We start from the raw sequence: 48,256 nt of genomic DNA on the forward strand, positions 1-48,256 counted from the left end.
TCGATGCGCCCGCCGGCGATCTCCAGGGTGACCGGCTGGCGTACGTACTCCTTGAACGGCAGCAGGATGTCGCCCTCGGCCAGCACGATCCGCCCGTCGGAGAACTGCGGCCAGCAGAGCACCATGGTGCTCGGCCAGTGGTCCCAGCGGCCCGGATCGTCGGCGAAGCCCACCTGGAACTCGGGCTTGGAGCCCGGCAGTTCGACGATCAGGTCGGTGCCGGCTTCGGAGGTCACCCTCATCGTGGAGGCACTCCTCACCAGCTCTACGCCCTTGAGGACCTCGGCCTTGTCCTCCGGCTTGGGCAGATTGCGGATGAGGACGTCCGGGGCGTCACAGACGAAGAGAATGCGGGTCCCGGTGCGCAGGATCTCCTGCTGGAGCGGGGCGTGGATGAAGCCTTCCCTCGTGAGGTCGACGACGAGGTCGGCGGCCTTGAGCAGCTCCTGGGCGGTGCTGTCGTTCAGCACCGCGGTCAGGCCGGGGCCGGCGCCGGTGTGGGTGCTGTCGGTGGGAGAGGGGTTCCCGCCGGGAACGGTGGCGGCGATGACATGGGCGCCACAGGCCTTCGCCGCTCCGAAGGCGGCGGCGACGTAGTCACCGCGACTGCTCGGCTCGGACAGGACGACGACGTGCTCGTCGGGCGTGAGCTTGCACAGCTTCAGCTCACGGGTGAACGCGTCGAGCAGATCAACAGAGGTGAGGTCGAACATGTCTCGCTCCTAGGGATGGGAGGTTGGTGAGACGGTTGGCCGCCGGTTCGGGCATACGAGTGAGGGCATGGATCAAGCCATGCGGAAGGAAGTCGACGTCGTGGGATGCGGCGCTCCGGAGCGCCGCCGACGGGATTAATCCGAGCACGTACGATCTCGCTCTGGCAAGAGGGCCGACCCGATTCAATTGCCGGCGCCTCCACCAACCGGCACGCCACATCACCACCAGACAGGCCTGACCTGGCCGTTTTCACGCACTCGCCTCACACCCTCGAATGAGGCCTCCGAATGGGCGGTGAAGACGAGGGGCGCGAACCCTTGCGCGGAGGCGACCGTACGTGCTCGGATCTTATTCATCCGCACCCGGACCACCTGCCCCGCGCGCCTCACCCCTGGCTGATTCCCGACGGCGCACGCCGCCCCCTGAGGAGGGCTCAGATGTAAACCGAATCCTTCACGTGCGACCGCGGAACGCGGCCGAGCGGGCAGCGATCCGCTGCCCACCGCTGCATGAACGGCCCCCATGTGCGCCTGGCTGTACGCCGAGGCGCGCCTTTGGAGGTCGGGCTTGCGCCTGCGGCGACGGCACTTGACTGCTGTTCACCTGGATGGGCGAGCGCACCGGCCCGCGGCGCCGGTACTTGCTGTCGCCCCCGCCGACTCCTCCGACCGCCGAGAGCCACCGACGCACTCGCATATGCCGCAGGTTCTTTCATGCACGACTCTGTTGCACCGGCTCCCGCGGTGGCAGTGTGTCGGTGCGCGGTCCTCGCAGTCCACCCCCGGAGACGGGATCGCGCGACGGCCCCGCCTGCCCCGAGCGGGCGGGGCCGCGCCGCCCCTCCCGACCTCCCCGCGGGAGGGTCCAGGCGCGTGCCGACGCCCTTGCCTCGAACCCGGTGGTGCTTCCTCAGGACAGCCCTGGAAGATGGCGACGTGCAGCTCCCCTACGTCCATCGCGTCACCAAGTACGACCCGGCCGACCGTGACGATCACGGGAACTACACCGGCACCGAGGACACCACCAGCGATCACGGCGAGATCGAGGCGGCCTATCTTCAGGCGGTCGAAGCGTTCGCCGCGGACAGCGACATCGACCGTCTGTGCGTTCGCGAGCCGGGGGTTTCGTCCCATGTCCATTTCGGTGTCGAGCCACCTCTGGAGGGCTTCGGGCTCGACGGGGTCGTTCCGAACGGTCTGCGCGGTTTTCACGACGGAGCCACGGTGCCCCTGGACATCGGGTTGGAGCTGGTGCGGCTCATGTTGCGCGAGAGTGGTGCCTGGTGCCGGCTCGAGGTGGAGGGCGCATTCGCCGTGCACGTCGGGTGGGACCAGTACCTCTACGTCGGCAGCAGCCGACCCTGCCGCATGGCACTTGCCCGGACCCGCGAACTCGGTCTGTTCCCCGAACGCCTGCACGCCTCTCCGTACGACTTCGAGCCCGAGGAGGAAGGGGTCCGACGACCGGCGGACGACGACTTCTGGGCCGATCTGCACCGGGCAGTCGCCTGCGGCCGCGCCGGACTCCTGGAAGAGGCATACGTCGACGGCGCCTCGCGATGGCATCGCCTCACCAGCGACAGGCTCGACGCGGTTCGCGCCGGGCTCGCACCCCGCGCCCGCCTGGCCGTGTGGCCGGACCTGTCCTCCGACATCGACGCGGTCCTCGGCGCCCTCCCCGCCGAGGGGCTCGTGGAGTGTGTCTGGCAGGACGAGGACGGCCGGATCCACAGCGCTGTCGTCGACGAGGACGACTTCCCGCAGCTGACTGCCCGGGTATCCGGTGCGGCCGCTGCCGCACTCCTGCCCGTAGATGCCGATGAACGTGTCGCTCTGCTCACCGCCGTCCTGCCTGACGGTGATGGGGTGGTACGGGCCCGCTGGCAGGCCGAGCCATCCCTCGACGGTTGGGCTCAGAGCCCCGGGCCTCCGAACGGATGAGAACCTTCGCGCTGCGCGACGGCGGGCGGCACGCCCCTGCCCCGAGGGCGAGCCGCCCCGGCCTCCGTGATGTCCGAACCACGGAGCGCGGGCAGAATTGACCTGAGGGTCCCGCTCCGCCGGTGAGTAACGCACTCGCCCTTCGGGCGTGCCCGGAAAGGGGGCCAGGTGTCCTCGCCTCGACCGGGGGGTCGGCCGCGGGACGAGCAGGCGCCCGGGCCTCTCTGGTCGGAACCCGGGACGCTGCTGGAACACGTGGCCGTGGCCGTGCTCGGCATCGACGAGGAGGGCCGGATCTGCTACTGGGGGCCCGGTGCGCAGCGGCTCTTCGGCTACGAGGCCGCGGACGTCCTGTCCCGGCCGGCCGCCGTCCTCTTTCCCGCCGCTCCCCTCGACGGGACCGGGGCGGCGGAGCGCCTCGCGGAGCGCGGCCGCACCTTGGGCTACTGGCGGACGCGCGTGCCGACGCTGCACCAGGACGGCAGGGTCTTCGACTGTGGGTTCCGGGTATTCCCGGTGACGGGCGCCGAGGGCGGCACCGTCATCCTGGGGCTGGCGAGCGAGAGCGAGGGGCTCGACCGGGTGAAGACCAACCTCGCCTTTCTCGACGCGCTCTTCGAGACGTGTCCGATCGGCCTCGTGATGCTCGACGAGAACCTGCGCTACGTCCATCTCAACCAGGCCCTGGCCGACATGGACGGGATCCCGATCGAGGACCACATCGGGCGGACCATGGAAGAGTTCATGATCACGTCCGACGGGGACGAGTACCAGCGCATGCTGCGGGCCGTCGCCGACGAGGGCCGGCCCGTCGTGAACGCGCTGGTCGTCCTGCGTACGCCGGGCCGCCCCGACCGGGACCACGTACGCTCAGTGAGCTTCTTCCCCCTCAGCCAGGCCGTCGGTACGCGCCCTGGCCTGGGCGGACTCCTCGTGGACGTCACCGACCGTGAGCAGGCCATCGTGGAGGCGGCCGCCGGGCGGCAGAGGCTGGCGTTGCTGGACCGGGCCGCGGCCCGCATCGGCGCCACGCTCGACGTGGACGTCACCGCCCGCGAACTGGTCGACGCGGTCGTTCCCGAGTTCTGCGACGCCTCCGTGGTGGAGGTCGTGGAGTGGGAGGACGAACGCGAGGTGTTCGATCCGGAAGCGGTGCTGGTCACCCGCCGGATCGCGGCCGGTACGTGCCTGCCGCCTCCCGCCCCCGAGCTGGTCGGTGGCCTGGAGCGCGTGACCTACCCGCCCGGCTCCAGCATCCACGAGACTCTCCGAACGGGCCGACCCGTCTGCTTCCCCGTCGACGCCGATTTCATGACCCGGACGGTCATCCACCAGGCCCGCGCCCAGCTCCTTGTCGACAGCGGTCTGACATCTCTGCTCATCGCTCCACTCATCGCGCGGGGCACGGTGCAGGGCATCGCCATGTTCGGCCGCTCCGACACCCGCCCGGACTTCACCGAGCAGGACCTCAGCCTGGCGGGCGAGCTCGCCTCGCGGGCCGCGCTGTGCCTGGACAACGCGCGGCTCTACAGCCGGGTCCAGGACATCGCGCTCACCCTCCAGCGGGAACTGCTGCCCACCGCGCTCGCGAACAGCCCGTCCGTGCGCGTCGCCCACCGCTATCTGCCCGGCAGCCACGTCACGGAGGTCGGCGGCGACTGGTACGACGTAATCGACCTGCCGGGCGGCCGCGTGGCGCTGGTGGTCGGTGACGTGATGGGGCACGGCGTGCCCGCGGCGGCGGCGATGGGGCGCCTGCGCATCACCGCCAAGGCACTGGCCCGCCAGAATCTGGAACCCGACAGTCTGCTCAGGGAGCTCGACGCCTGCGCAGAGGACGCCGGCATCGCGTACGCGACCTGTCTCTACATCCGCTACGACCCGACAACAGGCCTGGCCCGCATCGCGAACGCGGGTCACCTGCCGCCGCTGCGTCGCCGGGCGGACGGCACGGTCGAGTCGATCGACGAGGTGCTGGGGGTGCCGCTGGGCGTCGGCGACGTGCCGTTCCGTACGACGGAGATCGAGCTCCACGACGGCGACACCCTCGCGCTCTACACCGACGGCCTCGTCGAGGCGCGCGGCGTCGACATCGGCGAGGGAATGGCGGCGCTCGGGTCCCAACTCGCAGGTGCGACCGGCACGTTGGAGGAGACGGCGGACGACATCCTGGCGCGCATGCTGCCCGACACGCCCACCGACGACGCCGTGATCGTCCTCGCCCGGATCCGGCGTCAAGGCCCCGAACTCAGGCCGGGTGACCTGGACTGAAGTCGGAGACGTCGCTGAGACGCAGGAGGGCCGGCCGCCCGGCGCCCTCGGGTCGGACCGAGCCCTCGGGGTCGGCGACTCCCTCGGCTTCGGGCTGGGTCCCGTCTTCGGCGTCCGTGGCCTTGTCGGGTTCGGAGGCGCCTACCGCGACCGGGGTGAGCAGGAAGCCGACGTGGTCTCCGCCGTCCCACCGTTCCTCCACCCGACCGACGAACCAGGCGCGGGCGTCGGCGAGTACGGGCGCACCGCCGGGTCCGGTCCGCCACGTCACACGGGTGAACTTGTCGACCTCGTCGCCCGTCTCCTCGCCGAAGAGCCGTGCGGTCTCGATCTGCGCGCGGCGCAGGACGTGCACCGCGAGATGGGAGGAGCGGCAGGCGACCAGGTACGTGTGGTTGTTCCGGGACAGCCACACCGTGAAGCGCGCCGGTTCGATCGAGCACTGGGAGGCGAACCCCACGAGGCACCCGGCCCTCTCGCCGTCCCCTGCCGCCGCCGTCACGACGTACACCGGGTGGTCGAGCACGTCCGTGAACACGTCCAGTCCCGTCACGTTCGGCTCCTCTCGCCTCGTCGGGACCGATTCGACCACAGCCGTCGTCGTCCGGAAGCCGGGTTGCGCTGTCCGGCCCATGCGGGCCGCGCGTCCCAGCTGGGGTCGGGTCGGCTCGGGCCCCGAACGACACCGATCCGCTCCCGGGGACGGACGGCTCTCCCACCGCCGGTGGCACTAACCCCGCGGAACGTCCTTGACGAACACGATGCCGTCGCTGTCCGCCAGGTGGGCCGGGTCGATCGGGGAGTAGCCGAACCAGGAGGATTCGCGGGGCGCGGGCCGCGTATCGCAGAGGGCGGCGGCCAGCCGCGGGGCGTCGATGACGCAGCGGTCCTCCGGGAGCGCGTACAGGAGTCCTTCGACGGTGTCCGGCGGTGGGGTGTCCACTCCCTGGTGCCGGATCGTACCGAGGGCCGTGGCCAGGAAGGCGTACCCCTCGCCCAGGCTGGAGTTCACGATCGCGCCGGCGCTCCACCACTCCAGTCGCAGGTCGCCCAGCCGCATCGTGCTCTTGTTCCGCTGGAGGTGGCCGTTGTGGGCGAAGACCAGTGCCGGGCCCCGTTCGGCGAGGGCGAGGAGGTTGTCGGCCATCATCAGGCCGCGCAGGCCCACCAGCCGCGCCATGCGGCTCGGTGACGTGTCGGCCATCCAATGGTGGTAGCGCAGCAGGCCGGTGGCGGTGCGCCCGTACAGGCGCGCCCGGTCCCACTCCTCCCGCGACGTCGTCGTGATCAGATGCGGTGTCTGCTCGTCGAGCAGCGCCACCAGATCGTCGGCGAGCAGCCGCAGTTCCTTGGCCTCGGCCGACTGTCCGACGGACCGCGCAGGGTCCATCATCGCGGCGGAGTCGGCCCACCGGTCGTCGGCGCCGAGCAGGCGGTCGAGTGTGTCCGCGGTGCAGGGGAGCAGGTCCGCGTCCACGCCGGCCGCGAGGCAGTCGTGGAGCGCGATGAGGGCCTGCCGGGGGCTCTCGGCGCCGGTGATCTCCAGCGGGCCGTCGAAGCCGGCGAAGCGGAGCTGTTCGGACGGCTGTCGGCCGACGTTGTACTCCCGCATCCAGCGCACGAGTTCGCGGTTGGCCGCGGACGCGCCGAAGCCATGGGTGAAGCCGCGCTCCATGACCTCGTCGAGGGTGCCCGCGCCCGAGGTGACGTGGTCGTCCACGATCAGGCCCGCCAGGCAGCCGCTCTCGATCGTGATCGTCCGGTAGCCCTCCTCCTCGACGAGCTGTCGGAAGAGCGCGTTGCGCACGTCCAGCAGCGTGTCCTCGCCGTGGGTGGGCTCGCCCAGCGCGAGCAACCGCGGCCGGACCGGGAGCAGCCCCATGACGGCGGCGGCCTCGACGGCATGGGCGGTGTCCTTGATGTCGGTAGCCATGCCTTCAACGGTATCGTTGAACTTTCGATTGAAACTTTCGCACGACATCGACGGGATCATGGGTCGGAACCTTCAAAGCAGGGAGCGGCTCAGGCCGGTCGATCTGGCACGCGAGCACGGTCTGTCCACGCAGGCGATCAGGAACTACGAGGAGGCCGGCATCCTTCCGGCCGCCGGTCGCACCCCTCACGGTTACCGCACCTACACCCCGCTGCACGCGGGTGCACTTCGCGCGTTCCTCGCCCTCGTGCCCGGTCACGGCCATCGGACAGCGACGTCGATCATGCGGGCGGTGAACGAGGGCACGGCCGAGGATGCGTTCCGTCTCATCGACGAGAGCCATGCCCAGCTCCTCGACGACCGCCGGACCCTCCGGGCCGTGGAGAGCGCACTGCGCGACCTGGAGCCCGGTGCGGCATCCGAGCCGGCCTCGGTGTCCGGGCCTGGCGGCACGTTCATCGGGCCGCTGGCGGGAGAACTCGGCATCCGACCCGCGACGCTGCGCAAGTGGGAGCGCGCCGGTCTGGTGCGCCCGCGCCGCGACCCGCTGACCGGGTACCGCGTCTACGACGAAGCCGACGTACGGGACGCCCGGCTGGCCCACCAACTCAGGCGGGGCGGCTACCTGCTGGAGCAGATCGCCCCACTGATCGCACAGGTGCGGGCCGCCGGCGGACTGGAGCCGCTGGAGGCCGCACTGTACGACTGGCGCGGCCGACTGTCCGCCCGCGGGCGGACGATGCTGACGGGGGCCGCCGGCCTGGAGGCGTACCTCCGCGAACGCGGATGAGAGGTCGGTCGCCCGCCGAAGGGCGCGTGTCGCCCACCGACCGTTCGATCCCCGGCTGGTCGCAGGCCCGGTCCCGCGGCCGCACCTGGCCGGTCCCGCAGAGGGGTGCCGCCGCAGAGGGGTGCCGCCACCGCACACCTCACCGCCCACACAGGGGTGCGGCGGCACACCTGGCCGCCCGCACAGGGGTGCCGCCGCACACCTGGCCGGCCCCGCACGCCGCCGCGTGGGTCAGGGCCGCAGGGCCACCTTCAGATCGACGACGTAGTGCTCCTCGATCCAGCCGTCGGGGAACAGGGCGGTCAGGCGCCGATGCTCGTCGACGAGGAACGCGTCCGTGCCCGGTTCACCGATCAGGAAGAGGGAGTGGGTGGACAGCTTGGCCAGGTGGTCGTCGACGGAGATACGGCGCGACCAGGGCAGCAGCTGGGTCGCGAACTCCAGGCCGCCCTGGGAGCGGGGCCGTTGGTTGATGTAGAAGCCCGGACCGAAGCGCTTTTCGATCCGGGTGTGCTGGTCGGCGATCCACCCGACACGCAGGTCCGGGTCGTTCGACCAGACGGCCAGGGCGCCGCCGGGCCGCAGCACGCGCAGCGCCTCGGGTACGGCCCGATCGGGGTCGGTCCAATGCCAGGACTGGGCGTAGGTGAGCAGATCGAGGGAGCCCGTGGCGAGCGGCAGCCGGTTGCCGTCCCCGCGTACGAGAGGAATGCGCGGATTACGGCGGCGGAACTCGGCGGCCATCCCCTCCCCCGGTTCGACCGCGACCACCCGGGCCCCGTATGCGTCCAGCAGGGCGGTCGCGATACCGGTGCCCGCGCCGACATCGGCGACACGGGCACCGGCCGGGTCGCGGCCGGCGAGGTCCTTCAAAGCCTCGAAGAGCGTGGGCGGGTACGAAGGCCGGTGGGTGGCGTACCGCGCCGCGGCCGTGCTGAACGAAAGGGCGCGGGATCCGGTCACGGCGTCCATCGCCGGACCTCAGCCGCCGAACACGGTACGGACGATCACTCGCTGACGGTACATCGATCCCCCTTGACGCTCCGGTGCGTACATCCGGCAGATTCTCAGGCTCCCCGTATCACCCGCAACAGGGCATGTTCGGCCGGGCATCCGAGGTACGCATGGTCGGCGAGCCGAGTCGTAGGGCGAGCGCCTTCGTGCCCCGGGGTCCGCCTTCGGGAAACGCAGGCTTCCCGTCCGATCGGCGGTCTACCGTACGGACATACCGCGCTTCCTGCCGTGGTCACATGAGGAGGAACCCTGTGCCGTCGCCCTGCGACCCCGAGTACGCTCCCGCCGGCGATGTGGGTGCAGCGCTCATGATGATCGACTCCCGGCTCAAAGCCGTATACGACGCCAGGACCGAAAGCGACCCCGAACAGCAGCAGTTGATCGAACATTTCACCGCGTCCTTGACTCCCAGCGAGGCCGATGACGTGCTGGACGGCGCGTGCACGCTCGTCTTCATGTTCATGCAGTGGCTGCGGATGGCCTACGAGGATCACGACAAGGACGTCATCACGTACGTCGTGCCCAACCTCGTGGCCTCGATGCGCAAGATGCCCAGGAGTGTCCGCCCCGAGGCCATCCCCACCATGGCCGGCCTGCTCGTCGCGGCGGGCACCGGTCTGAGTCCCAGTCTGTGGCGCCGGCAGTACGGAGACTGGACCGAGGACGAGATGAACCCCCTGGAGGCCACCGCCTTCCTGCTCGCGGAACTCATCAACCGGCTCACCGACGACCGCGACTTCGCCACCCGCCTGATCACCGACGCCCTGTCCAGCGCCGACCAGGACTGACATCACTGCCCGCCGGGCACCCCGGCACCGGCCTTTCACGTCATGCCCCCAGGCCCACGTTCCGGCCGCGGCAGGTTCGCCCTGCGGCGAGGCCGCACCACCCCTCCCGACTCCTCCTCCGGGTGGGCGGGGGGCGCGCGCCCAGGCCCGCTGTCAGACCCTGATCGTACGGTCGTGGAGATGGGCCGGGCCTTGCCGGCCACCGGCGCAAGGGAGCAGTTCATGACAGAGATCAGCGTGGACAGGGAGCACCTGGATCGCCTCCTGGCCGACAGCGCCAGCGCGTACGGATCTCCGTACCAGCGGGCGTTCGCCGAGCTCGCCGTGACACACCGCGGGCGGCCCCCGGGCGAGATCCTGCCCCTGCTGCGCGCGGCCGCCGACCGTGCGCTGCTCGGGTTCGCCCCAGCCGATCTGCGCGAGCAGGCCGAGGCGATCAGCACCGGAGCCCCCTACCTCCTGCGGGTGCGAGTGACCGGCCACTGACCAGCCCCTGAGGCGAGTGCGGTCACGGGCGGGGCCGGAGAATGGGCGAGGGTGGCGCGGAGGTGCCCATGTGTCCGCTCCCGTCGTTCGCGCGTCTGCCGTTCCGGTCGTGGCACCCACACGTCGCTCCGTGAGGCGCGGCGACGGGGACGCGGGCATCGCCCTCGCAGGCGAGGAACCGCAGAGGTGGCGGTCGACCGTACGCCACCTCCCCCGTCACCGGTTCGCGGTCACACGTCCCAGGTGACCGGGAGACTCTTCACCCCGTAGATGTCCGCCGTCTCCGGCCGCAGGCCGACTTCTTCGGCCGGTACGGCCAAGCGCAGCGGGGGGAAGCGGTCGAGCAGTGCGGAGAACGCGACCCGCATCTCGATGCGGGCCAGCTGCTGGCCCAGGCACAGATGGATGCCATGGCCGAAGGCCAGATGTGCGCCGTCCCGCCGGTGAAGGTCGAGCACGTGAGGATCGGCGAAGCGTTCGGGGTCGCGGTTGGCGGTGTTGTACGACAGGACGACCGTCGTGCCGGCCTCGATGATCTGGCCGCCCACCTCGACGTCCTCAAGTGCCGTCCTCATGAACGTCTTGGCTACGCTCAGATACCGCAGCAGCTCCTCCACGGCCTGGTCGGTGAGCGCGGGGTCGGCGCGCAGCGCGGCCAGTTCCGCCGGGTGCCGGAGCAACGCGAAGGTGCCGAGGGACAGCATGTTCGCGGTGGTGTCGAATCCGGCCGCCAGCAGGATCAGGCTGATCCCCTGCAGCTCCTCGTCGGTGAGGTCGCTGTCGGTGAGTTCGCTGAGCACGTCGTCGGTGGGGTTCTCGCGCTTGGCGGCCACCAACTGTGCGAGGTAGTCCTGGGTCGCGGTGTAGGCCGCCATCAGGTCCTCGTCGTTCGTCTCCCCGTTCATGAACTTGTCGATCTGTTCCTGGAAGGAGTCCCGGTCCTCGTAGGGCACCCCCAGCAGCTCGCAGATGATGATGGTGGGGATGGGCTTCGCGAACGCGGTCACCAGGTCCGCCGGCGGTCCGGTCTTCTCCATGGCGTCCAGGCATTCGGTGGTGATCCGCTCGATGCGTTCGGTGAGCAGGCGCATCCGACGTGCGGTGAACTTGCCCACCAGCGGCTTCCGGTAGCGACCGTGCTGAGGCTCGTCCATGAGGAGGAACTCGCCGGGCGGCGCCGGAGGGATCTCGAAGTCGACCACGTTCAGGAGCTCTTTGCGCGAGCTGAACCTCGGGTCGGCCAGGACCGACCTGACCAGGTCGTATCCGGTGATCATCCAGCCGGGCTTCCCGCCGGGGTGTGTGTAGCGGCTGATGGGGCCGTGCCGGCGGGCATCGATCAGCTCCGTCGGCGGGTCGAAGGGGCAGCCGGGCCGACGCTCCGTCGGCAGCGTCGTGACGGTGTGGAGGGATTCACTCATGGCCATTCCTCGTCTCGCGACATCTCGTGTTTGACGCATCGCGAAAGCTACGTTGCATTCGGAGTTCCGTCAATCTCCTGGAAGGAGTATCCCCAGGTAGAAGGCGGTAAATTGATGCAATGACGTTGAGAGTGAATGCAACGCATCATTGCAATGGATCGCGGTGAAGGCAATACTGACGACATGCCAGGAGGACGGTTGACCCAGCAGGACCGCCAGCGCATCGCGGCCGGACTCACCGACGGGCTCTCCTACGCCGAGATCGCCAGGCGGCTCGACCGGTCGACCTCGACGATCAGCCGGGAGATCGCCCGCAACGGCGGCCCCCGCGACTACCAGCCCCAACAGGCGCACGGGGCGACTCTCCAGCGCGCGCGGCGCGGCCCACCGGCACCCCCGCGCGCGGCGCGCGTGCCGGGCGGCACGGTGGAGGAGGAGATCATCGAACTGGCGGTCAGATCGGGGCTGCCGAGGATGACGGCGCGCGTGCATGTCGACCTGTTGCTGTCCGAGCACGGCAGGCGCACCGCGGCCGAGCTGACCCGCAGGCTGACGGTCAGCCCGGCCTCCGTCTCCGTGGCCGTGAACTTCCTGGTCCAGCAGGGCTACGTCCGGCGTGAGCGCGATCCGCAGCGGCGTCGCGACATCTACGTGGTCGACGACGACGCCTGGTACCACTCGATCGTGATCAGCTCACGACAGACGCTCGAGTCGGCACAGGCTGCGATGGCGGCGGCGGAGACGCTCGGGCTGGACACGCCCGTGGGGCAGCGACTGGCCAAGGTGGGGACATTCCTCGAGCGAGTCACCGAGGACGTGACGGAGTCGGCCGACCGCTGGCGCGCGCTCCTGGCGTGAAGGCTCTCTCCCCTCGTACCGCGCGGCGATCCGAGACGCCTGCGCGAGCCTTCTCGAACGTCAGGCGGGCGATCGGCCGACCGGCCGGTCCCGGACCAGTGGGGCGATGGGCCCCGTTCCATGCGTACGGCCAGAGTCCCGCCTCGACGAACTCCTGCGGGTCGGCGTGCCCGGCGTGCCCGGCGAGCCGGTCGTACGGCAGCCGGGGCCGGCCTCCGTACCGCAACGTCGACCTGACCGGCGGTCAGATAGCGGTCGTTCCCGCGCAACCACCGCCGTCCCGTCCGGAAACCTGATTGGCCGGCCGCCGCCGAGCTGCGATGATGCATGATTCCCAGACGGAGGACATTTGTTCTTTTTTGTGTGCGCGGGATGCGGTGCCGAGCTGACCACCTCGCTCTCCCAGGTAGCCCTTCCGGCCCATGCCCATCAGAGGTACGGCAACGGCCTTCAGCTTCCGGTACTCATGGCCCCGGGCACGTTCGCCGTGAACCCTGAGCCCTGGGGGCCGCCGTGGCGACGGTGGGAGGAGATCCATCCGGACGAGGCGACCGCCCGCGGTGTCTACGCGCCGGTCCACGCCCTGTCCGACGGCGCGCCCGGCGCGATCGTCATCGCACCCGGAGACACCCGCAACACCCGGCTCATCCCGGAGAAGCGTGGCGGCGCCTGCTGCGGCCTCGACGCGGGCGACGGCCCCAACATGGCCTGCGAGGCCTGCGGCCTGCCCGTGGCGACCCGGATCGACGACTGCTCGCTCTGGCAGGCGGTATGGCTCGCACCCGACGCCGTGCGTCGTCTCCCCGTCGACGGTGCCGACACCGAACCGCTGTCCTGGACGGAGCTGATGGCGGCGGAGAAGGGCACGCCTCCGTTCGAACCCATCTCCACGTGGGGGTCACGGCTGGGGTCGAACCCCTTCTGGTCGTGGAGCCCGCAATGGGAGGCCGCGGCCGGCCGGGCACTCGCTCATCTCCTGGTGGCCTCGGAGCGTCGGCCGGTGACGGTCCCGGACGGCCTGATCGGGGAGCTGTTCCAACGAACCCTCGACGCTCTGCTACCCGCGGGCGCGTCGGCGCGGCGCGCAGTCCTGGCCGGACCGGGACGGCCCGCCCCCGACGAGGGAGCCGACATCCTCCTCGTACCGAGCCATCCCCGGACGGGGCAGGCCTGGGCCCCGGCCGACTCGGACGGCCCGGCCGCCTCGGCGTACCTGGTGCCCTTGCCGGTCGGGGTGTGGCTGTGGCTGGCGTTCCCCGAACCGCATCTGCCCGCCCCCACATCGGGCGGCATCCCCGACGGCGTCCTCCGAGACGACCTCGACCCACCCATGTCGCGCCCCGACCACCCGTTCGGAGCCGACGTGGGAGTGTTCCGACACACCTTGGTCCGGCTGCCGGCCGTCCGCAGCTCTTGGCTGCGGGAGATCCTCGAGAACCGCACACGGCGCCTCATCTAGCCCGCTCCCGGTTCCCTCGTCGGCCAGGCCGACGCCTCCGCGACCGGGCGCTGCGCGGCGGGCGGACCCGTCGCTGTACGCGGATCCGGCGCTGTCGGCGGACGCGTCACTATCGGCGGACCCGTCGCTGACGGCGGATCCGGAACTGCAGGGGCAACGAATGACGCGGGTGTCGTTCGAGCGGCGAAAGGTAAGGGAACAGAGCTTCACCCACTGATGCGGTGGCGCGACATCGCGACCCGGAGCAGCCGACGCTCTCGCAGCACCGTGAGCGTGGGATTCGACGGCAGAACCTAGCCGGTGTTGTCCGCGCGGAAGGCTCGCCGGTAGGCGGCGGGCGTGGTGCGCAGGGCCTCGTGGAAGCGGCGGCGCAGGTTGACGGCCGAGGAGAGGCCGACCCGGTGCGCGATGGTTTCCACGGGCAGGTCGGTCTCCTCCAGCAGCGCCCGGGTGGCGGCGATCCGCCGGTCCAGCAGCCAGCGCCCGGGACTGATGCCCAGCTGCTCGGTGAAGCGCCGGGTCAGCGTGCGGGCCGAGACCTGCGAGCGGACCGCCATGTCGGCGACGCTGACCGGCTGGTCAAGGCGCCCGGCAAGCCACTCGAGGAGCGGGGCCAGCGAGTCGGTCACCGGTCCGGAGGTGGGCAGTTCGGCGTACTGCAGCTGGCAGCCCTCGCGGTGCGGCGGCATCACCATCTGCCGGGCGATGCGCATCGCGTACGCGGCGCCCTGGTCGACGCTCACCAGGTGCAGGCAGAGGTCCACGCCGGCCGCCGATCCGGCGCTGGTGGCGACGTCGCCGTGGTCCACGTAGAGCACCGCGGGGTCGACCCGGACCTGCGGGAACCGGGCGGCCAGCTCGGTGGCCCGGGCCCAATGGGTGGCGGCCCGCCGACCGTCCAGGAGTCCGGCGGCTGCGAGCACGAAGGCGCCCGAGCAGATGCCGACGATCCGCGCACCGCGCCGGTGCGCCCGGCGGACCGCCGTGACCAGGGCCGACGGCACCTCGGTGCCGACCGGCTGCTGCCAGCCGGGGACCAGCACGGTGTCCGCCCGCTCCAAGGCGTCCAGGCCAGTGGTGACGAGCATGTCGTAGCCGGCCTGGGTGCGCACCGGACCGGGGTGTTCGGTGCAGACCTCGAACGCGTAGCGGGCGGGGATCGCCGGGCCGTGGTCGCCGAACACCTCGGTCGCGCAGGCCAACGGGAAGGTCGACTGCGGCGGCTGGACCAGGGCCACGACCCGGTGCGGCGCCGGGGACTTCGGCAGCGAACGAAGCGTCATGGCGCGAAAGTACCCCTTCATGTCGTTCAGGACACTGGGTTGAACCGATTGGTCCAGTCCAATATCTGTGCTGTGACCACCGCACACACGCAGAAGCAGACCCAGACCGAGGCCGAGACCAAGACCGATTCTGCCCAGGCCACCCAGACCGACCGGACAGATCCGCAAGCCTCCCGGCCGCCCGCCCGGCCCCCCTTGTGGGACCGGCGCTTCACGCTCTACTTCACCGCCCGCGCGGTCTCGCTGTTCGGCGACGCGATGATGCCGGTGGCCGCCGCGCTCGCGGTCGGCCCGCTGTACGGGATCTCCGGGGTCGGCTTCGTCCTCGGCGTCTGGACCGGGACCTTCGTCCTCCTGGTCCTGTTCGGCGGGGTGTTGGCCGACCGGTTCGGCGCCCGCCGGATGATGGTCGGCGCGGACCTCGTCCGGGTGCTCACCCAAGGTGTGCTGGCTGCCGCGTTCTTCGCCGGGGCGCCGCCGTTCTGGCTGCTGGTGGCCATGGCGGCTCTGGCCGGTGCGGCCGTCGCGATGTTCCTGCCGGGGGTGAACGGGATGGTCCCGCTGGTCGCCCGCGAGCCGCAGCGGGCCAATGCCACGCTCAAGGTGGCCGACGCGCTCGCGCATCTGCTCGGCCCGGCCTTGGCGGGGCTCCTGATCGCGCTGACCAGCGCCGGGACCGTGTACGCGATCGACGCCGGCACCTTCCTGCTCAGTGCCCTGTGCCTGGTGCTCATCCGGCTCGCCCCGGCCGCCGCGCGCACGGACACAGCGGACGGAGCCGACGCCGACTCCCTAGTTCACAGCGGCAGTTCACTTCGCCGGGACCTGCGCCAGGGGTGGCAGGAATTCCGCGCCCGCACCTGGATGTGGGCGGTGATCCTGATCTGGGTGGTGTTCGGCGTGCTGCTCTTCGGCCCACTGGTATCGCTCAGCTCGACGCTGATCGGAGCCCGGCTCGGTCCGAACGCCTACGGCCTTGTGGTCTCCTTCCTCGGCGTCGGAACGGTGCTCGGCGGCCTGCTGGCTCTGCGGGTGCGCCCGGCCCGGCCACTGGCCGCCGGAGCGGCGGCGATGGCGCTCTACACCCTGCTGCCGCTCTGCGTGGCGCTGGGCGCCGGTCTGCCGGTGCTGCTGGCGGGCCACGTGCTCGGCGGTGGAGCCTTGGCGTTCTGGTCGGTGATGTGGGCGACCAGCGTGCAGACCCACACCCCACCCGCGGTGCTGAACCGGGTGAGCGCGTACGAGCTGGCCGGCTCGGTGTCCGGGATCGCGCTCGGCCAGATACTGGCGGGGCCGGCCACCGCACTGGCCTCCCCGGAACGGATGCTGCTGGTGTCGGCCGGCGTCTGCCTGGCGGGCTGCGTGGCGCTGTTCGCGACCCCGGCCATCCGCACCCTGCGCCGCGCTGCTCTCACGGACAGCGGCAAACCGGGAGCGCCGGGCGGATCGGACAGCCCGGACAGCCCAGACAGCCCGCCAAGCCCGAGCGGACCGCGCAGCCCGCACAGCCCGGACAGCCCAGACGGCCCGGACGAGAACTGAGCGGCCCCACAACGCCGTTACGCCGCGCACCGCCTCGCCCACGATTCGTACAACGGCAGAGCAATCGATAGGGTCCATGGTCACGACCGCACCCCGTTCGATCCACGGGCCGGTCAGGGCTCTGCCGCGGTCTGTGGCACCTCCACGACTGCCTTGCCGAACCCTGCCTGCCCGGGCCCTGGAACACGGGGGCGATCCTCACGGCGGGGCAGTCGGCCCGGCCGACGGGACAGGAGGAAAAGTGGCACAGATCATTGCCGAGGTCTCACGGACGTTCAACGAGTTTCTGCTCCTGCCGAACCGGACCCGGACCGACTGCTCGCCTGCGACGGTCGACCTGCGCACACCCCTGGTGCGCCACATCGTCGGTGAGGCGTCGGCGATCGAGCTGCACTCCCCCTTCACGTCCGCGATCATGCAGGCCGTCGGTACACCGGAACTCGCGATCGCGCTCGCTCGCAACGGCGGACTGAGTTTCCTGCACCACAACCAGCCGGTCCACGACCAGGCCGCAGCAGTCCGCCAAGTGAAGAATTTCAAGGCCGGATTCGTCACCAGCGACACCAACCTCCGCCCCGACGACAGCCTGGGTCTCCTGGTCGAGATCATGCGCCGCACGGGTCACAGCACCGCCGCGGTCACCCATGACGGGACCGCCACCGGCCGCCTGCTCGGCCTGGTGACCTCCCGCGACTTCCACCCTCAACGTCATGACCTGACCGAACCGGTCAGCGGGCGGATGACCGCCATCGCCGACCTGCCGCATGTCGGGCCCGACACCACGCTCTCCGAGGCCAACGCCCGGCTCTGGGACGAACGGCTGGACTGCCTGCCCGTACTCGACGGCGAGGGCAACCTGCAGCATCTGGTGTTCCGATCCGACTACACGGACAACAAGCGTTTCCCGAACCAGGCCGTGGACGCCGCCAAGCGCCTGCGTGTCGGGGCCGGCGTCAACACCCATGACTACCAGGAGCGCGTCCCGGCCCTGGTGGAGGCGGGCGTGGACGCACTGTGCTTCGACTCGTCAGACGGCTACAGCGACTGGCAGGCGCAGGCCCTGACCTGGGTGAAGAAGCACTATCCCGAGATCCCGATCGGCGGTGGCAACGTGGTGGACGGCGAGGCCTTCACCTTCCTCGCCGAGGCCGGGACGGACTTCGTCAAGGTCGGCGTGGGCGGCGGTTCCATCTGCATCACCCGCGACCAGAAGGGAATCGGCCGCGGCCAGGCCAGCGCCGTACTGGACGTCGCGGCGGCAAGGGACGCATTCCGCGAGCGTACCGGCGCGTACGTGCCGATCTGCTCCGACGGCGGGCTGGTGCACGACTACCACGTGGCACTGGCGCTGGCAATGGGCGCCGACTTCGTCATGATGGGGCGCTACTTCGCGCGTTTCGACCAGGCGGCAGGCGCGAAGCTGGCCACCCGTGACGGCTTCGTGAAGGAGTACTGGGGCGAGGGTTCGAACCGAGCCCGAAACTGGCAGCGCTATGGCCAGGGCGGTCAGGGGCTGGTCTTCGAGGAAGGCGTGGACGGTTACGTCCCCTACGCGGGTGACCTCGACGAAGGGCTCGCCCTGACCGTCGCCAAGCTCAAGACCACGATGGTCTCCTGCGGTTCGGCCACCCTGCCGGAGTTCCAGTCCACGGCCAGGCTGACCCTCGTCTCGGACCAGAGCTTCCAGGAGAGCCACGCCAACGTCACTCTGCGGGACACCCCGGCGACGGTCTCCTGACCAGACGCAGAGGTACGTCGGGTCCGGTCGTTCACGAGCGCGCGGCCGGACCGGTCACTGGATCCGGAGGGGGACGTCCGAGGGGGACGGACGACTGTCCGTCCGAGCCCTCGGCGGAGAGGCGCGGTCGCGCCCCGACCCAAGTCAGTACTCGGATGTCAGGACGGGGCGAGGACGCAGAACTCGTGGCCCTCCGGGTCGGTCAGGCACGTCCACGGGACGTCGCCCTGGCCGACGTCGAGGTCGGTGGCGCCGAGGGCGCGCAGCCGGGCCACCTCCGACGCTTTGTCGTCATCGGGGGACGGCAGCAGGTCGAGATGGACACGATCCGGCACGGTCTTCACGTCGGGCGTGCGGAGGAACTCGAGATACGGGCCGACGCCCTTGGCGGAGCGAAAGACCGCACTCCCGTCGGTCACCTCGTGCAGGGTCCAGTCCAGCGCCTCACCCCAGAAGCGGGCCATGGCCCGCGGATCCGAGCAGTCGACCACGACCGCGGCGATCGGCCCGGTGTCCCGGTAGACCTCGCGAGGCTCCAGGACGCAGAATTCGTTGCCCTCGGGGTCGGCGAGGACCGTCCACGGCACGTCGCCCTGGCCCACGTCTGCGGGCGTCGCACCGAGAGCCTGAAGACGCGCCACCAACTCCGCCTGATGGGCCACGGAGGTGGTGGCGAGATCGAGGTGCACACGGTTCTTGGTTGTCGTCTTGGGTTCCGGGACGGGAACGATGTCGATGCAGACGGCGACCGGGTCCGGCCAGACGAGGTCGCCGGCGGGTCCGACATAGGTGGTCACGCCGGGCCGGAAGACACTCCAGCCGAGCGCCTCCGCCCAGAACCGGCCAACTGCCAAGCCATCGAGAGCCTTGATGTTCACCTGAACAGGTCGCAGTCCCATGCCGGCGATCCTATGCGCCCTCTCTGCACCGACAGCCTCAGGTTCCGACGGATCTTGGGAGTCGTCACCCCGTGCTCGCTCAGCCGGCGTGGAGAATCCGAAAGCGATCAGGTTCCGCCGGATCCCGATCAACGACCTGAACCGGCGCCCAAACCCATTGCCACACGTTGATGCCTGGCGTGCGGGAGAACTGGATCTGCCCGCGCGTACCTTCGACCGCGACGCGCGCCCAGGACCCGGCAGTTCGCGCCCGGTCCACGCCGTGCGACCGGAGCACATCGGCGAGGACTGCGACCGTGTCGTAGCCCTCGAAGGCGACGAAGGAGGGCGCTTCGCCCAGCCGCTCACGGAGGGCCGTTTCGACCCGTGTACCGAGGGGGCTGAGGCGCTCGGGCAGGTAGCGCAGGAACGGGATCGCGGCGCTGTCATCACCCAGCAAGGTCGCCCATTCGGCGAACTCCGGCTGTCCGGCCGGAGCACCGATCGTGATCTCGGCGAGCCGCGGATCGCGGCGGACGGACGTGACGATCGGCACTGCCGGCTCCGGGTGGCCGACCAGAAGAAGGAGGGCTGTCGCGCGATTGTCGACGAGTTCGTCGCACAAGGCCGTGGGAGTGAGGGCGCGTGCGTCGAGTTCGATGACGGTGCCGCCGCGTGGAGCGAGATGGTCCCGAAGGATGCGCGCACCAGCCGCCCAGTAGACACTCGGCTCGGCCGCTACGGCGATTCGACGGTGGCCGGCGCTCAGGAGGAAGTCCGCGTAGATCTGCCAGCCGTGGGACTGCGCAGGGGCGAGGCGCGCGACCCATTCCGTGGGCTCCTCGGTGAGCGTGTCGAGAACCGCCGACGAGCAGAGGAACGGCAGGCCGAGGGCGTCGGCCCTGGCAGCAGCGGCGCGGGCGACGACGCTGTGGTACTCCCCCGCCAAGGCGTCCACGCCCAGGCGCGCCAATTCATCCACGGCCGCCGCGGCCCTCTGCGGATCAGCCGCGGTGTCCCGGACCACCAGCTCGAGCGGCCTTCCGACGATCCCACCGTCGTCATTGACTTCGCGAACGCCCAACTCGAGTCCAGCGAGCAGGTGTTGCCCTGCCTCAACCCATCCAGGCCGAGTGAGCGGAACGAGGGCACCGATCCGGACGGCTGATGCGTCATTCGGCTCCGCGCCAGGCGGCGATGGTGGCGTAGTCATGGGTTGGAGTCTCCCGCGTGACGATTCGGCCGCAGTGGGCGCGGATCGGTCGGTGAACGTCAGTGATGCCGAGAGTAGTTGAACCGAGTGCGGCCGGCTTCGGTACGTCCGCCGAAGCGGCCGTCGGGACGGCGATAGCGCACCGCTGGTTCAAGATCGGGCACGGCCGAACGACTGTGCCGGTATGCGTCAGTTGAGCCCCAGAGGGAGACCAACGATGAGCGGGCTTCCCGGGGCGTCGCCCGAGTCGGCACTGCCGCCGTCAACGGCGCTCAGCACTCGGTCGCCGCTCTACGAGACCGCGAGCACCCAACTCGCCCTCATCTCCTGAAACTTGACGACTAACACCGTTAGCCCTAACGTGACGCCACACGGCTAACGCCGTTAGCCGCATCGCTCGATAGGTGGAAAGGGACGCCGCAATGAACACCGCCACGGCCGACAGCGCCCCGCGCGACAGTGTCCCGACCCGGCCCCTCCGGTGTCCCGGGATCGCCGCATCCCCGCTCCCACCCACCGTACGGATGACACTTCCCGGACCCCGACGGCTCAGCAGGATCGCTTTCACGGGGACGGCCCGCCGTGGCTGACCGCGCGCAGCAGATCATGGCCGCCGCCCGCGAACTGCTCGACTCCGAGGGGCCGGATGCGTTGTCGATGCGGCGCATCGCCGAGCGCGTCGGCATCCGGGCGCCTTCCCTGTACAAGCACTTCCCCGACAAGGCCGCCGTCGAAGCCGGGCTCCAGGCGCAGGGGATGACCCTGTTGGCGGAGGACCTCGAGGCCGCCGAAGCCGAGATCGGCATCGAACAGCCCCTGCTCGTGCTCGCGCGCGCCTACCGACGGCACGCCCTCGCCGGCCCGCACCTCTACCGCATCACCCACACTCGGCCGCTCGTTCGCGCTGCTCTTCCCGACGGACTCGAAGATCGCGCGGCGACGCCGCTGGCCCGCGCGGTGCACGGCGACATCGAGATCGCGCGCTCGTTCTGGGCCTTCGCGCACGGCATGGTCGTACTCGAACTCGACGGCCGCTTCCCGCCCGGCGCAGACCTGGACGCCGCCTGGCGCACCGGCTGCGACGCGTTCGCCCAGGCCATCCCGGACAGGCACCGGGGAGACACCGGATGACAACGATCACTGGACAACCCGCCACCGGCACGGCCCGCACGCGCCGCCCCTGGGCCGGGACCGAGACCTCGACGGAGTGACCATGGATTTCGCCTACCTGCCCAGTCCTTCGACCGGGGTCCTGCACCTCGGCCCCGTTCCGTTGAGGGCATACGCCTTCTGCATCATCCTGGGCGTGCTCGTGGCCGTCTGGCTCGGCAACCGGCGCTGGGTTGCGCAAGGCGGCGAACAGGGCGTCATCGCCGACATCACCATGTGGGCAGTGCCGTTCGGCATCGCCGGTGGACGGCTGTACCACGTGATGACCAGCCCTGACGCGTACTTCGGCGAACACGGTGAGCCGATCCGTGCCCTGTACGTGTGGGAGGGCGGGCTCGGCATCTGGGGCGCCATCGCCTTGGGCGGGGTCGGCGCGTGGATCGGCTGCCGTCGCCGCCGGATCCCGTTGTCCGCGTACGCGGACGCGGTCGCCCCTGGCATAGCCTTGGCCCAGGCGATCGGCCGGTGGGGCAACTGGTTCAACCAGGAACTCTACGGCCGCCCCACCACGCTCCCCTGGGGCCTGGAGATCGACCCCGCGCACCGCCCGTCCGACATGCTCGACATCGCGACGTACCACCCCACCTTCCTCTACGAGTCCCTCTGGGACATCGGCGTCGCCGCACTGGTCCTCTGGGCAGCCCGCCGGTTCGCCCTCGGTCACGGCAGGACCTTCGCCCTGTACGTCGCGGCCTACACGGTCGGCAGGTTCTGGACCGAGTACCTGCGCATCGACGAGTCCCACGCGTTCCTCGGCCTGCGCCTGAACGGCTGGACCTCCGTCGTGGTCTTCGCGGGCGCCATCGCCTACCTCGCCGTATCGACCCGCCGCCACCCGGGCACCGACGACGTGTCACGCCCCAAGAACGAGGGCGCGCACGACGACGAGCCGCGCCCGGGCGTCGCCCTCAAGACGGGAGGCGGTGACGCAGGATGACGCGTGACACCGCCGGCCGGGCGCTGTCCACGGAGCGGGGACTCGCCTCGGCACGTCCGCACGGGATGAGGCCCCGGTCCACCCGTATGTGCGGCCTGTGAAGGTGCACCATCCCGTCAGCGGGCAGTTCCGCCCGCGCACGCTGCAGGAGCGCGACGTACACGCGACGAGCACCTGATGAAGGCGGCCACCGCCTCCGCCCACCAGGAACCGCCATGAGAGGCGACGTCTTAGTCGGCAACCCCCAGAGTCCTTAGCGCCTCATAGGCCTCGCGCCTCTCTGAAAAGTTCGTCGATCGTCGTGGTGCCACCGCGACGATCGACGCGAACGGCGTTTCTGCGAAGCGCTCGACGGCAATCTTGGCGAAGAGGGGCAGCCCCTCGGCGTCCGCTCCGGCGAGCCGATCACGGTGCAACAGGAACTGCGTCTCCGGATCGCGGCGCACAAGATGCCCGGGGACGTAGTAAAGATCCGCCTCCGAGAACTCCGCCTCCGTGATGTCCAGCGCCCATTCCGTCGCCGGGTCCGCCTCAGATGTGGAAGTCAGGTACCGACTGGCCCGGTTACGGCGCACCCAAGTGCGAATGTTCGGGGCCGCAGCAACGGCTGGATCCGCGGCAACCGCCTTCTTTCTCGTCCCGCATCAGCGGCCCCGCCCTACGAGATCGGCGAGCAAGCGTGGGCCGCGCCTCGTGGCCAGGGCGAGCTCCATCCATTGCACCATGTCGATCGGCTCGGCCGACGGCTGATAGAAGTCCGCCCAGTACGCCCCCGGCTCCTGAACCTCAGACGGTCGCAACCCGAACTCGGACGGCGCCTCTTTGACGGCAAGGTCAGTTTCGCTGGACAGCGCCATATGTTGATGGTGTCCCGCCGGGGCAGGCGCGTTGGTGAAAATGCCCTGCTCAATGCGCTGCGGGAGCACTAGCATCCCCGAATGCGAAGCATCGAGGCCCTGATCCCGCAGGCCGGACGCGACGACATCGCAGGCCTGCGGGAGATCGACGCGGAAGAACTCGCCCGGTACGCGGCGGACCCCGCGCACCCGTGGTGGCGCCGCAGGCCCTGCGTGATCGCGCTGACCGGCCGGATACCGGAGCGGTACGTCCCCGAGCTGACCGCGCGCATCCAGGATCCCTGCGACACTTCCGAGGTGCGCAGGGCCCTGCTCGACCTGCTCGCGGATCGGGCAGAACTGCTGCCCTGGCTGCGGCACGAGGACCGCCGGGCCGACACCTCGTACGGAATGGCCGAGGCTTTCCTGAAGGTGCGGGGCTTGCTCGGCGACCGCTCGGCCGCGCGCGAGCTGGCGACTCTCGCCGCCTCGCCGTGGCAACGCGCCCGCGTCGCGGGCGAAGCCGGTCTGGACGGGCTGGTCGACCGGTACGGGACGGACGCGATCCTGGCCGAACTCGGCGTGGAACGACCTGAGGACCGGTCGTTCCGCGTCCTGATGCGGCATCGCGCCGACGACGACGTGACCGATGCGCTCGCGGACCCGGACCGGGGAGTCGCGTACCTTGCGCAGTCGCTCGCGACCGACGCGGACCGTCTCCGCGCCTACCTCGACGAGGCGCCGACGACCGAGGCGAAGCTGTGGGCGGCGTACGCGTTGCACGGCCTCACCGGGGACGAGGCCGAGACCCGGGCGGTCTACGAGCGCCTGGGGCGCCCCCGGGTCCAGGTCGAGGGCCTGGACGAGGAACTACGCGGAGTGATCGTCCACGAGTACGGTCACGGCTGCGAGCGCGCAAGCGACCCGCGGTGGCGGCTCGAGGCCCTGTGCGACGAACCGCCCGCCCGCCCCGACGTGGACGGCCAGCTCCGGCGCGCGATGGCCGCCCTCACAACAGCCGGCCTCGCGCCGAAGCCCCCGGTCTCGTGCGGCGAGGACTACCAGCAGGGCGACGGCACCTACTACGTGATCGAGGTCGGCGAGAACCGCCTCCTGATCAGCACCCTCGGCCCGTTCGCAACCGCCGAGGACGACGACTCCGCCGGCCGCCGGGCGCTCGAACGGGCGGGCTTCCGCTGGATCGACGCGGAAACCGGCGCGATCCGGGTCACGGACCTCTGTGTCTACTACTTCGGCGGGCGCGGGCCCCTCACGGTCGAGACGCTGCTGTTCTACTGGCAGGACTAGGGCATTTCGTCGGGATCATGGATGTTGCTCGTTGTGACGGTCCCGCGCGCTGTGTCGGTGCCGTGCCGTACGGTCCGGATGTGTTCTCGTGACCGCCGGGTCACGCTCAGGGCCCGTTTGAACCTGCGTTCCTGCCTCGGCTGCAGATAGGTCTGCGGATGGCCGGTGAGCCGGTGACGGAGTTGGTGTCCACGTTCCGAGGGGGTGCCTCGATGTCTTCGGTCAATCAGGCAGGGCTGTGCGCGGGCCTTCCGGCCGGGGGGACGTGAAGTGCCGGGAGTGCTGGTCCGGGTGGGTTGATCAGGGCAGGTCTTCGTCCGGGTACAGGTATGAATCGTTCTCGGCGTAGTAGATGACTGCCTCGCATGCCTCTTGGACGGAGGGAGTGCTCCCGTCATGGTGCGCCCACCAGGTCTCCAGGACGTCGCGGATCAGGACGGCTTCCAAGAGGTAGGTGCGGCCCTCGGCGTCTGGCCGGCTTGAGCCTTCCCGGTTGGGGACAGCTACCGCGTCGCTTTGCGCAGTCCAGGGCTCGCTGGCGAAGACGGTCAGGCCGTCATCCGTCTCAGTCAGTCGGCTGATCAGTTCCTCAAGTATCACGCGTACTCCAACTGGGCTCATCTGCTAACTGCAGAGTCCCATGTGGCATGGGGTTCGAGGCTCGTAGAACGCCGTCTCGGAGCCTGGCGAACAGGACGCTGAGCGGTGGCGGGCGAGGCCCACACCATGCCACCACGGGCTGCCCCCGATCAACGCCGACCACGAGCGCACGCACAAACGCAACATGACGGGGCTTCGGGCCAAGCGAGCGGTGGTGGCGGGCGCGTGACCCCGCAGACGAACCTGCCCGCTGACCGCGTCAGGCATTGAGCTTGCCGTTTAGCTTCCGGCGTCCGGTGAGGCGGATTCGACCGCGATGGTGACTTGGGCGGTCCACGACCAAGGCTCCTGGGGTGGATCCCAGTTCACCTCGACGTCGGTGCCGTGGAAGTCGCGAGCGAGTCCCGTCACCATCGCCGCCGCCGCGGCCCGCGCGTCCTGTGGATCGGTATGGATCGGCACGTCCAGGCGCCCGCAGAGCATCCCGCCTTCCACAGTGAGGACGCTGTGGCGCCAGCCCTCCGGCGTCGCCAACAGCACGATCCCCTTCGGAATGCCAAAGGTAGGCCGCTTCTTCTTCTCCTTCTTACGTCTCACCATGCCGCTATCCAACATCGTCGGGTTCACGGCGATGAGTTCGGGTAGCGGCTCGACTGCCCCGGCCGCTTGGTGCCCGTCATATGGTGGGCGGGCAGACCGCATGCTTCGCCTGTGGCGAGGACGCGTCCGACGTCGTAGCGGGCTGGGGGTACGCGGTTCTTCCATCCGGTCCGACGTCCCGATCCTGGCCGGGCAAGGCGTGTGCTCGGACGATTCACTGGTCACGTGGCGTCATAGCACGAAACGTAGACAGTGAAGTTGATGCTCAGCACCGGGTCCTGATTCAAGACGTAGACCTCCCAGCCAGTGCCATCTGCCGTAGGTCGATTGAGAACGACGTGGCCGAGCGTCAAAGGCTTGTTCCAACCGCCGCCTGCGGCCATCTTGCCATCAGGACATTCCGCAGTCACAACTTGATCACCGTTGGGGCCGATGACGACGTTCTTCTCGGCACGCTCGAATCCAGACAGACCCCCAGGACCGGTGTCGCCCGTGGGTCCGGTGTCACCCGTAGCACCTGCCGGACCAGTGCTGCCCGTCGGACCGGTGTCACCCGCAACACCCGCCGGACCAGTGCTGCCCGTCGGCCCCGTGTCACCCGCAACACCCGCCGGACCAGTGCTGCCCGTCGGCCCCGTGTCACCCGCAACACCCGCCGGACCGGTCGGTCCGACGACCGGGCCCTTGGGTCCATCGTGGTCCCCTGCATGGTCTCCGTGGTGATCGGGGCTGTGGCGGCCGTGGCACAGCTCCTTCGGCATCCACCATGCCCGGCACTCGTCCGCGCTCAGGACGCCGGTCACGAACGGCGCCCAGGCTCGCGGGTCGGGCTCGGCCCGGTCCCGTGCGGGCGCTGCCGAGGTGGTCTGCATTGCAGCGATGGCAGGCGTGGCGAGGCCCAAGATCGCCGTGGCGAGCGCAGCCATGGTGCCGCCGACCAGCAGTCTTCGACGATGGGGAAGCGGGCCCAGGGCCGACCGGAACCTGTCCTCAGGACTCATGGATCACTCCTTGTGAACCGGTGACGTTGACTCCAGAGGCGCGGATACCTCCAGGGGCATCCATGGGTCACCAGAAGGCGGCGCTATCGCGACTACGGCTTTCCTCAGGCCAATGGCAGACAATGGCAGGGCCGATCAGGCGAACGCGCAGCGCGCCCCTTCCACTGTTTGGGGAGGGCACCTCTATCTTTCGCACCCGCCTCGACCTTGAGCGCGGGAGTGAGGAACGCCATCGGCCCCAGAGATGACGTTCAAGAAACACTCACTCAGCTGAGGCGCCGCGCGGGTGGCCTGGCCCGCTCGATCACGTGACCGTCTCCCTGCGTCGACGGGAGTGGTGCGGGCGGCGAGGGTGATGCCGCTGTCGAGACGGTTGTGGCAGCCGATGGCGATGCCGGGACCGCGGGCGATGTTGTGACCGGTCTGAGTGCCGTCGCCGATGAGGCCTCCGAAGCGTGGTTCCGCAGAGGCAGAGGCCGTCAGGGCCACGCATGAGGACTTCGCGGTCGGGTCTGGTCATGTTGTCGCAGAGGTTGATGTCAGCGCCGGTGACGCATCAGGAGAGGTGACGTCGGTGCCGACGAGGGTGCGGTGTGCCGTTGCGGTGCTCCAGGACGGATTCTTCTCCGACGAAGGCGTGGGTGACCTCTCAGTTCGAGCTGACCGAGAATTGCCGATGGGCCATGTGGGCTGCTCAGGGCCGTGGCCTAGTGGTTGCTGCTGAACGAAGGGGATCGCATGTCACGCGATATGGCCGAAGCAGAGGCCGGCATGAAGGGGATCACGTTTCCCGCCTGGCACGGAAAGCACTACGTGACCTGGCTGAGCTGCTGGTCCGCCTCGGCAGCTTCGGCCTGGACCTGACGTGGCGCGTCGAATTCGACGAGATCGTCGATCCTCGCTGCGTCGAGATGGAGAGACAGTCTGCCGGCGCCGGCATGGACACATTGACACTGTTGTCGCTGACGACCCCCTTCCTCCAGTTGATCGACGCCGAAGCACGTGGGTTTGCCGAGGACGAGCTGATGGTCGTCCTGACCGAATTCGACAGCTCGTTGTGGGATGTCAGGGCTGTCGACGAGCGCGTACTCAGCGAACTTCGCCGCCACTGTCCGGGGGCAACGGACCTCTGAACCGGGCGTTTCACGTCGGGTGGAGCCATGGGCGGATCGAGGCCACTGTGACCGTCCCATGGAAGACGTACGCTCTCTTGTCCTAGCGCGTGGCGATCGCTCGGAAGTTCTTGAGCCGGTTGATGGTCCGCTCGACTTCGTTGCGGCAGACCGTCTTGTGCGTCGTCGTCCGCCACTGGTCACGAGTCCGGGGAGGGCTGCAGCCGTACATGGAGCGGCCCCACTCCCCGGGTTCGGGAGAGGGGCCGCTTTGTCGTCATGTCAGGGCGCCCGGCTCGGCGTCTGGTCCCGGGATGTTGCTGGGCGCGGTGACGCTGCGGGGCCGCCCCGTAGAGGGTGATCCCACGGGCGCACCGGACGGGTATCTCGCCACAACGACGCGCCAGGCCAGGCGCCGGCGCCCGCCACGTCGTTCAGCTCAACGGATCGCCGCCGCAGCCCACCGGGCGAAGCCCGCCACATTGCGTGGGCAACGCCATCGGGACTCACCCTCCGGTGCCTTGGCGGGGTAGTCGAGGTCCGTCCACTGGTACTCCGAGTCGCCGGCCAGCAACGACAGCAGCATCTCGAAGGACTCCAACTGCCCGTCGACATCACTTTCGTCGCACGGATGGACCTCGTGACCGCAGGCCGCATCGGCGACGGCCGGATCCGAGGCCACGGCCAGTAGCGCCTCCGCAGCTTCGTTCGCAGCCTTGGGCTCGGCCTCCGTGGCTGCGTGGCCGTACATCAGCACCAGCCCGAACGTGAAGAACGCGGTCACATCCGGATCCGGGGGCACCGCGGCCCGCGCCCTGCGGAGCTGTTCCACGCACTCCAGCAAGGTCTCGTCGTGCTCGCCCAGGAAGTATCCCTGCCGGATCGACTCCCAGTCTTCGGCCAGCTCTTCCGCATTCGCAATCATGATCATGTCGACGTCCAGCACGCGAGCCTGGTTCCCGATGCGGCAACGGCTCCCTCCCGCCCGTAGACAGCGCTTCGTCGGCGTCGGCCTCAGGTTCCGGGCACGCGGCCCCGCGGCCGCGAAACTCGGGCGCTGTTCGGGACCTGCCGGCGGTAGGTTCGCGCCGGTATGTGGCGGGGGAGGAAGCCCGGGGGGGCGATGCCGATGATGTTCGGGTACTCGGACGAGTGGTGGGTGCTGCTGCTGTACCCGGCGGTGTTGTGGGTGCCGTTCGGGCCGTTCTTCATGCTCTCGCTGGGGGTGTGGTGTGCTTCCGCGCCCGGTCCTCGACCGCGAGTGTGGTCGGTGTCGGTGCCGCTGATACCGGTGGTGACCTCGGCAATCTTCATGATCTTCCCGCTGAGCCGGTGGGACCGGCCGGTGCGGGTGGACGGCGCGGTGGAACCGCCGGAGCAGTTGTACGAGTTCCTCGGCTACCTGGCCGTGTACGTCGGGGGCATCACGGTGCTGCCCTGGCTGCTCGGTTACGGCATCACGCGCCTGCTGCGCTTCGTACGGGCCCGCCGGTGCGGCCCGGCGAAGCCACGCGGGGCGCGCCACACGGCCACGGAGGCGGACACGGCGTAGTCGCCGAGTCGTCCGTCGGGTGGCTGTCAGCAGCGCCGACCCTGGCACGGCGGCGGCGCGTCCTGCGCTCCGTGCCTTCCCTCGGGCCGGATCAGGGCGACGAGAAAGGTCAGGGCGATGCCCGCCGCGACCGCGAACAGGGCGTTGCTGATCCCGTTCGCCGTCCCGTCGCGCAGCTGCTCCCCCGTGAGTCCGCCCAGACCCGCCGTCGCCACCAGCACCAGCAGGGCGAGGCCCACGGCGGCGCCCATCCCGGAGCCGGTGGAGGCGATCCCCGAGGCGATGCCCTGGTCCCGGTCGGGCACCCCGGTCCCGGCGGCGATGAACATGCCGGTGAACACGATCCCGTCACCGGCGCTGAGCAGGACGAGCCCCGGGATCAGTTCTGCGTACGAGCCGTCGGAGGAGACCGTCGGGCCGAGCAGGACGGCACCGACCGCACCGACCGCGAGTGCGCCGAGCAGAGTGCGCCGCAGACCGAACCGGGTCACGAGCTGCCCCGCGGTCGTCGACCCCGCGACGACGACCGCTGTCGGGACGACGAATCCGGCGCCGGTCTCCAGGGCGTCGTAGCCGAGAACCTGCTGGAAGTGGAGCGAGAGGAAGTACAGCACCGAGCCGAAGGTCGCCATGAACATGAACGCGATGACGACGCTGGTGACGAGGCTGGGGTTGGCCAGGAGCCGCGGCGGCACGAGCGGGTCGCTGCTGCGCCGCTCGACGAGCGCGAAGACTCCCAGCAGGAGGAGTCCGGCCGCGGCACTGAGCAGGATGCCGGGCGAGAGCCAGCCGAGCCCCGGCCCCTGGACCAGCGCGAACACGATCAATGTGACGCCGAGGGTGACGGTGAGCGCACCGGGCAGGTCGAATCTTCGAGTCCGGTCGCGCTGCGGGTCCTTGGGGATCAGCACGAAGGCGAGGACCAGTGCGGGGACCGCGAGGGCGACGTTGACGAGGAACACCGCTTCCCAGCCGAAGGCATGGGTCAGCAGTCCTCCGAGGAGTACGCCGATCACGAGTCCGGCGGCGCCTGCACCGCCCCAGATCCCCAACGCGCGGTTGCGCAAGCGGCCTTCGCGGAAGGTGACGTTGATGAGCGCCAGCGTGGTGGGAAAGACGAGCGCGCCGCCGAGGCCCTGGACCGCGCGGGCGGCCAGGAGCATTCCGGGGCCCGTCGCCAGTCCGCCCACGAAAGCCGCGGCCGCGTATAGGGTGAGGCCGGCGGCAAGGATCCGGCGCCGACCCAGGAGGTCTGCGGCCCTTCCTCCGAACAGGAGGAACCCGGCGGAGGCCACGGCGTAGGCGCTGATCACGGATTGCAGCGACTGCGCGGAGTAGTCCAGGTCACGGGCGATGTCGGGCAGTGCGACAACGACGATGTACTGGTCGAGCGAAACCGTGAACATGGCGAACGACAGCAGCGCGAGGGCCGCCGTGGCACGGTTCCAGCCGAGCCCGCTGGGTCGCGTCGCCCCGACAGATGCCACAGCAGCACTCCTCGGAAGGGGCCCGTCGAGTCCGGCACGTACAAGAATGCACCACTATGTCATGAAGATCTCCGGCGACGGGGCGCGCGGCGCGGGGAGCACCGCGTTGTCGGCCTCGACCGCGGACCCGGACCGATCCCGCGCCCGTACCGCGCCCGGTCCCACACCCGCACCCGCACCCACCTCACGGCCCGCGCCAGAGGTTGGCGAAGGCCGAGTTCTCGATGGACCGCCTCTGGCGTACGGCCTCCAGTTCCATCACCGCGTCGTGGACGATGGCCACCACCGTCGTCACCGCCTCGTCATCGAGGCCGGACTCGTCGTCGGATCGTCCCCCTTCGATACCCACGACCGAGGCGAGGGCGGCCAGGACAGGTTCCCTCTCCTCCCAGCGGGCGGCCGCCCGGCGGCGCGCGGGCGTATCGACCGGTTCCACGCGTTCCGAGCCGAAGGGCGACCGGCCGCTTCGCTTCCGCGTCAGCTCACCGTCCTCTTCCAGGGCGGCCTGGTACGCGGCCGAGAGGTCCTGGCCTCGGCGCCACAGCCAGTCCTCGATCCGCTCGTAGGGCTCCTGCCGAGTGAGCGCTGCCGCGGCCTCGCCGAGGAGCCGATCGTCCGGCGCCGGCGGCCCGCCCGGCACGATGCGGTCGCGGTCCACGGTGACCGCCCCCGCACCGATGAGGTCGATCAGCTCGGCTCCCGCAAGTGCGAGCGACAGGTCCCCCTGTCCCACGGAACGCTTCAGCCCCGGGTCCATGGCGATGATGAACAGGTCCTTCGCCGTGGTCATGAACGGCTCCCCTCGGAGACATCGACAAAGAGGCGTCCCCACCGGCCAGGCCTGCGTCCAGCGCCGGTCCAGCGGCAGGGCGACTGTCACTATCAGTATCGTCCGGGGACTCCTGTCGCAGGTGTCGTACGCCCCAGGCCGTCAGCGCGTCCTGCGCCCGGCCGCGTAGAACGCGGTGCCTCGACGCCACACCTGCGCGGACGGCTGCGTCAGTCGGCCGGAGAATGTCGCTCCGGCTCATTCAGAGGCCTCGATATACCGCGCCCCCGTCACCTCATCGGTCACGTGCATGCCGGCATTCGCGCGCGTGCCGGTTCGGCCACCAGGTCTTATTGGTTTGCCGACGGTCCGCCCAGTCGGATAGGAATCTTGCATGCTGAGTGGTAGCAAGGTCGGGCTCAGGGCCCGGCACGAGGACGACATTCCGGTCCTGCAGGCCGATCTCTACGACGACGTGGTCAACCACTCGCGGGCCCAGGGCCGGCCGTGGCGGCCGATCACACCCGGCTCGAAGGACTCGCCGCTCATCGTGGACGACACGGAGCACGGCCATGTCCCGTTCTCCGTGGTGGAGTTGGACGGCGGCACGCTGGTCGGCACCGCGGTGCTGTGGGGCATCGACAACCACAACCGGTCCGCGCACATCGGCCTCGGGCTGCTGTCGTCCGCCCGCGGCAAGGGCTACGGCACCGACGTGGTCGCGGTGCTGTGTCACTACGGTTTCGTCGTCCGCGGCCTGCAGCGGCTGCAGATCGAGACGCTGTCGGACAACGCGGCGATGCTGCGCTCCGCCGAGCGCAACGGCTTCGTCCGCGAGGGCGTGCTGCGCTCCTCCGCCTGGGTGATGGGCGAGTTCCTGGACGAGGTACTGCTCGGGCTCCTCGTGCAGGACTGGAAGCCGGACTCGAAGGGCTAGGTATAAGACTGCCGGACGGCCGAGGACCTCCAGAGGCCGGCCTTCCGGCCTCCTGGGCCAGGGGAGACAACGGTGAGCGGTCCGCCTGGTATCGCGCCAGGACGGACCGTCTGAAGGGTGTCCGGTGGGGCATCCTGGTGCGATGGATCACGCGGAAGTGGCATGGCAGTCGTGGTTGTCCGAGCTTGCTCCGTCGAAGCGGTCCGCGGCGGAGACGCTTCGTACGCAGTTCGAGACGATCGGCGTGACTGATGCCCAGGATTGGGTGAGGTCGGAGATCGACGGGAACCAGCCGCAGCTGGCGCGCCTTGTGCTCCTTCGCTCCCTGTGGCGCGGGGCGATCGACGGCTGGGCCGACCCGGGAGCTCTGGAGCAAGTGGCGGCGGCCCGGCGGCTGCTGGACGCGGGCGCGGACAGGCAGGACCTGGTGCTCCTGGCTCGAGCCATAGCCTATGAAGCCGTCTTCATCACCGTCGACGAGCTCGATTGCGGCGCAGACGTGAACGTCTCCGGCATCGATGTCGGCTGGATGGTCATGGAATCCGGCGAGGACGGGTCTCCCACCGGCCGCGTCCTCTCGGGTCTTCACGAGGATCTGCTGACGATGGATCCAGGTGGACGCGACGGAACAGATCTGTGGCGGTGACCAAGGCTTGTGCGGGGCCGTAGCCGTGAACCGTGTCCGCGACCGGCAAGCCATGCCGGCGCTTCGGGCGGCCACGGCCCCCTTGCGTGATCGACGCACCGTGACGGTCAGGGTGCATCCGGAGTTCGAAGCCCCGGCGGTCGTATGAGCGTCAGACAGCCCACTTACTGACGCCGCTGGCCAAGGACACAGAACTCGTTGCCCTCCGGGTCTGCCAGGACCACCCACGACTGGTCACCCTGGCCGATGTCGACATGCTGGGCGCCATGGGCCACGAGGCGGGCCACCTCGGCCTCCTGGTCATCAGGCCTGAAGTCGAGATGCAGTCGGCTCTTCGCCTTCTTGGTCTCGTCGACCCGGACGAAATCCAACCCCGGCATACGATCCGGCGCCGGGCGGATCTCGAACTCGTCATCGGAGGAGTGGACCACAACCCAACCAAGAGCCTCGGCCCACCACTGCCCCAGCGTCACCGGATCTACCGAGTGAACGATTACCTGCTCCCATTCCAAGGTCATCCGCAGAGCCTACACCTGCGCCTTTACGTCGGGTCAGGCCGGCAACTCATGAAGTTCCGGGCTTGATTCACCCGCCGGCATGCTCGGGCCCGCGCCCAGGTGCGACGGTGCCCTGCCCCGCCCGCCGCCACAGCCCGGCGATACCCGGCGACACCCGGCTGCGCAGTGTCCGCACCATGTCGAGGAGCAGAGTTCCATCCTGATACGGATACGGCCAATGGGAGGGACACGCTCCGACCTTGGGGGCGCCGGCCCTCGAAAGGCGTGCGGGGCCTGGGATCCGGAGGGCCGGTGGCTTCCGGTGTCGCGCAAGGATCGCTGGGCCGTCATGGAGCGGTCACAGAGCCGTCTTGGCCCCGTCGAACTCGGGGCCTTCCGGATGGCTTGAAACCACGCAGCTCAATCCCCCACGCCCGCACCGCCGTTGATCGACTCACATACTGCGCTGACCGGCGGCGGGCGCCGTTGCGCCCCGGCCGGAATGACCACTCGACCTCATCCCAAGCTCCTGGGGGAGACTTGCGCGCACACGTGCACAGAGCACGCGCCTTCACCATCGCGGCCGCCACATCGGTGGCGCTGGTGGCAGGCATGACCGGCCCCGTGACGGCGATCGCCGCGAACGCGACGGCCACACCGAACATCACACACGTCGACGGCAACCAGCGGATCCCGCTCATCACGGGCGACCGCGTGGTGGTGGACGCCAAGGGCCGGATGGTGGGCTTCGAGTCCGCCGAGGGCCGTGAACACATACCCGTACAGGTACAGCGCTTCGAGGAGCACACCCTGGTGGTGCCCAGCGACGCGCGGCGCCTGATCGCCGCCGGCAAGCTGGACCAGCGGCTCTTCGACCTCGACGTGCTCACCGACGCGCGGCTGCGCAAGAGCCATCGGGACGGAATCAAGCTGATCGTGCAGTACGAGGGAGGTGCCGGTGCCGCACGCGCCGAGGTGCGCGCGGCCGGCGACACCCAGCTGCGGCGCACGTTCCCGACCATCGACGCCGACGCCATCCGTACGTCCCGGGACGACGTCGCCAGGGTGTGGGACGCGCTGACCGACCGGCAGAGCAGCGGCGCGCGTGCCACCGCCTCCGGCATCGGCAAGGTGTGGCTGGACGGGGTGCGCGCGGCGAGCCTGGACCGCAGCGTCCGGCAGATCGGCGCCGACAAGGCGTGGGAGTCGGGGTACGACGGCACGGGCGTGACGATCGCCGTGCTCGACACCGGCGTCGACAAGACCCACGACGACCTCAAGCCCCAGGTTGTCGGCGAGAAGAACTTCTCCGCCTCCCCCGACGCCGTGGACCGTGTCGGACACGGCACCCACGTCGCGTCGATCGCCGTGGGCACCGGCGCCAGGTCCGGTGGACGGTTCAAGGGCGTCGCCCCCGGCGCCAAGGTGATCAGCGGGAAGGTCCTCGACGACGAGGGTTACGGCGACGACTCCGCCGTCATCGCGGGCATGGAGTGGGCCGCCGCCGAAGGCGCGGACGTGGTCAACCTCAGCCTCGGCGGCGCCGACAGCCCCGGCGTCGACCCGCTGGAAGCCACGGTCGACAGGCTGTCCGCCGAGAAGGGCATCCTGTTCGCCGTCGCGGCGGGCAACGAGGGCGAGGCCGGCGACTCGACGGTGGGCTCGCCCGGCAGTGCGGACGCCGCGCTGACAGTCGGCGCCGTCGACAAGGACGACAAACTCGCACCCTTCTCCAGCATCGGTCCACGGGTCGGCGACGGCTCCGTCAAGCCGGACGTGACCGCGCCCGGGGTCGCCATCACCGCGGCCGCCGCACCCGGCAGCGCCATCGACACGCGCCCCGGCACACCGCATCCCGCACCGGGGTACCTTCAGCTCGACGGCACCTCCATGGCCACCCCGCACGTGGCGGGCGCGGCCGCGATCCTGAAGCAGCGGCATCCGGCCTGGAAGTCCACCGAGCTCAAGGGCGCGCTGACCGCGTCCGCCAAGGGTGGCGCCTACACCGCCTTCCAGCAGGGCTCGGGCCGTATCCAGATCGACAAGGCACTGGCCCAGAGCGTCGTCTCCGATCCGGTCTCGATGAATTTCGGCATGGCGCAGTGGCCTCACGGCGACGACCGGCCCGCCACCCAGAAGGTCGCCTACCGCAACCTCGGGACCACCGACGTGACCCTCGACCTGTCGGTGTCCACCCTGGACCCGAAGGGCAAGCCGGCCCCGGCAGGGTTCTTCACGCTCGGCGCCTCGAAGGTGACGGTGCCCGCCGGTGGCAGGGCCGAGGTCGACCTCGTCGCGGACACCAGGGTCGGCGACTCCGACGGCACCTATTCGGGCTACGTCACCGCCACCGGGGCGGGCCAGTCGGTCCGCACGGCCGCGGTGGCCGTACGGGAGGCGGAGTCGTACGACCTCACGCTCAGGACCGTCGGCCGTGATGGCACGGACGCCCAGAACTTCTCCAGCACGCTCAACGGCGTCGCCGGCCCCGCCGCCGGGTTCGCGGCTCGCATCGACAACGAGCCGGGCAGCCACACGATCCGTGTGCCCAAGGGCTCGTACACCTTGAACACGGCCGTCTACCAGGACCCGTCGGACTTCACCAAGGGCACCGACTGGCTCGCCCAGCCGAAGCTGGACATCTCCGGCGACACCACGATCACCTCCGACGCACGCACGGCCAAGCCGGTGGACCTCACCGTGCCCGGCATCGACCGGGCGGATTACGGGGGTACCTACTACGAGGTCGCCACCGAGAGCGGCCGCATCGGCAACGGCTGGGTCCTCAGGGGCTTCACCGGCTTCCGCACCGCCCACATGGGTCCGGCCGTCACCGACGGCTCGCTGCTGCAGACCTGGGACGCGCACTTCCTCAAGGACGCCACCACCCAGTATTCGGTGGCCTTCGGTGGTGGGACGAACCTGGTCGCGACCGGCTACACCAAGCATGTGAAGGCGAAGGAGCTGGCCACGCTCAAGGTCGGTCTCGGTGCCTCCGCCCCCGGGAAGTCGGCTCTCGCCTCCCCGTTCGCCCATCTCCCGGGCGCGCCGGAGGGCAACGGGTTCTCCGCCCCCCAGGCGGCGCCGGGCACGCGCACGTTCCTTGTCTCCACCGCCGACGGTGTCGAGTGGCTCACCAAGGTCAACCAGTTCGGCGAGCCCGACGAGTGGGGCTACCCGGCCTGGGAGGGCAGCTGGGAGATGGTCCGTCCGAAGCGGTACGAGGCGGGCAGGACGTATCGGGAGACCTTCAACACGGGCGTCGTAGGCCCGCTCCTGGGCGAGCGGACGGGCGTCTTCCGCACCGCTCCCGACCCGGCGACGGGCGAGCAGCAGCTCATCGGCGCGGTACCCCTGTTCGCCGACGGCGAGGGCCACATCGGATCCACGCCGTACACCTCGGCCACGTCGACGCTGTACCGCGACGGCGTCAAGGTCGGCGAGAACGACGATCCGCTGAGCGGCTCGCAGCCCTTCACGGTCGACGCCGCCGACGCCGAGTACCGACTGGTGACCTCCGTGGAACGCCCGGCGGAAATCGCGGCTGCCTCCACCCGCGTGGACACCGGCTTCACGTTCCGCTCGAAGCAGGTCGCGGAGACCACGGCGCTGCCGGTGTCCACGGTCCGCTTCGCCGCCCCTGTCGATCTCGCCTCGCGCGCACCGGCGCACGCGCCGGTCGTCGTCCCGGTGACCGTGCAGGGCTCGGCCGCCGGGAAGAACCTCAAATCGCTGAAGATTTCGGTGAGTTACGACGACGGCAGCACCTGGCAGCCCGTGAAGGTCCAGAACGGCAGGATCTCCGTGAAGAATCCGGCGAAGGACAAGGGGATCTCGTTCTCCGCCGTGGTCACGGACCAGCAGGACAACACGTCGACGCTGACCATCCGTAACGCGTGGTTCGGCAAGTGACGCTGCCCTGTCGACCGACGTAGCCGGTCACGGCGCCACCACCTCGGGGTGGTGGCGCCGTGCGTTCGGGGAACTTCGCCGCACGGCGCCGCCGCGGGCCCGGTCCTCGGTCCGCGATTTCGGCGGAGACTATGAGCCTTTTCCATCTTGATCAGGTGGCGAGTTCGAGTGCGACGACGGCACGGACGACGACGCCAGCCGCGCAGGTTCTTGCCTCGGAACGGGACACGGACAGCAGGGCCTGCGTCCTGATACGCCTTGTCAGCCCAGCACTTGACGTCGTCAGCGGCGAGAGCGGCGGGAATGCCGTGGGTCCGGGCCGCGGTCAGATCGTGCACGGCTCCGGGTAGCACGTTCGAGGCCCAGATCAAGCGGCCGGCTGGATCCGCGAGGACCTGCACGTTCATCCCGTGGGCCTCCTTCTTCCCCGAGTAGTACGGCCTGTCGGCGGCGATGCGGTCGATCGGCCGCACGGTGCCGTCGAGGATCACGTACGCCTTCTTCCGTACCGTCGTCATGGCCTGTTCCAGCGTGGGAGCGAGAGCGGCCAGGAGGTCGACGGCCTCGCGTATGTGCCGGTGGACCGTCGCGATCCCCTGACGCGGAAACCTGCTGCGAGGCGGGCGTAGGTGTCGCCACAGCGCAGGTGGGCCAGGACGAGCACGGCCTGCCGGCCACAGGTCAGGCGCCGCCACCAGGAGCCGCTCCGACGGCGGTGGCCTGCGAGGAGACCGGTAGGTGCTGCAGAGTGCGGAGGGACAGATCGATACCGGACGGGTAGACAAGCACGCGAAAGCTCCTGGCAGACTGGTGATCTTGGTCGAAATCCCACCTACCAGGGGCTTCACCCTCTTGTCAGCCCAACGGCGTACTGCTGATGCAGGTTGAAAAGGCTCAATGTCAGTGCCGTGCTGTTCACTTGGCCGCGTGGACGCCTCTGCTCTGCGCGCCCGTCTGAACGACGCCTGGCGCGCGCCCGAATTGCACTGCCCGCTGCCCATTCATGGGACAGGGCATGTCTGTGTGCCCAGTGACGCGGAGGATCTGGCCGAGCTGGAGCGCGTCATTGCGGACGTGGTCGACGGGGCGGGTCTGCCTGTACGTGCGTGGGTCGTCGGGGGTAGGGCGGCAGGGGTGCCCGACGGTCCGCCGGTGGGCGGGGAGGGTGGGCTCCCCATCGGCGGGGAGGGCGGGCTGCTGGAGCTGCGCGGGTGGGCGCTGGCCGAGCACTGGGTCGGATACGGCGTGACGGCCACCGCCGATGGCCCGCGCCGCGTCGTGATCCTCGCCCGGCGCGCGTTCACCCGCCCGCCCGGTGTCGGGTGGGTGGCGTTGCTGCGGGAGACCACCGGGTGGACGGAGCCCGATCGGTGCGGCGTCGACTGGGCCGCGACGGAGGCAGCGCTGTGCACCGCGCTGCCCGGTGACTACAAGGACATCGTCGACGCCTTCGGCGCGGGCAGCTTCGACGAGTACCTGGACCTACTGGTGCCGGGTGCGCTGGGCACGGATCTAGTCTCCTGGGGCCAGGACATGGAGCGGTACGCCGACCTGTACCGGCCATACCCGGTCCACCCCGCGCCCGGCGGCGTGCTCATATGGGGGACCTCCGAGCAGGAGCTGACCTTCCACTGGCTGACCGGACCGGCCGATCCCGACGACTGGCCGGTTCTGGTGCAGTACCTGGACGGTGAGTGGCAGCGCTTCGACTGCGGCATCGGCGAGTTCGTGCTGCGCCTGCTCACCGACCGCACCCCGCCGTTCGCCTTCCCACCCTCCGCCGGACCGTTCCCCCACTGGTTCGCTTCATGGGAGCTGCCGGAGCGCTGAGCCCTTTCCAACCCGGCTGTCAGCGCCGCTGACCATGCTCGGCGAAGCGTCTGGGCCGCCGGGACCGACTGCGGATCTGCTGGGCATGACCTCGCTACAGATCGGTGCGTTCGGTCGTCAGCAGGCCGATGAGCAGCGCAGGCATGAGGTTGGAAAAGGCTCAATTGCTCTCCCTGCTCTCCGTGCTCTCCGCACCGAGGCTTGACCGGTGGACCTGCGGCGACGTAGTTTCTAGCGCACCGGTTCGTGAGTTCATGGAAGGAGGCGCATTCGGATGTCGACCATCTCCGAAGCACATCGCCTCGCTCACGAGACCGCCTGGACTCCAGGTCGTGTAGCACACGGCTGCTGAGCAGCCCCTTTACCGGCGTGCCCGTTTGCGGCCCCGGCATCTTCCGATCTCTGTCACCGGCTTCGGCACGTCGTTGCGTGCTGCCACGCGCCGGGTTCTTGTGCTGCGCCACCGAATACAGAAGGCTTCCGAAATGGCGACTTGGGCAATTGGATCGACCGCGCACCGAAATGAGGAAGTGCCATGGTAGCGGCGCGGATCACGGTCAATGGGGAAGAAACTCCACTCTCACCGGCTGCGCCCCACACCACGGTGCTGGATTTTCTGCGCGAGCGTGGCCTCACGGGCACCAAGGAGGGCTGCGCCGAGGGTGAATGCGGTGCCTGTTCGGTCCTGGTGGCCCGCCCCGGGGTGAACAAGCCCACCGACTGGGTGGCGGTCAACGCCTGTCTGGTGCCGGCCGCGGCGCTCGACGGTCAGGAGGTCATCACCTCCGAAGGTCTCGCCACCGCCGGGGAACCCGGCAGGCCACCCACGCTGCACCCCGTGCAGGAGGAGATGGCCGTCCGCGGTGGATCCCAATGCGGTTACTGCACGCCGGGGTTCGTCTGCAGCATGGCGGCCGAGTACTACCGACCCGACCGCTGCGCGCACGCCGACCCGGCCGAGGGCGCCGACTCCGAGCACGGTCCGAACGGTTTCGATCTGCACGCGCTGAGCGGGAACCTGTGCCGCTGCACCGGATACCGCCCGATCCGCGATGCCGCGTTCGCCGTCGGTACGCCCACCCAGGAGGACGCCCTGGCGCAGCGTCGCGAGCAGTCCCCGCCCGAGCCGGTCGCCACCGCGTACACCCAGGGTGACAGCGCGTTCCTGCGGCCGGGCACCCTGCCCGAAGCGCTGCGGCTGCTGCGCGAGCGGACGGACGCGGTGGTGGTCGCCGGAAGCACCGACTGGGGCGTGGAGGTGAACATCCGTGCCCGGCGGGCCAGTTGTGTGGTCGCCGTCGACCGCCTGCCCGAAATGCGGGAACTTCGCGTCGAATCGGACCACGTCGTGATCGGGGCGGCGCTGACGCTCACCGAGATCGAACGACGCCTCGACGGCAGGATCCCGCTGCTGGCAGAGCTGTTCCCGCAGTTCGCCTCCCGGCTCATCCGCAACAGTGCGACCCTCGGCGGCAATCTGGGGACCGGCTCCCCCATCGGTGACAGCCCGCCGGTGCTGCTGGCGCTCGAGGCGTCGGTGGTGCTCGCCGACGCCGACGGTGAGCGCGAAGTCCCACTGGCGGAGTACTTCACCGGCTACCGGCAGAGCGTACGCCGGCCCGGGGAGCTGATCCGGGCGGTGCGCATACCGCTGAAGCTGTCGCCGGTGTCGGCCTTCCACAAGATCGCCAAGCGTCGCTTCGACGACATCTCCAGCGTGGCGGTCGCCTTCGCGCTCGACATCGAGGACGGGATCGTCCGCAAGGCACGCATCGGTCTGGGCGGCGTGGCCGCCACTCCGATCCGCGCCCTCGCCACCGAGGCGGCCCTGGAGGGCAAGCCGTGGACGGCGGAGACCGTCGAGGCGGCGGCCGGGGTGCTGCAGGCCCAGGGCACCCCCATGAACGATCACCGCGCCAGCGCCGGCTACCGCTCCGCGATGCTCGGCCAGAGCCTGTTGAAGCTGTACGCGCACACCACCGAGGCGGTCTCGTCATGAGCCATTTGTCCGAGCGTCCCGCACGGCCCGTCGTCGGCCTCTCGATGCCGCACGAGAGCGCCAACCTGCACGTCACCGGTACTGCGCTCTACACCGACGACCTGGTCCACCGGACCAAGGACGTGCTGCACGCCCACCCGGTCCAGGTGATGAAGGCCCACGGCAGGATCACGGCGCTGCGCACCGAGCCCGCGCTCGCCGTGCCCGGTGTGGTCCGCGTACTGACCGGTGCCGACGTGCCCGGCGTCAACGACGCCGGTATGAAGCACGACGAACCGCTGTTCCCCGACGAGGTCATGTTCCACGGCCACGCGGTCGCCTGGGTGCTCGCCGAGACACTGGAGGCGGCCCGGATCGGCGCGGCGGCGGTCGAGGTCGAACTCGAGGAACTGCCCTCCGTGATCACGTTGCAGGACGCGATCGCGGCCGACAGTTTCCACGGCGCCCGGCCCATGATGGTGACGGGCGACGTCGACGCCGGCTTCGGCGACTCCGCGCACGTGTTCACCGGCGAGTTCCAGTTCTCCGATCAGGAACACTTCTATCTCGAGACGCACGCGGCGCTGGCGCTTGTCGACGAGAGCGGGCAGGTGTTCGTCCAGAGCAGCACCCAGCATCCTTCGGAGACCCAGGAGATCGTCGCGCACGTGCTGGGCCTGCACAGCCACGAGGTGACCGTGCAGTGTCTGCGGATGGGCGGCGGTTTCGGCGGCAAGGAGATGCAGCCGCACGGGTTCGCCGCCGTCGCCGCGCTCGGCGCCACCCTGACCGGTCGCCCGGTTCGGGTGCGGCTCAACCGGACCCAGGACCTGACCATGTCCGGCAAGCGCCATGGGTTCCACGCCACGTGGAAGATCGGCTTCGACGCCGAAGGCCGCATCCAGGCGCTGGACGCCACCCTGACCGCGGACGGCGGCTGGAGTCTGGACCTGTCCGAGCCGGTGGTGGCCCGCGCGCTGTGCCACATCGACAACACGTACTGGATTCCCCACGCGCGCGTCACCGGGCGCATCGCCAGGACCAACAAGGTCTCCAACACCGCTTTCCGCGGCTTCGGCGGACCGCAGGGCATGCTGGTGATCGAGGACATCCTGGGCCGGTGCGCGCCACTGCTCGGCCTGGATCCCATGGATCTGCGGGAGCGCAACTTCTACCGGCAGGGGCAGGGGCAGACGACGCCGTACGGACAGCCGGTCACTCATCCGGAACGGATCTCCATCATCTGGAATCAGGTTCGGGACGACGCCGGCATCGCCGATCGCCAGCGCGACATCGTGGCCTTCAACGCCACGCACCCGAACACCAAACGGGCGCTGGCCGTCACCGGTATCAAGTTCGGAATCTCGTTCAACCTCACCGCCTTCAACCAGGGCGGCGCACTCGTGCTGATCTACAAGGACGGCTCCGTCCTGATCAACCACGGCGGCACCGAGATGGGGCAGGGCCTGCACACCAAGATGCTGCAGGTGGCCGCGACCACCCTGGGTATCCCGTTGCACAAGGTACGGCTGGCCCCGACTCGGACCGACAAGGTGCCCAACACATCCGCCACCGCCGCCAGTTCGGGTGCGGATCTCAACGGTGCAGCGGTGAAGAACGCCTGCGAGCAGTTGCGGGGGCGACTGCTGCAGGTGGCCGGCACGCAGCTGGGGGCGAACGCCTCGGACGTGCGCATCGTCGAGGGCGTCGCGCGCGTCCTGGGCAGTGACAAGGAGCTGGCCTGGGACGACCTGGTGCGGACCGCGTACTTCCAGCGAGTTCAGCTGTCGGCGGCCGGTTTCTACCGGACCGAGGGTCTGCACTGGGACGTGAAGGCGTTCAGGGGCTCGCCGTTCAAGTACTTCTCCTACGGTGCCGCCGCGACCGAGGTGGAGGTGGACGGCTTCACCGGCGCGTACCGCATCCGGCGCGTGGACATCGTGCACGATGTCGGCGACAGTCTGTCTCCGATGATCGACATCGGCCAGGTCGAGGGCGGTTTCGTACAGGGCGCCGGGTGGCTGACGCTCGAGGACCTGCGCTGGGACACCGGTGACGGGCCGAACCGCGGCCGGCTGCTGACCCAGGCCGCGAGTACGTACAAGCTGCCGAGCTTCTCGGAGATGCCCGAGGAGTTCAACGTACGGCTGCTGGAGAACGCGACCGAGGAGGGCGCGGTCTACGGGTCCAAGGCCGTGGGTGAGCCTCCGCTGATGCTGGCGTTCTCGGTGCGGGAAGCTCTGCGGCAGGCCGCCGCGGCGTTCGGGCCCGCCGGAGTCAGCGTGCAACTCGCCTCCCCCGCGACACCGGAGGCGGTGTACTGGGCCGTCGAAGCGGCCCGCGGGAGCGCCGTGCGGCGTGACGACCACGCTCCCGGGGCCGGGGCGATCCCCACGGACACGAGCGCTCTGAGCAATGCCTGACATGACCTGGGTCGCCGCGGTCGCGCGGTTGCGAGCACGCCGGGAAGCCGGCGTGCTCGTGACCGTCGCGACCGTGCGCGGCCACGCACCCCGCAGGGCCGGCGCCAAGCTCGTGGTGGGGCGGACCGAAACCTGGGGTTCGATCGGTGGCGGCAACATCGAGGCTGTCGCGATCGATCGGGCCCGCGAGCTGATCGGCTCGCCCGATCCGGAGTCGGAGCTGATCGAGTTCGCCCTCAACGACAAGGTCACCAGCCGGCACGGCGTGCAATGCTGCGGCGGTGTCGTCGGCGTCCTGCTCGAACCGCTGCCGGTGGTCCAAGCGGTGGCGATCTTCGGTGTCGGGCATGTGGGGCTGGAGCTGGCACGCATCCTGGCCCGCCACGACCTCGATCTGCACCTGATCGACACGCGCCCCGACGTACTCACCGACGAGCGGCTCGGGGTGCTCGCGGACGCTGTGGCCCAGATCCACGTGCACCACGTACCGCTGCTTCCGGAGGAGGTGCTCACGGAGCTGCCGCCCGGCACCCACGCCCTGATCATGACCCACGATCACGCCGAGGACGCCGCACTGTGCGACGCCGCACTGCGCACCCCCGGTCTGGGCTCGATCGGGCTGATCGGCTCGGCCGCCAAATGGGCGCGGTTCCGGCACCGCCTGTCCACCGAGGGCGGCCACGACGCCGCCACCATCGACCGCATCAAGACCCCGATCGGAATCACCGGGATCACCGGCAAGGAACCGGCCACGATCGCGGTGAGCGTCGCGGCGGACCTGCTCCGGACCTTCGAACAGGACGGCCACCGGACCGGGCCGAACGTGGTCGCCGCCGCGCAGGAACCCGCCACCATCCAATAGCGCGGACTCCGGCCGAGGAGGCCGGAGGGCCGGACATACAGATCCAGGCCCCTCCCCGCAGAGAACATCGCGACTCACCGGGAGGTTCGTCTCCGCGCCAGCTGCCAGGGCGAGGTCGGCGCCGATCAGGGGCTGTAGCTCGCGCTCGTAACACTGCCGGAGGGGCAGGGACCTCGCGGCGATCCTTAAACGGCTGTCTGCCGGCTGGGAAGTGGATTTCCTCGAAGACCGCCCATCGTGCGCGCCGCGAGGGCGGACCGCGTCGTTGCGCGTGCCGCGGTGCCCACTACAGGCGCACGCCTGTTCCGGGGCCGTGTCCAGGCTCGGGGCTGGGCTGCTTGTGCTCTTGGCTGCCCGGGGTGGCGGCTGGGGTCCTTTGCTCCCGGTCTGCGATGGCGCGGCGGCGGGCGTCGGCCTCCCGAGTGAAGGCGGCGAGGCGCTCAAGGTTTTCCGGCGAGCGCAGCCATGTCGCGGGGTTCGTCGTCCGTCCCTCCATGTCCGGCTCTGCGACGTCGTCGAATGCGGCGGCGAGGTCCAGCTGCTGGGGCATCGCAGCCCGCTGGCGGGCGTCGTGTACGACGGCGGCGGATGCGGCATCAACAAGCGATGGGGCGGGACGGACATCCACGCGGCGATCGTAAACCTGCTCGCGGGGACGGACATCCACGCGGCGATCGTGGACCTGCTCGCGGGCCATTTGCCGGCAACGGACCGGCGGCAGCGCTCTCCCGGGTGGCGCCCGCGCCGGAACTCTTCGTGGGGCGGCCACGAGGGCCGTTGTCAGAGGCGATTGGCAAGATTGCGGCCATGAATGTCACTCCTGTCACTCCGCCACGGCCGATCGACGTTGCCGCGGTCTTTCCCCAACTGGCTTCGCTGGCCCGCACGGCGACCCGCCTGCACCCCCGCCCTGGGGCGCCGACGTGGCACGACAGCTCGATCGGCGGGCCGCTGCTGTGGCCCGCTGAGGAGCCGTGGCCGCACTGCGAGGAACCGCATGTGGTGGATGGCATCAACCCAGCCCAGTCCCCGGCGGATCTGCGGCTGGAACGACGGATCTTCGCCGCCTCGTACGGCCGGGACCTGACTCCGGAGGAACGGGAGACTCTCGAGCGGATCCGACCCCCTCGCACGTATCCGGTGAGGCTGGCGGTCCAGGCGTACGACGGCCCCATAGCGATGCTGCCCGTCGCGCAGCTGTACGTAAGGGATGTGCCCGATCTGAGCCCGCCGGAGGGCAAGGACCTGCTGCAGGTTCTGTGGTGCCCCTTCGATCATCCGATCATGCCCAGGACCCTGCTCTTCTGGCGTTCGGCAGCCGCCGTCACCGACATTCTCGACACGCCCCCCGAGCCGCCCGCAGTGCAGTTCGACGGCTATCTACCGGAACCGTGCGTGCTCGAACCGGAGCAGATCACCGAGTACCCCGACCATCTGGAGCTGAGCGAAGAACTGCGGGAGCAGCTCAAGCAGTGGAATGTGCCGCAGGCAGCAGAGGAAGACATGGACCCGGACACGTACTACGACTGTGTGCTGTCCAACGCACCCGGCTGGAAGGTCGGCGGCTGGCCCGCTTGGAACTCCACCGACCCCAGCTCGCAGCCCTGCTCCGAGTGCGGCACCGGCATGGAGGTCCTGATGACCGTCGCCACGTTCGAGGAAGGGGACGACGCCGGGAACAGCTGGTCTCCGCACCCCCACCCAGGTGCTGGACCGTACCCCGGCCACCGCGGCTACAACGCGACCGGTGTCCAGATAGGCAGCGGCTACCGGCAGCACCTGTTCGTCTGCCCGGCGGAGCCCGAGCATCCGCACATCGAGTTGATGACGTAGCCCGTCCGCAGTGTGCAGCCGGGGCGTCACGGTGCGGGCATGCCGTGACGCCGGGTGGCCGCGAGGCTCGGGGTGCCTACCTGCGGCCCGACATCCGAGAGGGAAGCAGGCCATCCCTGACACGACCGCGACGCATCGCCCCGGTTGAGGGCGTCCCGGTGAGCTCGCCGGTCGGTAGAAGAACGCACCTGTCTGAGCGGCGGGCATCGCTGCCGGACATTGACGTCGCCGTTGAGTCCGCGCGACGCCTGGAGGTTTACAACCGGATCATCGAACGCTTCGGGAAGGAGCGGGTCGCGGTCACCGGGATGCCCGAGACCTACCGCGCTCGCCACGCGCTCAGGGACACCGGGCTCGCGCTCGGGCTTCCCCCGCACGTCGTCGACAAGGTGGCGAAGTCGTTTCCGCACATCAGGGCCTGAGACATCCGCGGCGCGCTCGTCGAGCTCCCCGAGCTGCGCCGACTGAACGCAGAGGCCGGCTCGTACGGTCTGTTGTGGGAGCTCGCCGAGGGCCTGGACGCCCTGCCGCGCGGGATCGCGATTTACCCCTGCGACGTCATCCTGTCCAACCCCACCCTCCTGGACCGGCTGCCGGTACAGCCGACGCCGCCCGGCCAGTACCCGATGGTCCAGGCGGACAAGGAGGATGTCGATTCTCTGGGGGTCGAAGCTGTTGCTGTGAGGTCTGGCTCATGTTGATGCAGCTCAGCGACTTGGTAGCTGAGTCTATGCACCACGACACCTGTGGTGCTAGGCCGTGTTGCCAGAGAAGGCTGGTGAGCCGGGTGCACCCCAGACTTCGCCGTCGAGCAGCGCCATTCCCAGTACAGGCCACGCCTCCCGTCTGCGACGGTGCAGCCGCGTGGTGTCCATCTCGCTGCATAAACTGTTGGCTCGTGTGCCTGTCTGTGATGTCAACGTGCAACACGGACGGTTTCCCGTTCGACCGAAGGACTGAGCTGTGCCCGACCGACCTGAGATTGTCTGCATCTGCGGCTCTACTCGGTTCGTGGACGAGATGCGTGCGGCGAACCGTGATCTGACCTTCGCAGGTGCCATCGTCGTCGCGCCAGGCGAAGCAGACGAGTTGATCACCGACGAGCAGAAGACCGCGCTGGATGCTCTCCACCTGCGCAAGATCGACGTGGCTGACCGGGTTCTGGTCATCAACCCCGGCGGGTATATCGGCGAGTCCACGAGCAGGGAGATCGCGTATGCCCCACGCCACCGGAAAGCCGATCTCGTTCACCGATCCCGTCTAACCAGTGATCTGCTGCGCGGTGAACCGACTAAAGCGTGTTGCAGAAGGCTGTGATCTGGGCATCTCCCGTGTATGCGTGGGGTGTTGATTCCTAATGCCGTTTGTCAAGCCGCGAGGGCGGTAGGTGGCGTGAGTTCGTAGCAGCGTTCGTCGCGGAGGAGGGCCCAGAGGACGTTGACGCGGCGGCGGGCGAGGGCGAGGACGGCTTGGGTGTGGCGCTTGCCTTCGGCGCGTTTGCGATCGTAGAACCGGCGGGACTCGTCGCTGCGTCGGATGCTGAACAGTGCGGAGGTGTAGAGGACGCGCTGGAGGCGGCGGTTGTAGCGTTGCGGGCGCCGCAAGTTCCCGCTGATCTTGCCGGAGTCGCGCGGGACC

The 48,256-nt window shown here is 69.7% G+C and carries 41 protein-coding genes and 4 pseudogenes (1 of these 45 only partly in view); 24 read left to right on the forward strand and 21 right to left on the reverse strand.

Annotated elements, in window-relative coordinates; translation table 11 throughout:
- A protein-coding gene (locus ACFC0D_RS01965; protein WP_376430507.1) for a hypothetical protein crosses the window boundary here: on the reverse strand, positions 1-713 show its 5' portion. The gene continues 319 nt to the left of window position 1, outside the view; the window shows 713 of its 1,032 coding nt (coding positions 1-713); it begins with the start codon at positions 711-713; its stop codon lies off the left edge, out of view.
- A 936-nt stretch (positions 714-1,649) separates the two neighbouring features.
- Between ACFC0D_RS01965 and ACFC0D_RS01970 the strand changes: the two genes are divergently transcribed.
- Both ACFC0D_RS01970 and ACFC0D_RS01975 read left to right on the forward strand, forming a co-directional pair.
- Positions 1,650-2,654: an RNA-binding protein gene (locus ACFC0D_RS01970; protein ID WP_376430508.1), complete on the forward strand. Its 1,005-nt coding sequence runs from the start codon at positions 1,650-1,652 to the stop codon at positions 2,652-2,654.
- Positions 2,655-2,822: 168 nt separating this feature from the next.
- Positions 2,823-4,925 (forward strand): SpoIIE family protein phosphatase, encoded by a 2,103-nt coding sequence (locus ACFC0D_RS01975; protein ID WP_376430509.1) that lies wholly within the window; start codon positions 2,823-2,825, stop codon positions 4,923-4,925.
- Here ACFC0D_RS01975 and ACFC0D_RS01980 read toward each other — a convergent pair.
- Complete coding sequence (locus ACFC0D_RS01980; RefSeq protein ID WP_376430510.1) at positions 4,903-5,478, reverse strand: flavin reductase family protein; 576 nt, start codon at positions 5,476-5,478, stop codon at positions 4,903-4,905. The two genes, ACFC0D_RS01975 and ACFC0D_RS01980, sit on opposite strands and share 23 nt — an antisense overlap.
- A 177-nt stretch (positions 5,479-5,655) precedes the next feature.
- Positions 5,656-6,858 carry an erythromycin esterase family protein gene (locus tag ACFC0D_RS01985; protein ID WP_376430511.1) on the reverse strand — a complete coding sequence of 401 codons (1,203 nt, stop codon included), beginning with the start codon at positions 6,856-6,858 and terminating at the stop codon, positions 5,656-5,658.
- 58 nt (positions 6,859-6,916) lie between these two features.
- On the opposite strand from ACFC0D_RS01985, the gene ACFC0D_RS01990 reads away from it, so the two are divergent.
- A complete protein-coding gene (locus ACFC0D_RS01990) occupies positions 6,917-7,648 on the forward strand; it encodes a TioE family transcriptional regulator (protein WP_376430512.1) in 732 nt (243 codons plus the stop codon).
- Between the two features lie 231 nt (positions 7,649-7,879).
- On the opposite strand, the gene ACFC0D_RS01995 is transcribed toward ACFC0D_RS01990, so the two are convergent.
- Positions 7,880-8,620 carry a class I SAM-dependent methyltransferase gene (locus tag ACFC0D_RS01995; protein WP_376430513.1) on the reverse strand — a complete coding sequence of 247 codons (741 nt, stop codon included), beginning with the start codon at positions 8,618-8,620 and terminating at the stop codon, positions 7,880-7,882.
- Positions 8,621-8,913: 293 nt separating this feature from the next.
- Here ACFC0D_RS01995 and ACFC0D_RS02000 point away from each other — a divergent pair, with 293 nt between their 5' ends.
- Both ACFC0D_RS02000 and ACFC0D_RS02005 read left to right on the forward strand, forming a co-directional pair.
- Entirely contained in the window at positions 8,914-9,450 is a 537-nt protein-coding gene (locus ACFC0D_RS02000; RefSeq protein ID WP_376430514.1) for a hypothetical protein, read from the forward strand.
- A gap of 222 nt (positions 9,451-9,672) precedes the next feature.
- Positions 9,673-9,936, forward strand: coding sequence for a hypothetical protein (locus ACFC0D_RS02005; RefSeq protein WP_376430515.1), 264 nt, complete (start codon positions 9,673-9,675; stop codon positions 9,934-9,936).
- Between the two features lie 230 nt (positions 9,937-10,166).
- Here ACFC0D_RS02005 and ACFC0D_RS02010 read toward each other — a convergent pair whose 3' ends face one another.
- Complete coding sequence (locus tag ACFC0D_RS02010) at positions 10,167-11,357, reverse strand: cytochrome P450 (RefSeq protein ID WP_376430516.1); 1,191 nt, start codon at positions 11,355-11,357, stop codon at positions 10,167-10,169.
- A 183-nt stretch (positions 11,358-11,540) separates the two neighbouring features.
- On the opposite strand from ACFC0D_RS02010, the gene ACFC0D_RS02015 reads away from it, so the two are divergent.
- On the forward strand, positions 11,541-12,215 hold the full coding sequence (locus ACFC0D_RS02015) for a helix-turn-helix domain-containing protein (RefSeq protein ID WP_376430517.1): 675 nt from the start codon (positions 11,541-11,543) through the stop codon (positions 12,213-12,215).
- A gap of 349 nt (positions 12,216-12,564) precedes the next feature.
- Positions 12,565-13,674, forward strand: a complete 1,110-nt coding sequence (locus ACFC0D_RS02020) for a hypothetical protein (RefSeq protein WP_376430518.1) — start codon at positions 12,565-12,567, stop codon at positions 13,672-13,674.
- A gap of 293 nt (positions 13,675-13,967) precedes the next feature.
- Here the strand turns inward: ACFC0D_RS02020 and ACFC0D_RS02025 are convergent, their stop codons facing one another.
- Complete coding sequence (locus ACFC0D_RS02025) at positions 13,968-14,957, reverse strand: GlxA family transcriptional regulator (RefSeq protein ID WP_376430519.1); 990 nt, start codon at positions 14,955-14,957, stop codon at positions 13,968-13,970.
- Between the two features lie 72 nt (positions 14,958-15,029).
- Here ACFC0D_RS02025 and ACFC0D_RS02030 point away from each other — a divergent pair, with 72 nt between their 5' ends.
- Complete coding sequence (locus ACFC0D_RS02030; RefSeq protein WP_376430520.1) at positions 15,030-16,499, forward strand: MFS transporter; 1,470 nt, start codon at positions 15,030-15,032, stop codon at positions 16,497-16,499.
- Positions 16,500-16,740: 241 nt separating this feature from the next.
- Complete coding sequence (locus tag ACFC0D_RS02035) at positions 16,741-18,237, forward strand: IMP dehydrogenase (RefSeq protein WP_376430521.1); 1,497 nt, start codon at positions 16,741-16,743, stop codon at positions 18,235-18,237.
- Positions 18,238-18,395: 158 nt separating this feature from the next.
- Here ACFC0D_RS02035 and ACFC0D_RS02040 read toward each other — a convergent pair whose 3' ends face one another.
- Both ACFC0D_RS02040 and ACFC0D_RS02045 read right to left on the reverse strand, forming a co-directional pair.
- Entirely contained in the window at positions 18,396-19,136 is a 741-nt protein-coding gene (locus ACFC0D_RS02040; RefSeq protein ID WP_376430522.1) for a VOC family protein, read from the reverse strand.
- A 79-nt stretch (positions 19,137-19,215) separates the two neighbouring features.
- On the reverse strand, positions 19,216-20,328 hold the full coding sequence (locus ACFC0D_RS02045; protein WP_376430523.1) for an ABC transporter substrate-binding protein: 1,113 nt from the start codon (positions 20,326-20,328) through the stop codon (positions 19,216-19,218).
- A gap of 606 nt (positions 20,329-20,934) precedes the next feature.
- On the opposite strand from ACFC0D_RS02045, the gene ACFC0D_RS02050 reads away from it, so the two are divergent.
- Entirely contained in the window at positions 20,935-21,459 is a 525-nt protein-coding gene (locus tag ACFC0D_RS02050; RefSeq protein WP_376430552.1) for a TetR/AcrR family transcriptional regulator, read from the forward strand.
- Positions 21,460-21,541: 82 nt separating this feature from the next.
- Positions 21,542-22,435, forward strand: a complete 894-nt coding sequence (gene lgt, locus ACFC0D_RS02055) for a prolipoprotein diacylglyceryl transferase (protein WP_376430524.1) — start codon at positions 21,542-21,544, stop codon at positions 22,433-22,435.
- Between the two features lie 230 nt (positions 22,436-22,665).
- On the opposite strand, the gene ACFC0D_RS02060 is transcribed toward lgt, so the two are convergent.
- A complete protein-coding gene (locus tag ACFC0D_RS02060; RefSeq protein ID WP_376430525.1) occupies positions 22,666-23,010 on the reverse strand; it encodes a hypothetical protein in 345 nt (114 codons plus the stop codon).
- Between the two features lie 69 nt (positions 23,011-23,079).
- Positions 23,080-23,292 (reverse strand): hypothetical protein, encoded by a 213-nt coding sequence (locus ACFC0D_RS02065; RefSeq protein WP_376430526.1) that lies wholly within the window; start codon positions 23,290-23,292, stop codon positions 23,080-23,082.
- A gap of 81 nt (positions 23,293-23,373) precedes the next feature.
- On the opposite strand from ACFC0D_RS02065, the gene ACFC0D_RS02070 reads away from it, so the two are divergent.
- A complete protein-coding gene (locus tag ACFC0D_RS02070; protein ID WP_376430527.1) occupies positions 23,374-24,579 on the forward strand; it encodes a hypothetical protein in 1,206 nt (401 codons plus the stop codon).
- Positions 24,580-24,879: 300 nt separating this feature from the next.
- Here the strand turns inward: ACFC0D_RS02070 and ACFC0D_RS02075 are convergent, their stop codons facing one another.
- From ACFC0D_RS02075 to ACFC0D_RS02085, 3 genes are all read right to left on the reverse strand, one after another.
- The gene (locus tag ACFC0D_RS02075) at positions 24,880-25,179 is read right to left on the reverse strand and encodes a hypothetical protein (protein ID WP_376430528.1); all 300 of its coding nucleotides are present in this window, start codon (positions 25,177-25,179) and stop codon (positions 24,880-24,882) included.
- 279 nt (positions 25,180-25,458) lie between these two features.
- Positions 25,459-25,806, reverse strand: a complete 348-nt coding sequence (locus ACFC0D_RS02080; protein WP_376430529.1) for a hypothetical protein — start codon at positions 25,804-25,806, stop codon at positions 25,459-25,461.
- Between the two features lie 194 nt (positions 25,807-26,000).
- Positions 26,001-26,780, reverse strand: a complete 780-nt coding sequence (locus ACFC0D_RS02085; protein WP_376430530.1) for a hypothetical protein — start codon at positions 26,778-26,780, stop codon at positions 26,001-26,003.
- 641 nt (positions 26,781-27,421) lie between these two features.
- Here ACFC0D_RS02085 and ACFC0D_RS02090 point away from each other — a divergent pair.
- Complete coding sequence (locus ACFC0D_RS02090) at positions 27,422-27,913, forward strand: hypothetical protein (protein WP_376430531.1); 492 nt, start codon at positions 27,422-27,424, stop codon at positions 27,911-27,913.
- Positions 27,914-27,923: 10 nt separating this feature from the next.
- Here the strand turns inward: ACFC0D_RS02090 and ACFC0D_RS02095 are convergent.
- Both ACFC0D_RS02095 and ACFC0D_RS02100 read right to left on the reverse strand, forming a co-directional pair.
- Positions 27,924-28,058, reverse strand: a pseudogene (locus tag ACFC0D_RS02095) (IS5/IS1182 family transposase); the annotation flags it as partial.
- A 273-nt stretch (positions 28,059-28,331) separates the two neighbouring features.
- The gene (locus ACFC0D_RS02100; protein WP_376430532.1) at positions 28,332-28,838 is read right to left on the reverse strand and encodes a hypothetical protein; all 507 of its coding nucleotides are present in this window, start codon (positions 28,836-28,838) and stop codon (positions 28,332-28,334) included.
- A gap of 177 nt (positions 28,839-29,015) precedes the next feature.
- Here ACFC0D_RS02100 and ACFC0D_RS02105 point away from each other — a divergent pair, with 177 nt between their 5' ends.
- Positions 29,016-29,444 (forward strand): hypothetical protein, encoded by a 429-nt coding sequence (locus tag ACFC0D_RS02105; RefSeq protein WP_376430533.1) that lies wholly within the window; start codon positions 29,016-29,018, stop codon positions 29,442-29,444.
- A gap of 26 nt (positions 29,445-29,470) precedes the next feature.
- Here ACFC0D_RS02105 and ACFC0D_RS02110 read toward each other — a convergent pair whose 3' ends face one another.
- Together ACFC0D_RS02110 and ACFC0D_RS02115 are read right to left on the reverse strand one after the other, a co-directional pair.
- Entirely contained in the window at positions 29,471-30,931 is a 1,461-nt protein-coding gene (locus ACFC0D_RS02110) for an MFS transporter (protein WP_376430534.1), read from the reverse strand.
- Between the two features lie 184 nt (positions 30,932-31,115).
- Positions 31,116-31,721, reverse strand: coding sequence for a GPP34 family phosphoprotein (locus tag ACFC0D_RS02115; protein ID WP_376430535.1), 606 nt, complete (start codon positions 31,719-31,721; stop codon positions 31,116-31,118).
- Positions 31,722-32,094: 373 nt separating this feature from the next.
- Here ACFC0D_RS02115 and ACFC0D_RS02120 point away from each other — a divergent pair, with 373 nt between their 5' ends.
- Both ACFC0D_RS02120 and ACFC0D_RS02125 read left to right on the forward strand, forming a co-directional pair.
- Entirely contained in the window at positions 32,095-32,637 is a 543-nt protein-coding gene (locus ACFC0D_RS02120; protein ID WP_376430536.1) for a GNAT family N-acetyltransferase, read from the forward strand.
- 142 nt (positions 32,638-32,779) lie between these two features.
- On the forward strand, positions 32,780-33,283 hold the full coding sequence (locus ACFC0D_RS02125; RefSeq protein ID WP_376430537.1) for a hypothetical protein: 504 nt from the start codon (positions 32,780-32,782) through the stop codon (positions 33,281-33,283).
- Positions 33,284-33,447: 164 nt separating this feature from the next.
- Here the strand turns inward: ACFC0D_RS02125 and ACFC0D_RS02130 are convergent, their stop codons facing one another.
- The gene (locus ACFC0D_RS02130; protein ID WP_376430538.1) at positions 33,448-33,801 is read right to left on the reverse strand and encodes a VOC family protein; all 354 of its coding nucleotides are present in this window, start codon (positions 33,799-33,801) and stop codon (positions 33,448-33,450) included.
- Positions 33,802-34,392: 591 nt separating this feature from the next.
- On the opposite strand from ACFC0D_RS02130, the gene ACFC0D_RS02135 reads away from it, so the two are divergent.
- Positions 34,393-37,692 carry a S8 family serine peptidase gene (locus ACFC0D_RS02135; RefSeq protein WP_376430553.1) on the forward strand — a complete coding sequence of 1,100 codons (3,300 nt, stop codon included), beginning with the start codon at positions 34,393-34,395 and terminating at the stop codon, positions 37,690-37,692.
- A gap of 170 nt (positions 37,693-37,862) precedes the next feature.
- Here ACFC0D_RS02135 and ACFC0D_RS02140 read toward each other — a convergent pair.
- A pseudogene (locus ACFC0D_RS02140) lies at positions 37,863-38,481 on the reverse strand (transposase family protein); the annotation flags it as partial.
- 138 nt (positions 38,482-38,619) lie between these two features.
- Between ACFC0D_RS02140 and ACFC0D_RS02145 the strand changes: the two are divergent.
- The 4 genes from ACFC0D_RS02145 (at position 38,620) to xdhC (ending at position 44,785) form a co-directional block, all read left to right on the forward strand.
- On the forward strand, positions 38,620-39,522 hold the full coding sequence (locus ACFC0D_RS02145; RefSeq protein ID WP_376430539.1) for a hypothetical protein: 903 nt from the start codon (positions 38,620-38,622) through the stop codon (positions 39,520-39,522).
- 535 nt (positions 39,523-40,057) lie between these two features.
- Positions 40,058-41,521, forward strand: coding sequence for a xanthine dehydrogenase small subunit (locus ACFC0D_RS02150; RefSeq protein WP_376430540.1), 1,464 nt, complete (start codon positions 40,058-40,060; stop codon positions 41,519-41,521).
- Entirely contained in the window at positions 41,518-43,923 is a 2,406-nt protein-coding gene (gene xdhB / locus ACFC0D_RS02155) for a xanthine dehydrogenase molybdopterin binding subunit (RefSeq protein WP_376430541.1), read from the forward strand. The genes ACFC0D_RS02150 and xdhB overlap by 4 nt, the downstream gene beginning before the upstream one ends.
- 1 nt (position 43,924) lies before the next feature.
- The gene (xdhC, locus tag ACFC0D_RS02160) at positions 43,925-44,785 is read left to right on the forward strand and encodes a xanthine dehydrogenase accessory protein XdhC (RefSeq protein WP_376430542.1); all 861 of its coding nucleotides are present in this window, start codon (positions 43,925-43,927) and stop codon (positions 44,783-44,785) included.
- 286 nt (positions 44,786-45,071) lie between these two features.
- Here xdhC and ACFC0D_RS02165 read toward each other — a convergent pair whose 3' ends face one another.
- Positions 45,072-45,482 (reverse strand): hypothetical protein, encoded by a 411-nt coding sequence (locus ACFC0D_RS02165; protein ID WP_376430543.1) that lies wholly within the window; start codon positions 45,480-45,482, stop codon positions 45,072-45,074.
- A 110-nt stretch (positions 45,483-45,592) separates the two neighbouring features.
- Between ACFC0D_RS02165 and ACFC0D_RS02170 the strand changes: the two genes are divergently transcribed.
- The 3 genes and pseudogenes from ACFC0D_RS02170 (at position 45,593) to ACFC0D_RS02180 (ending at position 47,882) form a co-directional block, all read left to right on the forward strand.
- The gene (locus ACFC0D_RS02170) at positions 45,593-46,618 is read left to right on the forward strand and encodes a hypothetical protein (protein ID WP_376430544.1); all 1,026 of its coding nucleotides are present in this window, start codon (positions 45,593-45,595) and stop codon (positions 46,616-46,618) included.
- A gap of 188 nt (positions 46,619-46,806) precedes the next feature.
- Positions 46,807-47,286, forward strand: a pseudogene (locus ACFC0D_RS02175) (DNA polymerase III subunit alpha); the annotation flags it as partial.
- A gap of 295 nt (positions 47,287-47,581) precedes the next feature.
- A pseudogene (locus tag ACFC0D_RS02180) lies at positions 47,582-47,882 on the forward strand (hypothetical protein).
- 103 nt (positions 47,883-47,985) lie between these two features.
- Here ACFC0D_RS02180 and ACFC0D_RS02185 read toward each other — a convergent pair.
- A partial coding sequence (locus ACFC0D_RS02185; protein ID WP_376430545.1) for a transposase occupies positions 47,986-48,256 on the reverse strand: 271 nt, incomplete at its 5' end.

It is taken from the genome of Streptomyces sp. NPDC056222, assembly GCF_042264065.1.
Classification (GTDB): Bacteria; Actinomycetota; Actinomycetes; order Streptomycetales; family Streptomycetaceae; genus Streptomyces.

Coding starts and splice junctions, on each gene's coding strand:
- ACFC0D_RS01985 (WP_376430511.1), bottom strand. CDS start 6,858: ATGGCTACCGACATCAAGGACACCGCCCATGCCGTCGAGGCCGCCGCC.
- ACFC0D_RS01990 (WP_376430512.1), top strand. CDS start 6,917: ATGGGTCGGAACCTTCAAAGCAGGGAGCGGCTCAGGCCGGTCGATCTG.
- ACFC0D_RS01995 (WP_376430513.1), bottom strand. CDS start 8,620: ATGGACGCCGTGACCGGATCCCGCGCCCTTTCGTTCAGCACGGCCGCG.
- ACFC0D_RS02005 (WP_376430515.1), top strand. CDS start 9,673: ATGACAGAGATCAGCGTGGACAGGGAGCACCTGGATCGCCTCCTGGCC.
- ACFC0D_RS02010 (WP_376430516.1), bottom strand. CDS start 11,357: ATGAGTGAATCCCTCCACACCGTCACGACGCTGCCGACGGAGCGTCGG.
- ACFC0D_RS02015 (WP_376430517.1), top strand. CDS start 11,541: ATGCCAGGAGGACGGTTGACCCAGCAGGACCGCCAGCGCATCGCGGCC.
- ACFC0D_RS02025 (WP_376430519.1), bottom strand. CDS start 14,957: ATGACGCTTCGTTCGCTGCCGAAGTCCCCGGCGCCGCACCGGGTCGTG.
- ACFC0D_RS02040 (WP_376430522.1), bottom strand. CDS start 19,136: ATGGGACTGCGACCTGTTCAGGTGAACATCAAGGCTCTCGATGGCTTG.
- ACFC0D_RS02045 (WP_376430523.1), bottom strand. CDS start 20,328: ATGACTACGCCACCATCGCCGCCTGGCGCGGAGCCGAATGACGCATCA.
- ACFC0D_RS02050 (WP_376430552.1), top strand. CDS start 20,935: ATGGCCGCCGCCCGCGAACTGCTCGACTCCGAGGGGCCGGATGCGTTG.
- lgt (WP_376430524.1), top strand. CDS start 21,542: ATGGATTTCGCCTACCTGCCCAGTCCTTCGACCGGGGTCCTGCACCTC.
- ACFC0D_RS02065 (WP_376430526.1), bottom strand. CDS start 23,292: ATGGCGCTGTCCAGCGAAACTGACCTTGCCGTCAAAGAGGCGCCGTCC.
- ACFC0D_RS02070 (WP_376430527.1), top strand. CDS start 23,374: ATGCGAAGCATCGAGGCCCTGATCCCGCAGGCCGGACGCGACGACATC.
- ACFC0D_RS02085 (WP_376430530.1), bottom strand. CDS start 26,780: ATGAGTCCTGAGGACAGGTTCCGGTCGGCCCTGGGCCCGCTTCCCCAT.
- ACFC0D_RS02105 (WP_376430533.1), top strand. CDS start 29,016: ATGCCGATGATGTTCGGGTACTCGGACGAGTGGTGGGTGCTGCTGCTG.
- ACFC0D_RS02115 (WP_376430535.1), bottom strand. CDS start 31,721: ATGACCACGGCGAAGGACCTGTTCATCATCGCCATGGACCCGGGGCTG.
- ACFC0D_RS02120 (WP_376430536.1), top strand. CDS start 32,095: ATGCTGAGTGGTAGCAAGGTCGGGCTCAGGGCCCGGCACGAGGACGAC.
- ACFC0D_RS02125 (WP_376430537.1), top strand. CDS start 32,780: ATGGATCACGCGGAAGTGGCATGGCAGTCGTGGTTGTCCGAGCTTGCT.
- ACFC0D_RS02130 (WP_376430538.1), bottom strand. CDS start 33,801: ATGACCTTGGAATGGGAGCAGGTAATCGTTCACTCGGTAGATCCGGTG.
- ACFC0D_RS02135 (WP_376430553.1), top strand. CDS start 34,393: ATGACCGGCCCCGTGACGGCGATCGCCGCGAACGCGACGGCCACACCG.
- ACFC0D_RS02150 (WP_376430540.1), top strand. CDS start 40,058: ATGGTAGCGGCGCGGATCACGGTCAATGGGGAAGAAACTCCACTCTCA.
- xdhB (WP_376430541.1), top strand. CDS start 41,518: ATGAGCCATTTGTCCGAGCGTCCCGCACGGCCCGTCGTCGGCCTCTCG.
- xdhC (WP_376430542.1), top strand. CDS start 43,925: ATGACCTGGGTCGCCGCGGTCGCGCGGTTGCGAGCACGCCGGGAAGCC.
- ACFC0D_RS02165 (WP_376430543.1), bottom strand. CDS start 45,482: ATGGCCCGCGAGCAGGTCCACGATCGCCGCGTGGATGTCCGTCCCCGC.
- ACFC0D_RS02170 (WP_376430544.1), top strand. CDS start 45,593: ATGAATGTCACTCCTGTCACTCCGCCACGGCCGATCGACGTTGCCGCG.